A 57437-nucleotide genomic window follows, 5' to 3' on the forward strand; every position below is an offset into this window, starting at 1 on the left:
CGTTGCCGTACTCCGCGATGTGCAGTCCACGCAACCACACCTCGCCGTCATCGATGGTGGCGAACGCATCCACCAGGGACGCCTTGCCCTCACGCAGACTCTTGACCTCGGTGCCCAGGAGCGCGATGCCGGCTTCGTAGGTGTCGAGAATGGTGTAGTTGTGCCGGGCCTTGCGGTTGGACGCGATGAGGTTGCGTCCCTTTTCCTTCGCCATGGCGGCTACTCACCTCCTCGGGTGCAGTGGTTCGTCGAAATGCAGTGGTTGATGGAAATCCTCCGGGTGTACAACGCGCGCGACGGCCCGTTCACTCCCGGACGTAGACACGCAGCGTGACATATCCGGTCGCCGCTGCCAACACAATTCCGCCGATGACGAGCCAGGGTGACACCAGCAGGACGTCACCCGCGGTCACCCGCGGCACGATGTTGACGCCGTAGAGCCCGGCCAGTGCACGGTCGAAGAAGAAGATCTTGGCCAGGAACAATCCGCCGACGGCCAGCAAGGATCCGATGAGGGCGGCGAACACTGCCTCGAGCAGGAACGGCAGCTGCGTGTACCACCGCGTGGCACCGACGAGCCGCATGATGGACACCTCGGTTCGGCGGGTGAAGGCGGCGACCTGCACCGTGTTGACGATCAGCAGGATGGCCGCCACCGCCAGGATCGCCGCCACGGCGAAGGCGGCATTGCGCACGCCGTCGAGCACCCCGAAGATGCGTTTGACCAACTCTCGCTGATCGAGCGCTCCCTCGATGCCGAGGTCTTGTCGGCCGGCGAAGGTGGTGTAGACCTCGTCGAAGCGATCCGGATCCGACATCCGGACCTTGACCGAGGACTGGGCGAAGGTGTCCGGGGTGATCTGATCGGCGATCTCTGGTGAGGTCTCCTCGAACATCGCCTTGGCGGCCTCGTAGCCTTCCTGGGCGCTGACGTAGGTCACCGAGCCCACACCGGGTTGCTTCTCCAGCTCGGTGCGCAACGTGGTACACGGGGCCTGGCGGCAATTGGGATCGGCCTTGGAGACGTCCTCGTTGAGGAAGAACTGCATCTCCACCCGGTCGAGGAAGATCTTCTGACTCTTGTCGGCCATCTGGATCACCAGCAGGCCGCCACCGAACATCCCCAGCGTGATGGCCGTGGTGATGATCATGGCAATCGTCATGGTGACGTTGCGACGGAAGCCGTTCAAGACCTCGCTGATGATGAAATGCGCTCGCATGTCGCTCGGATGTCCTTTGTGGTCGTGGTCTCTTCGGCCCGGAATTCGCGGCGCACTCACAGGTGCGCGCGGATGTCCCTCAGCCGATCCCGTAGACCCCTTGTTCGTCGTTGCGGACGAGTCGCCCGTTGTCGAATTCGAGTACCCGGCGACGCATCGCGTCGACGATGTGGCGATCGTGGGTGGCCATCACGACGGTGGTGCCGCGGCGGTTGACTCGGTCGAGCACGTCGACGATCTCTTCACTCGTCTCCGGATCGAGGTTGCCGGTCGGCTCGTCGGCGAGCAGCACCAGCGGCCGGTTGGCGATGGCCCGTGCGATGGCCACGCGCTGCATCTCACCGCCCGAGAGTTCATACGGCATCCGTTCGAGTTTGCCTTCGAGGCCGACGTAGTCGAGTACCTCCGGCACGATCTTGCGGATCATCGACGGCGGTTTGCCGATCACCTCGAGTGCGAAGGCGACGTTGTCGGCGACCGATTTCTGCTGCAGCAGGCGGAAGTCCTGGAAGACGCACCCGATCGACTGACGAAGCTTCGGGACCAGCCGGCCCTTGAGCGTGTTGACGTGGAAATCGCCGACGTAGATGTCGCCCGAGGTGGGTCTATCCTCCTTGAGCAGCAGCCGGAAGAACGTCGACTTTCCCGAACCCGATGGTCCGATGAGGAAGGCGAACTCACCCTTGTCGACCTCGAGGGACAGGTCCGACAGGGCGGGGCGGCTGGAGGCCTTGTACTTCATCGTGACGTTGTCCAGCTTGATCACGGTGAGCCAGTGTAACGACGACGCCTGAGAAGCCCGCTCAGGCGCCGCACCCGGCGCGTTGCCCGGGTAAGGCGCAGGTCAGCGGGACGGAACCGTCGTCGTGGTGTTGGTGGTGTTGGGCTGCAGCCACTGGAACGGATTCTTGTTGGTGGTCGTCGTCGACGATTCATCGGTTCCCGGAGCCGACTCGGCACCCTCTTCTCCGCTGGTTCCCGACACCGACGGCTCCCCCGACACCGACTCGGACACGCTGGGTGTGGTCGATGAGTATGTGGTCGCCGGCTCGGAATAGTAGGTCGGTGTGGTGGTGCGTGCGACCTGAGCGGGTGCGGTGGTCGTCGGTGCGGGCGCGTAGCGCTGCGACGTGAAGCCGTAGAGCGTCCAGCAGCCGAGGAACGCCACCAGCAGGATCGCCGTGCTGGTACGAATCCGGGTGCGGTAGATGTGCTTCCAATTGCGGTCGCGCAGGGGCCGCCGACGCGGATGGGGCTGCCCCGCCGGCCGGCCGCCGGTGGGCGTGTCCGTCGTGGGCGCATCGACGCGCGGGATCTCGCCGGTGATCTCGTTGTCGGGGTTGGTGGCGGCGGGCACATTGCCGGCGGGCTTGTCGCCGGCGGGAATGTTGTCCTCGGGCTTGTCGCCGTCAGGAGTGTTGCGATGGGTCATGAGTCCCCGCCCTTGCCGATCGTGTCGGCCAGAGTGGCCGGGGGCGCCCCGCCGGACTGCGCGTCACGTCCGGGCGCCACGGTGATGCCCTCACGGGCCAGGGCCTGAACGATCGCGACACGCAGTGCGCGGCTCACCTCGAATTGCTTGCCCGGCAGCGTGCGGGCCACCATCCGAACGGTCACCGAGTCGAGTTCGAGGTCGGTCACACCCAGCGGGGACGGCGCGTCGAGCAGGAGGTCATGCCAGTTGCGATCCTCGAAGAAGTCGCGTCCGACCCGGTCGAGGGTCTCGTTGACCAGACCGATGTCGGCCTCGGCGGGCACCGGGACGTCGACGACGGCGCGTGCCCAATCCTTGGACAGGTTGGTGGCCTTGATGATCTGGCCGTTGGGCACGGTGATGACCTCGCCCTCACTGGTCCGCAGCTTGGTGACGCGCAGGGTCACGTCCTCGACCGTGCCGTCGGCCAGGCCATTGCCGGTGACCGTCAGGCTGACGACGTCGCCGTAGCCGTACTGGCGTTCGGCGACGACGAAGAATCCGGCCAGGATGTCCTGCACCACCCGCTGCGCACCGAAACCGAGTGCCGCACCGATCACCGCACCGGGACCGGTCAGGCCGGTGATGGGAACGTGGAGAATCGAGAGAAAGCGGATCAGGACCACGGCGATCACGGCGACGATGAGCACCCACGCCACCACGTCGACCAACGCTCGCCGATGCTTGGAGTCCTCGGTCTGCACGATCAGGTCACTGTTGTGAAAGTTCGCCTCGAGGCGCGCGGCGTAGTGATCCGCGGACCATCGGATCAACCGGATCGTCAGCAAACCGCCGAGCACCCAGGTCAGCATCTGCAGACCGCTGGTCGCCAGCCACAGATAGATCGACCCGAGCAGTTGCTCGAACACCGGTTCGGCAGAGTTGGCGGCGAGCGGCTGCGCCGCGACCGACCAGATGTCGGGGGCGGCGATCACCTGTGCCACACCGAGATCAAGCGTCGGCATCGGCCATGCGCCAGCGGATTCCGGCCTCGATGAAGTTGTCGAGATCGCCGTCGAGGATGGCGGTCGGGTTGTTGCTCTCGACGTTGGTCCTCAGGTCCTTGACCATCTGGTACGGGTGCAGCACGTAGGAGCGCATCTGGTTACCCCAGCTCGAGCCGCCGTCGCCCTTGAGGGCGTCGAGTTCGGCGCGCTCCTCCTGACGTTTGCGTTCGAGCAGTTTGGCCTGCAGCACCCGCATCGCCGACGCCTTGTTCTGCAGCTGACTCTTCTCGTTCTGACAGGTGACGACGATCCCGGTGGGCAGGTGGGTCAGGCGGACCGCGGAGTCGGTGGTGTTGACCGACTGGCCGCCGGGACCTGACGACCGGTAGACGTCGACCTTGAGCTCGTTCTCGTCGATGTCGATGTGGTCGGTGGTCTCCACCACCGGCAGCACCTCGACCTCGGCGAACGACGTCTGGCGCCGGCCCTGGTTGTCGAAGGGGCTGATCCGGACGAGGCGATGGGTGCCCTGCTCGACCGAGAGGGTGCCGTACATGTACGGCGCCTTCACCGCGAAGGTCGCCGACTTCAGCCCGGCCTCTTCGGCGTAGGAGGTGTCGTAGACCTCGACGGAGTAGCTGTGTTGTTCGGCCCAGCGCACATACATCCGCATCAGCATCTGCGCCCAGTCCGCGGCGTCGACGCCACCGGCGCCCGAGCGGATGTTGACCAGCGCATCACGCTGGTCGTACTCGCCGGCCAGCATGGTCTTGACCTCCATCGCCTGGATGTCGGTCCGCAGTGACTCGCGTTCGGTGTCGGCGTCGGTGAGGGCGGCGGTGCGGTCGTCACCCTCCTCGGCCTCGGCCAGCTCGTAGAGCACGGGAAGGTCCTCGAGGCGCTGGCGCAGTTCGGTCACGCGCCGCAACTCCGACTGGGCGTGGCTGAGTTCGCTGGTGACCTTCTGCGCGTGCTCCTGGTTATTCCACAGCTCGGGGTCGGAGGCCTGCATCTCGAGCTCGTCGATCCGGCGGCGCAGCTCATCGACGTCGAGCACCTTCTCCACGGTGGTGAGGGTGGCGTCGAGGGATTCGAGATCTGCGGTCACGTCGGGATGCACGGTTAACCAGGGTACCGATCCGCGACTGTGAGACCCAGTCGGCTCATGACGAGGTCGGTGGCGGGGTCACCGGCGGCAACTCCCCGAATCGCCAGCTGGTCTCCGCCTTGCCCGGGCGGTAGACCACCGGATGGTCCGAGCCGACCTGCGGCCACGGCGCCCCGTCGGTCAGCACCATGGTTCCGTAGACCTCGGTCGGCGAGGTTCCCGGACCGTTGATGACGCCCGACACCGTGCAGAACACCTCACCCTTGCTGTCCGGTTGAGGTCGGTCACTGACCCCGGTGACGGTGAGCGTGCCCTGCTCGTATCCGGCTCCGCCACCGGAGAATCCACCGATCCTGCGACCCCGCATCTGCATGATCATCCCCACCGCGAGCGCGGCCAGCAGGACGGCGATGGTGATGGTGATCCACATGCCGCTACCCTACCGGTCATGACCAGCCCCGCCGCCGACGTCGACCCCCGCGATGACCTCGATCTGGCCCTGTCGATCGCCGCCTCCGCGGATGCCCTGACCACCCGCCGATTCGGGGCGCTCGATCTGCATGTCTCCGACAAACCCGACCTGACCCCGGTCTCCGACGCCGACCTCGACTGCGAACGCCTCGTCCGCGAGCGACTCGCCGCACGCCGACCCGATGATGCCGTGCTCGGTGAGGAGTTCGGTGGCGAGGCCATGCTCACCGGCCGGCAGTGGATCGTCGACCCGATCGACGGGACGAAGAACTTCGTCCGGGGCGTACCGGTGTGGGCCACGCTCATCGCGTTGCTGGTCGACGGGGTGCCCGTGGTGGGTGTCGTCAGCGCCCCGGCGCTCAAACGTCGCTGGTGGGCGGCAGCCGGATTGGGCGCGTTCTCCGACTTCGACGGTGGCGAGGTACGTCGTCTGTCGGTGTCGGCGGTGACCGATCCGGCGTCGGCGAGCCTGGCGTTCTCCAGCCTGTCCGGGTGGGCCGATCGGGGTATCCGCGAGAAGTTCATCGCGCTGACCGACCAGGTGTGGCGCGTGCGCGGCTACGGCGACTTCTACAACTACTGCCTCGTCGCCGAGGGCGCCGTCGACATCGCGGCCGAGCCGGAGGTCTCACTGTGGGACCTGGCCGCCCTCGACATCCTCGTCCGTGAGGCCGGCGGAACCTTCACCTCGCTGGAGGGCGCCGACGGTCCCTCGGGTGGCAGTGCCGTCGCCACCAACGGACTGCTGCACGAGGGTGTGCTGAACGCGCTGCGCGGCTGACCGCCAACCCCGTCGAGTGGGCGCCGTTTCCCGTCGAGTGGGCGCCGTTTCCCGTCGAGTGGGCGCCGTTTCCCGTCGAGTGGGCGCCGTTTCCCGTCGAGTGGGCACCATTTCCCGTCGAGTGGGCGCCATTTCGCGTCGAGTGGGCGCCACAATCCGGTCGAGGGGCGCCCTGTCCTTTTGGTGAGTCCTCCGGCGAATCCGCTTGCCACGCCGGACCATTACCTACCGTCGTGGTGAGCAAGGTCTCGTCACCGACGCCGAAGGAGTCCCCCATGCCCGGCTTTCCCGCACTCACCCACGTCGCGATCACCGTCCGCGACCTACGGATCAGCACCAACTGGTACACGCGACTGTTCGGTACCGACCCGGTTCTCGACGAGGACGAGGAATCGGGCACGTACCACCATGCCGTCTACGCGCTGGACGGCGGAACCCTGTTCGGGCTGCACACGCACACCGACACGACTCCCGCGGAAACCTTCGACGAGAAGCGCACCGGGCTCGATCATGTCGCATTCGCCGTCGGACGCGACGAACTGGAGTCCTGGGTGACGCGTCTCGACGAGCTCGGCATCGCACACGGCGGTATCAAGCATGCGCACTACGGGTCCGGGATCTCCTTCCGCGACCCCGACAACATCGCGCTGGAGTTCTTCGCTCCCCCGGCCGAATAGTCGATCCGGCCCGGATCGCCCTCAGACGTCGGTCGCCGATTCCTTGCCCAACACGGTGAACTCGGTGGCCGGGTCCTTCATCTCGGTCAGTCGTCCGTGATGAATTCCGCTGCCCGCATCCGACAGGATCGCCTGATGGATGGGCACCGCGACCCGCGGCGCCATCGCGCGCAGGTAGTCCACCGATTCCGACAGCTTCATCCACGGCGCCGCCGACGGCAGGGCGAGAACGTCGATCTTCTCGAATGGGATGTAGAACGAGTCACCCGGATGCATGAATCGACCGGTCTGCCCGGCCGTGTCGAGGACGTAGGCGACGTTGTCGATCACCGGAATGTCGGGGTGGATCACCGCATGCCGACCGCCGGTGACGCGCGTGTTGACCTCGCCGATCGACACCGCCTGGCCGGCATGTGCCGCGGTCCACTCACCCGCGGAATCGGCGTCGTTGAGCTGCTTGGCGGTCTGCGGGTCCGCGATCCGCAGCGCCTGGGGGTTGTCGGCGACGAGGCTCGGTAGCCGCGCCACGTCGCAGTGATCCGGGTGCTGATGGGTGATCAGGATGGCGTCGAGGCCGGTGATGCCCTCGAATCCGTGTGAGAAGTTTCCCGGATCGAACAGGATCTTCGTCCCGTCCAACTCGACCAGCAGGCAGGAATGACCGAAGTGGGTGAGTTGCATGGTTCCACCATGCTCCTGCTGTCGGTGCGGTGCCAGCGTCGTGGCCCGCCGGCCGGAGTTCGCCGAGTGCGTGACAAACTTCTTACTGAGGAGTAAGGTTCGTTCTTACTACCGGGTAAGTTCTACCGGAGCCCCACGCACGAAGCCACACGCACGAGAGAAATGGTGACCATGTCGACTCACACCGAGCCCCGCGACACCTCTGCGGTCGGCAAGACCAAGCATCCCCGCAACTTCATCGGCACCGCCATGCGGGTGCTGACCACTGTCACGGGATCGGAGTTCGCGGAAAAGTACCAGATCCGCGAACCGATCAACCGGATCGCCTACCAGGCGACCAAGACCGGCTTCCAGACCCTCGGTGCGGCCAACCGCGCCTTCAAGAAGGTCCAGGGCGGATCGGGCCAGGCAGCCCGCCTGACCACCACGCCGAAGGACTACTTCAACCTCACCCCCGACGACGAACAGCAGATGATCGCCGAGACGGTCAAGGAGTTCGCCGCCGAGATCCTGCGTCCCGCGGCCTATGACGCCGACGCCGCCGCAGCGGCACCCGAGGACATCGTCAAGCGTTCCGCGGAACTCGGCATCACCATGATCAACGTCCCCGAGGAGTTCGAGGGTGCCGCCACCGAGCGCGGTGTGGTCACCAACGCGCTCGTCGCCGAGGCGATGGCCTACGGCGACATGGGACTCGCCCTTCCGCTACTCGCGCCGAGCGGTGTGGCCACCACACTGACCAACTTCGGCAGCGAGGGCCAGCAGAAGACCTATCTCCCCGATTTCGCCGGTGAGGACGTCCCGCAGTCGGCGGTCGTCATCGCCGAGCCGCGTCCCCTCTTCGACGCCTTCGCGCTGCAGACCAAGGCCCATCGGGTGCCCAGCGGCTACCGCCTCAACGGCGTGAAGTCCTTTGTCCCCGCGGCAGGTTCGTCGGAACTGTTCATCGTCGGCGCGCAGCTCGACGGACAGCCCGCCCTGTTCATCGTCGAATCCGACAGCAAGGGCCTGATCGTGGAGGCCGACCCCGGCATGGGTGTGCGCGCCGCCGGCATGGGCCGCCTGCTGCTGCAGGACGTCGCCGTACCGGAGTCCGCGCTACTCGGCGAGGAGACCGGGGAGGCCGCGCTGGCCGCCTACCGCGACGTCGTGCGCCTGTCGCGGCTGGGCTGGTCGGCTCTGGCCGCCGGTACCGGCCGGGCCGTCCTCGACTACGTGATCCCCTACGTCAACGAGCGTGAGGCGTTCGGCGAGCCGATCTCCAACCGTCAGGCGGTGGCCTTCATGGTCGCCACCATCGCCACCGAACTCGACGCAATCCGACTGGTCACCCTGCGCGGCGCATCGCGTGCGGAGCAGGGCCTGTCGTTCGCCCGGGAGGCGGCGCTGGCCCGCAAGCTCACCATCGACAAGGGCCTGCAGATCGGTCTCGACGGCGTGCAACTCCTCGGCGGCCACGGCTTCACCAAGGAACACCCGGTCGAGCGTTGGTACCGCGATCTGCGTGGCGCCGGCATCGGCGAAGGCATCGTCGTCCTCTGAGGCCGACCCGGGAAGCAACGAGGAATTTCAACTCATGAGCATCAATCTGGAACTGCCACGCAAGCTCGGCGTCACCATCGATCAGGCCCACCAGGCCGCGGCGGAGATCTTCCGTCCCATCTCGCGCAAGTACGACCTGCGTGAGCACGACTACCCCGTTGAACTCGACACCCTGGCCAGCCTGTACGACGGACTCGCCGAGACCGGCCAGGCCGGTGCGGGCGCCGACGCCGGGCGCGGCCAGGACAAGGGCAAGCAGCGTCCCGAGGGCGTCGTCGTCAACGGCGGCAACATGCAGTCGGTGGTCAACGTCATGGAGACCTCCTGGGGCGACGTCGGCCTGATGTTGTCGATTCCCTATCAGGGACTGGGCAATTCGGCGATCGCCGCGGTCGCCACCGACAAGCAGCTCGAACGCTTCGGCAAGGTGTGGGCCGCGATGGCCATCACCGAACCGAGTTTCGGCTCCGACTCGGCCGCGGTCACCACGACGGCCACCCTCGACGGCGACGAGTACGTCATCAACGGGGAGAAGATCTTCGTCACCGCCGGTTCGCGCGCCAGCCACATCGTGGTGTGGGCGACGGTCGACAAGAGCCTCGGCCGCGCCGCCATCAAGAGTTTCGTTGTGCCGCGCGAACATCCGGGCGTGGAGATCGTGCGTCTCGAGCACAAGCTCGGTATTCGCGTCTCGGACACCGCGGTGATCCGGTTCGAGAACTGCCGCATCCCCAAGGAGAACCTGCTCGGTAGCCCAGAGGTGGACACCAAGAAGGGCTTCGGCGGTGTCATGCAGACCTTCGACAACACGCGTCCGCTGGTCGCGGGTATGGCCGTGGGTGTGGCCCGCGCCGCCCTCGAGGAGTTGCGCCACATCCTGGAAGAGGCTGGCATCGAGATCGACTACGACCGCCCGGCCGCCGATCAGCACGCGGCCGCAGCCGAGTTCATCCGGATGGAATCCGATTGGGAGGCAGCGTATCTGCTGACCATGCGGGCCTGCTGGATGGCCGACAACAAGCAGCCCAACTCGCTGGAGGCCTCGATGGCCAAGGCGAAGGCGGGCCGCACCGGCACCGACATCACCAACAAGGCCGTCGAATTGGCCGGTACGCCGGGCTATTCCGAGCGCACCCTGCTGGAGAAGTGGGCGCGGGACTCGAAGATCCTGGACATCTTCGAGGGCACCCAACAGATCCAGCAACTCATCATCGCCCGCCGGGTGCTGGGTAAGAGCAGTGCGGAATTGAAGTGAGGCAACCGATCATCAACTGATCGCAGGCATCGTCCACGACCTCGTCCCCCGAGTGCCACCGGCTCTTCGGGGGACGAGGCCGTTTCAGGACAAGGGTGCCGGCCGCACCCCAACCGGCAATCACCCGCCTGGGTGACATACAGAAATCCCGGCTCCCGATATTGTTCGCGCAACGTACACACGTCGTCGTCACGGGGGGCCATGACTTTCGCTCCGCCCAACGTATTCGATCAGTGGCTCGCCGAAGCTGCACCAGAATGTGGAACAGCCCAACGCCTGACCTCGGACGCAACCGCGACAGCGATCTCACCGGCCTGCGGGCGCCGCTACCCGTCAGCCGACGAATCCGCCGGCACCAACAACAGGGGTACCCCACGCCGACCGATGAGGCGATGCGCAACCGATTGTCCCAGAACTGAATCCAGATATCCGAGCATGCCAGGTCGCGGACTGCCGATCACCACCATCAGCGCGGAGTAGCGATCGGCGACGACGGCGAGGAGGTCGGCGGGTGAGCCGTGACCGCCGTGGTAGGTCCACGACGCCGGGACGCCGTCGAGCAGGGAGCGTGCGGCAAGCACCTCGTCGGTCACCGTGTTGCGGTAGTCCTCGTCCCACTCCGGGGAGTCGAGATCGATCGGGGCGTCGTCGAGATCGACGATGTGCACCAGATGGATGTGGGCGTCGAGATCGACGGCGAGTCGGACCGCGAAAGCCATGGCAGCTATGCTGTCGGGGTGGCGATCCCAGCCGACCACCAGGGCCGCTCGCGCCGCCACTGTCGGTTCGGGACCGGATCGGCTGCGCCGCAGCGGACCGTCGCCACCGAGCTGGCCGAAGTCTTTCTCATCGTTCATGGCAAACTGCTTCACACCGATGCCAACCACAACCCGAACCCGCACGCCACGACGGCCGCCACCACACTGCCGATCGCGTTGGCGGCGGCCAGTATTCCGCGGCGTCCCTCGGCGAGCCGCACCGTCTCCACACTTGCCGTGCTGAATGTCGTGTAACCGCCACAGAATCCGGTGCCGACGATGGTCTGCAGCGCATGCGGTGCCGAGTGATCAATCACCAGACCGGCGAGCACACCCAGCAGCATTGAACCGGTCACGTTGATGGCGAACGTTGCCCACGGGAACGTCGTCGGCCGCCACCTCTTGATCGCGCCGTCGACAACGAACCGGGCCACCGCGCCGAGCGCACCGGCCAGCAGAACCGCGAGGACCGTCACGACACCGCTCCCATCCGGCGCGCGAAGATCGACCCGGCTGCCACGATTCCCAGCCAGGCACAGGCGATTCCGGCCGCCACCGACGTCACGACGTAGGCGATCGCGATGCCCACCGCGCCATGTTGTCCGAGGTGCGTGGTCTCCAGCGCGAAGGTGCTGTAGGTGGTCAACGACCCACAGAAGCCGGTCCCGACGAGAAGCCGAACCCGTTGGCGCCATCCGGAATCCGGTCCGGCGAGAATTATCACCTCAAGGATCACACCGAGGATGAACGCGCCGGCAAGGTTCACTCCGAACGTCGCCCACGGCCACCCGGTACCCACCGTCGGGAACAGTTCCTCCAGCAGATACCGCATTCCGGTGCCCGCGACCCCGCCGACGAACACCAGACCCAGCGCCGGCAGTTGCAGGTGCAGCGGCCGCGCCGGTGGCGTGTCCGGATCCACTGGGATCGGTATCCGGTCCGCTCCCCCGGTGAGGTCGGCGTCGGTGTGATCTGCGCCCATGACAATACCCCTTCCGTCTACTCGGAACAGGAACTATCAGCCGACGTCGGCGGTTCGGGGCGGCGCACAGACACCGTCGCCCCGGGCGAGATCCATCACCCCTGCCCGACAGCATATACCGACGCTGCTTTCAGCCCCCGAGCTGACGCGCGAGGTCGGCGAGTACGTCCGGGTCCTCGATGGTGGAGGGCACCGCGTACTCCTCGTGGTCGGCGATCTGTCGCATCGTCTTGCGCAGGATCTTGCCCGATCGCGTCTTCGGCAACGCCGGGACGACGGTGACGTCGCGGAAGGTGGCGACCGCTCCGATCTCGTTGCGCACCATGGCCACCAGCTCGTTGCGCAGCGTGTCGGGTTCGATGTCGACGCCGGCCTTGAGCACCACGTAGCCGCTGGGTCGTTGTCCCTTGAGGTCGTCGTGGATGCCGATCACCGCGCATTCGGCGACCGCGGGATGCGACGCGACGACGGCCTCGATGCTGCCGGTGGACAGGCGGTGACCGGCGACGTTGATGACGTCGTCGGAACGTCCGAGGACGAAGACGTAGCCGTCGGCATCGATGTATCCCGAGTCGCCGGTCAGGTAGTAACCCGGAAAGGCACTCAGATACGAACTGCGGTAACGCTCTTCGTCGCGCCAGAGTCCGGCGAGGGTACCCGGCGGCAGCGGCAGCGTGATGACGATGTTGCCTTCGACGCCGGCGTCGACGGTGTTGCCCTCGGCGTCGACGATGCCCACCTGATAGCCCGGTACCGGCACCGTCGGGGAACCCGCCTTGATCGGCATCGGTTCCAGCCCACGCAGATTCGCCGCGATCGACCAACCGGTCTCGGTCTGCCACCAATGGTCGACGACCGGCACACCGAGCACCTCACTGGCCCAGGTGAAGGTGTCCGGGTCGAGGCGCTCACCGGCGGCGAACAAGGTCTTGAGCGACGAAATGTCGTATTCGGCAAGGAGTTTGGCGTCCGGGTCGTCCTTGCGGATCGCCCGGATCGCGGTCGGCGCGGTGAACAGCGCCTTGGCCCGATGCTCGGAGATCACCCGCCAGAACGCCCCGGCGTCGGGGGTGCCCACCGGTTTGCCCTCGTACATGATCGTGGTGGCGCCGGTCAGCAACGGACCGTAGACGATATAGGAGTGCCCCACCACCCAGCCCACATCCGATGCGGTCCACCACACGTCGCCGGGGGCGACGCCGTAGATGTTGGTCATCGACCATCGCAGGGCGACGGCGTGCCCACCGTTGTCGCGGACCACGCCCTTCGGCTTTCCGGTGGTGCCCGAGGTGTAGAGGATGTAGAGCGGATCGGTCGCCGCGACATCCACCGGATCGACCGGCGACGCGGCCTCCATCACCTCGTCCCAGTCCAGCCAGCCGTCGTGATCGGCAGCCGATCCGGCGATCTGTTCGCGGTCCTTGACGATGACCGTCGACGGCGGGTTCGCCGACAGTTCGAGCGCCTTGGCGACCATCGGGAGGTATTCGACGGTGCGGCCGGGTTCGAGACCTCCGGATGCGGTGATGATGGCGACCGGCTCGGCGTCGTCGATGCGAGTGGCCAGCTCGGGCGCCGCGAAACCGCCGAACACCACCGAGTGCACGGCCCCGATGCGCGCGCACGCGAGCATCGCGATGGCGCCCTCTGGGATCATCGGCAGGTAGATGACCACCCGATCGCCGGCCGCCACGCCCTGCGATGCGAGTACCCCGGCGAACCGCGACACCTCGTCGAGCAGTTCGGCGTAGGTGTAGCGACGGACCTCACCGACCATCGCCGAATCCCAGATCAGGGCGAGGCGGTCACCGTGCCCGGCCGCCACGTGCCGGTCGAGCGCATTGAAACAGGTGTTGAGCCGGCCGTCGGGAAACCATCGGTACATCGGCGCCTCGGAGTCGTCGAGGGCGGTGGTCGGCGGGACGGACCACTCGATCTCTGCCGCAGCGGCGAGCCAGAACGACTCCCGATCGTCGATGCTGCGCGCGAATGCGTCGCTGTAGCTGCCCACTGTCGTCCTCACGTCGATGTCCTCGCGGTCGTGCGCGTCACACGACTCTGCCGCTATGAGGGTAATGACGGTCACACCGGGACGCGAGCGCTTCCTTCGTTCTGCGCCCACCGGTAGCCAGAACGCGCCGAACGGCGCCCATCACCCTGACCGATAGGAGAGCATGGGCAGCCGTTGTGACGCAGCGACGCGTCGGCCCGGGTCAGTCCAGATACTCCTCGACGGTGTCGGCCGGACGCACCGCAGCGTCGTCGGGGTCCTGACCGGCGCGGCGGCGGGCCTGACGCTGGCGCAGCAGATCCCAGCACTGATCCAGCGACACCTCGAGCTCCTTCAGACGGGCGTTCTCCTCGTCCCTGCCGATGTCGCCGCGGCCGAGTCGTTCACGCAGATCGTGCTCTTCGCCGATCAGGTCGGTGATGTGATCGTGGATCGCCTTGTCGGTGGTCATTCCCCAACGTTAGCGTCGCGGCGACAGTACGTGCACCCTCATTCGCGACGGACGGTCGCCGGCGGTCACACGCAGGTGTCAGTGGGCCGCGTCGTAGGCCTCGATGACCTCGGTGGAGATCCGGCCACGCTCACTGATCTCAAAGCCGTTCTCACGCGCCCATTCACGCACCGATTTCAGGTCACGGGATGAGCGTGCCCGTCGGCCTGAACCCCCACCCGAGCGTCGTGCGCCGGCCACCCGCGACGCCGCGACGTACTTCTCTAGGTCACGGTGGAACTCTTCGGCGTGCGCCGCCGAGGTCTCGAATTCGTAATTCTTGTTGTCAACGCTGAATGCGATCGTGACGGCTTCTTTGAGTTCTTTCCCGTCAAGATCGTCGACAAAGGTGACGACGGTACGTCGTGCCATGCTGGGTTCCCCCCCATAGTTCCTTCTGAATAACCACCCGAACAATAGCATCGGGAGGGTTTTCGATCTTGAAACCACGCGTTCATCGCCTGGGCTGCGACTGAATTCAGCGAAGCGCGCAACCCGGATCGGTGATGTCCGAATGACCCGGCTCGCATGGCAAAAAATTCGGCCCCCGATCGCGTGACGATCGGGGGCCGAATCTATGTGGTAGTCCTCGCTGGCGCCAAGGCCAACACCCCAAGATCTGCCGTTCGGCGTCCTGAACAGGCAAAACCGAAACATCGACGTCTCCGGTCGCGAATCACAGAGCAGCTACGAAGCGACGTGGTACGGCTTTACGAGGACGGCATGACGAGTCGAGCGGTTGCCGGGGAGGTTGGGATCGGACGGACGACGGTGCTGAACATCCTCAAGCGGGAAGGTGTCGAGATTCGCCCGCATGGCGTGCACTATCCGTAACACGCCATCGGTCGGTCGCCAGTCACATCAACGCCCCTTCTTCGTCTCCGTGACCGTGATCTGCGAGCTTGGACCGATAATCGTCAGACTCTTCCGCGCTCGGCTAAGAGCGACGTAGAGATTGCAGGCATCAGCGATGTCTGCAATGTTCGCGATGATGACGTGGTCGTACTCAAGTCCCTTGATGAGAACGGTCCGAGAGACCACACGTAGTTGGCTTTGCCGGCCGCCGTGGCGCACCCGCTCGCGGACACGCACAAGTTCGGCAAACATGTCCCGCTCCATATCGATTGCACACGCCTCGATGACCTTCGTCATGTCGTGCCATGCCTCGCGGGAATGTAGCTGCGCCTCTCTTGCAAGACGGATCTCATCCATAGCCTTGGCAAGCACACCAAGCTCCGGCGACGACTGGACTCGGTCGATTGCGACTAGCGTCTTCTCAACACCTGGACGCTTGAGCGTCGCCGTCGGTTGGCCCTTGGCAAGTCGACCCAGAACACCCTTGTCGAGCTTGCCATAGCCGGTAAAACAATCCTTTGCGGTAGTTGTCAGCCATGTCGCGTAGTCGCATGGGCTCAGGTCCGCAAGGCAACCGAGCAGCTTCGCCATGAATCTGCCGCCCATCTCCTCCATAGCGACATACCCGTACCCAGACAGACGTGCGGCGGCCGCACGTGCAGAATGCAAATGAGGTGCTGTGATGACGACGACACTCTCACTATCACCCCGACGTTGACGAGCAGCGTTGACGAGTTCAAAGCCTGCACTTGTCTTTTGAACGAAGGTTACGCCGTTCGGGAGTCCATTGCTCAGATCGAGCATGTTGCCCGCGACGAGTTGAGGTCTCAGAGAGAGAAGCCAAGCACCAAGATCTTCGTTGTGGTCCTGCCAGCGCCTCGGAACCTGAGTCGTCGGGAAGTTCGGGAACTCGGGTAGCACATCGGTAGCCCAGTCGACAATCGGATCCGCAAATCCAAATATGCCTTGTAATCGGTCACCGAAGACAGCTGTCTGGGGAATCGCCGCCTTGAGCGCACACACCAGGTCATGTTGACTGGTTGAGCAGTCCTGGTATTCATCGACTAGCGCGTGGGTATAGCTGAGACTGAAGACATCTCGGATGTGCTGCCGTTGGAGCACTGCGATGGAGCCTCGGATGTACTCCTCAGAGCGGCTAAGGTCAACCGTCTCGGGAACATCGAATCCGGCATGGGACGAGTATGCGCCGACAAGCTCTATGGCGAAACTCGTAAGTGTTGCAACGTGGTACGCGCCAGGAGCGATATCAAACTCGCGGAGCTTGGAACTCATTGCATGAACACCTGCGACTGTATGGGTAAGCACGAGCACTCGGCCGCCCTCACTTGCAACGCAGCGGACTGTGTCGGCCAGGGTCCAAGTCTTGCCACTTCCCGCCGCGAGCTCTACTGAGGCTGGCAAACTGTCGAGAAGACGTGGGGCGCTCACGCCGTGGTCTCACTCGTCGGTACTTGCCCCTCCTCAGCAGCTGTCACTCGCACGGTGTAGATCGCTGCTCGAAGCGCGTTGACCTTGGCAAGTTCATCTGAACCCTCCAGATGCTCAGCGGCCATCAAGTGCGTCGCCAGATCGCGTCCACGGTGTACCTGCTTGAACCAGCTTTTCTTACTGGCAACCTTCGCGACGAGCTCACGCGATTGGCTGAGGGTGTAGCCAGAGCTTGTCCAATTTCCAACATCCAGATCACTAAGATCGCTCGGCAATCCGAAGTTCTTGAGGTGTGTGAGGAAGTTGACCGCTCCGTCTTCGGGATGTTCAGAAAGGTCGATGCCGAGTTGGATGAGCGCGGTCAGGCCGTCAGTGTCGAGAACCTCGCAGAGTGCGCGCTCAAGATTGAAGTCATCGCGCCAGCGGACTACGGCTGCGCGTTGCCGGATAGCGAAGGCGTCACCTCTGGTATTGACCTCGTCGACGTCGCTGTCGAGGAGCAGGGTGACTTCATAACCCAAGTCATCCAGTATCTCGCCACGCGTGACAGTCTCTGAGCCCCTTCCTTCGACGGCGACAACACCGAGTGCTGCGCTGACGGGGTTGCCCTTCTTGGCAGCTTCGGTATCCCACCGATCCAGGAGGCCTAGCAAGAGGCCGTACTCGGTCTTCCCCTCACCGATTGCAATTCTCCGCGCGAGGAACGCTTCCGGCGATGCCCGGAGCAACTTCTGGATTTCCTCCTCACCCGCTTCAAGGCATTTCACCTCGACACGGCCGCCGCCGACCGTGCGAACGACGGCGAGATCCTCAGCGGCGAGGTGCCTCAGGACGGTCGGCGAGTGAGTGGTGACGAACACCTGGCCTGGAATGTCCGCGCGGCGGAGTTGCGCGAGCAGGTTTACCAAGCGGTGAGGCTCAAGTCCATACTCGATCTCATCGACAAGGAGGAACGCCTTGCCGTCGTGCGCTAGCTGCTGCGCAGCGATACCGGCGAGACGTCGGGTTCCAAGGCCATAGTTCGTAAGCGGAACCTCGCCTTCGTACAGCGCAAGATTTCCTGATGAGTTCGAGAGTGACTGATCGAGACCCGGCTTCAAGGCACGAAACTCGCCACTACCTAGGTCATGCATCTTGTCTTGGATGGACTTGGTTAGTTGCTCAAGTTCATCTGGGATCGAGTCTGCAACAGCTACTCGGGTGGTGCGACTCGCCTCGACGAGCATCCTTGCGGCACCGCTCTTAGTCTCGGTGAGTCGGCCAAGTGCAGATGTCTTGGTCCAGCGCAGATGTGCATCGATGCGTTCGTCCACCTTGTAGGTACCGATGAGACGACGTGTGGCCGAGCTGACGGTTGCTTGCTCCGAACCCTTCTCAGGCCGGAAGACCGTCCACTTCGGCTCCAGCTCATCGTCGACCGCGAGGCATATCGTCACGCACGGTTCGTGGTCATCATCGGGGTCTTGGTGAAGTTCACCGGCGCCGTCCAACCCATTTAGATGCAGGCCAAGCACGCTATGCTGACGAAGTTCTGGAGGCAGATCCGCAAGCGTTACTCGTATCGAAATCGCCCGTGTCACGTCCGCCTGATAAAAATCTGTGTCCGTGAACGACAGGTTCCATCGCTCGCTCAGCGCCATGTCGATGGCAGACAGAATGCTCGACTTCGTACTGTCACCTGGGCCGATTAGCGCCAAGAATCGGCGACCCGCAGGAATCTTCCAGGTCAGGTCTCTGATACCTCGGAAGTTCTGAATGTCGATACGTCGAATCTGCATCAGCTATTCGCCCCTCCACTGCTCGTCAGACAGAGGTGCTGCATTGAGTTGATCCCGCCGACTTCGCCAATCCGGCAGATACTGGTCCATCAACGTCGCGAACCGCTCGCCGTGGTTCCGCTCGAAGTAGTGCGTCATCTCGTGGACAACGATGTATTCGAGGCAATCGGGGTGTTTCTTGGCGAGTTCGACGTTGAGCCAGATGTGTCGGGTTTCGCGGTTGCATGACCCCCACTTGGTCTTCATGCGTCGAATCGACCACTTGGGGACGGTGACGCCCAGTTTCTCTTCCCAGGTGGTAATCAGATCGGGTACAGCATGTCGCAGCTGTTCGCGGTACCACTGGTCGAGGTAGCTACGCCGCTTCTCAGCATCCGTCTCAGGTGGCACGTATAGGACGAGCCGATCACCTTCTGGCTCGAAGTGCGCACGACCCGGCCGCTCAACAACCTTCAGACGCTTACGAACACCCCAGGTGTAGTGACTTTCACCTGTCGTCATCTCCCGTTCGGTCTGACGAGGTGCGGCCTTGAGTTGTTCGCGCTGGCGCTTGATCCACGGAAGCCGCTGGATGACGGCCAGACGCACCTGATCGTCGTCGAGCCGTTTCGGCGCCGCGACCCGGACGCGGCCGAGGGGTGGATAAACGCCGATATGTAGGTTCTTGATGTCCTTGTAAATCACGTCGACATCGATGCCCCGGATGCTGAGGTATGCGCTAGCGGTACTCATCGCGAGCCTTCACTAGGTTGAACACCTCGTCGAGTTTGTCGTCGCTGTACTCGTCGGGCAGGGTCCGGCGCAGCGCACGCTTCACAACCTTTTCCTTGAGCGGATTACCGACCCACGCATCGGGCTTCGTCGTTCGCACGGCTTCGTCCAGACTGCGTGCGATCTCGATGTCGGGCCAGGTGAAGTCAACAAGCGCCTTGCGTGCACCGTCGTTTACCCAGTCGGGGTAGCTGTGACCGGTACCTTCGCCGGTGCCGAGCTTCTTGGCGGCTTCCAACAGCTTGGCCAGATACGCCTGATAGTCGATGGCCTGTTGGCGGCGCTCTTCGATGATGGCGTCGAGCAGTTCGCTCATCTTGTCGTAATACTTCGGGTTCATGGCATGCTCGTCGATGATCACTTTGCGCATGTTGTTGGTGATCGTCGCTGCGACCGCTTCGGGGTCCTTCTTGATCCCGGCTGGCAGCTTGTCGATGGCGCCCGCACCAAGCTTGACGATCAGATCGACCAGGCCGGTGTTCTCGAACTCGGACACGACTTCGCTGGCGTCGGCACGGATGTAGGTGTCGAGCAGGTAGCGCATCCCGGCTTCGTACTGCTTGAAGTCGATGTCTTCGCCCGCGCCGAGCTTCACCTCGGCACGTACATCGATGTAGTGCGCAATCTCTTTCTTGATGGCCGCAGCCTCGGCTTCGCTGTAGCCGGCGTCGGTCATCTCGTTGGCGAGGTTACTGTAGGCGCGCGATACCGCGGATACCGCTTTGTACAGTTCGACGCGCTTCGGCTCGTTGGCCTTGAGTTGCTCGGCATTGCCCTGATCCATGGCACAGAAGTACTGCTGATATTGCAGCGTGCCCTTCGGCGGTGCGACGGGCTCGACGAGTGCACGTATGCGTTCGAGTGCGTCGTCGAGGTCCTCGCGCGACTTCTCGATGCGATCGCTCAGGAGGCCGTCGATGTCCTTCTTTTCGTAGCCATCGAGGGCACCTGAGGTGTAGTCGGTGATGGCGTCTTCGAGTGAGTTGAACAGGTCCTGGTAGTCGACGATGTAACCGTAGTCCTTGTCCTCGCCATCCAGTCGGTTGACGCGGCAGATCGCCTGAAACAGGCCATGATCGCGCATCTTTTTGTCGATGTAGAGGTAGGTGGCACTCGGTGCGTCGAAGCCTGTCAGGAGCTTGTCGACCACAATGAGGAGCCTCATCTGACCTGGATGCTTGACGAACTGCTCTTTGACTTCCTTCTCGAACTGCTCGACCTTACTCATCGCGGCATCTTCGGACTCGCCGAAGTAATCGGCCAGCATGCGACGGTAGATGTCGTACTGGCGTAGCTTCTCGGTCTTGCCTTCGCCAGAGTTTTCCTTGGAGATGTCGCTGGCGTTCGGGGTGTAACTGGTGACGATCGCGCACTTGCCCTTGAGGTCGGTGGCGTTGAACAGCTCATAGAACTTGCAGGCTTGGTAGATCGACGAGCCGACCAGCATTGCATTGCCGCGATTGTCCATGAGGCGGGGCTTGGTCTCCATGTCCATCAGGATGTCGCCGACGATTTGGCGAGCGCGCGGCTCGCTGGACACGACCTTCTGCATCGTGCCCCAGCGCTTCTTGAGTTCGGCCTTCGACAGGTCGGTCATGCCTTTTGTCTTGGCTTCGAACCACTTGTCGACCTTGTCGGGCGAGGTGAGGTCTTGGTCGATGTTGCGAGCCTCGTAGCGCAGGTCAAGCACCACGCCGTCCTCGACGGCTTCGTCGAACTTGTAGGTGTGGATGAACGAGCCGAAGGTCTCGATGCTGGTGGCCTTGTCCGCCTTCAAGAGTGGTGTGCCTGTGAAGCCGATGAACATGGCTCCGGGGAGCAGTTCTTTCATGGCGGTGTGCATCTTGCCCGACTGCGTGCGGTGCGCCTCGTCGACGAAGACGAAGATGTTGCCCTTGGCCTTGAAGTCTTTCGGGATCGTGGCGTTGAGCTCTTTGATGAAGTCCGCGGTCGCATCATCATCGTCGCCTGCGTCCGTGTCTGCCCCACGAAACTTGTGCACCAGCGAGCAGATCAGCCACTCATCGGATGCGTTGAGGGTGCCGATCAGGTCTGAGCCGCTCTTAGTGCGGTAGATCTGCTCGTTGACACCGTTGAACACACCTTCGATCTGGTCGTCCAACTCGGTGCGGTCGGTGATCAGCAGAACCCTCGCATCGTCCTGATGTTCCCGAATCCACTTGGCCAGCCACACCATCGTCAAGCTCTTGCCCGAGCCCTGCGTGTGCCAGATGATGCCGCCCTCACGCTTGGCGATCCGCTCCTGAGCGGCTTTCACACCGAAGTACTGGTTGTGGCGCGGACCTTTCTTCACGCCAGCGTCGAACACGATGAAGTCGTGGATGAGTTCTAGGATGCGATCCTTGCTGCACAGTTGCAGCAGCGCGCGGTCGAGCGGGTCCTCGACGTCCGAGGGCTCCTTCCACTCCAGCCAGTACTTCTCAGGGGTGTCGATCACGCCGTAGCGCAGTCCTTCAACATCGTTGCCGGCGAAGACGAACTGAACCGTCGAGAAGAACGAGCGGATGAACTGCTTGTCCTGGTTGCCAATCGTCTGCCGAATACCCTCAGAGACAGCCACTTTCGATCGCTTGAGCTCCAATGTTCCCAGTGCGAGACCGTTCACATAGAACACGATGTCAGGGCGCTTGGTGTGCTCCCCGGCGATCGTGACCTCTTCGGCTACCGCGAAGTGATTCGCCTCAGGCGTGGCCCAGTCGACGAGCCAGACAGTCTCGAAGTTCTCGCCAGCACCCGGCTGCACCTTCACGCCGTAGCGAAGCAGACTGTAGACATCTTTGTTGGCTTCGTACAGATCGTGACCAGCACCCACGGCCGCAGCTTTGTCGAGCTTGTCGAGAGCCCGATTAATCAGATTGTCGTCGTAGCCCCGAGCTTTGAGGTTCTGAATAAGCAACTGCCGCTCAATATTTGAGTTCCCTGCGCGACCTTCCCAGTTGCCGAGACACTCGTAGTCAAGCTGCTCGCGGAACAGCCTAACGACGCGATCCTGTGCCTTGCGCTCGACCTGGCCAACATCGCTCATGCCGAAACCTCCACAGGCAAGCGGGTGCGGCCCGTCAGGAGCTGCTGCATCATGCCGGTCTTGATGGTGCGCGCTTTTGCGAGTCGATTTTCGAGTACCGCCACCTCTGACTCTGCATCATCTAGAACTCCCACGAGTGCATCCTGCTCGTCGCGGTAAGGCAGTCGTAAAACGAAGTTCTTGAACGTCGGAAGACGGAGCGAGTCGACCGTGGCCTTGACGCTGTTCTCCATTGCGTGATCGCCAAAGTACTGACGCATGAAGTAATAGATAAATCTCCCATTCACATCGGCCGCGAAATTGCTGATCTTGTACACACGTTGGTGCACCTCGAACTTCCCGTTCACGTAATGAAAGATCGATCCGATGCCACCCTCACCAGGCACGAGAATGGCTTCGCAGTCGTACGAGTAGGAGTCAATACGCTCGACAGTCGCAGATCTGACGAAGAACGGATACCGTCCACCCGCCTTTTTATCTTGGTTGTTTCTGGAGCCGGTCTTGATTCGGGCCACTTCACCAAGAGATCCCTCATGCCACAAACCCGTGAAGCCAGGCAGGCGGGTGCGGCCGGTCAGGAGCTGCTGCATCATGCCCTGCTTGATCGCCTGCTTCTTGACAATGAGGCGTTCGAGGGTGGCGATCAGATCGTCCGCGTCGTCGATTACTTGAGCTATGCGGTCCTGTTCGGCTCGGCCAGGCACCGGGACCTGCATCCCTGCGATAGTCTCCATGCGAACGGAGTCAACTGATGACTTGGCGGTCAGCGACTCGATGCGTGCAAGAAAATTCCGGCTAAATTGGTGGAAGAAGTATCTCCCAGATACGTCAGATCGGAAGTTACTGATTCGATAGACCCTCTGGTGATAGTCAAACTTGCCGTCGATGTAGTGGAAAACCTTGCCGGTACCAACACCATCGCCGGCGGTCAGCACAGCCTCACCGTCAAACGACCAAGAGTCGATGCGCTCGACCTTCTGACTCCTGACAAAGAAGGGATACTTGCCACTATCGATGCGGTCCTTGGTGTCTTTGGCCCCGGTTCCAATCGACGCGAACGACCGAATCTCTTCTTCAGTCCACGGTGCAAGTGTCATCACTGAACCCCCATCGCGGCGAGATGGTTGGCGACTTTGGCTTCGAGCTTCTCCAGCTCAGTGTCGAGGTCGTTCACAGTCTCGGCATACCGTTCACCGAGCTGCTGAATCCGCGCAACCAATTCGAGCGTGAGCGCTTCGACCTCGCCCGCGATTCTATGCACGACAGTTGCGTGCCATTTGTCATCGACCACCAGCGTCTTGATCTCATCCTCAGTCAAATCGCCGTACTTCTTAAGGGTCGCAAGATCGAGTTCCGCCTGGGCGTCCTTGACTGCCTTCTTTCCGGCGGCTTCGGAGCTGTATAGCTTAGTGGCGTGCTGTAGTGCCTGAATCTCGTCGGGGTCGCCGCCCCGTTTGATGCTCTTGAGCCGCGCCGCGACAAGCGCTTTGGTGATCTTGTCGTCGTCCATGGCTTCGGCGAGCAGTCCGTCTTCGGCGGCGTGTTCTTCGACGTACTCCTCGACGGCGCGCGTAGCTTCCTCGGCCGCGACCGTGAGCGCGTCGACCTTGGCCCGTTCGTCAGTGAAATAGCGCGCGACGATGAGTGCTGGCGGGATGAGGTCCATCTTGTACTTCTGAGCGTACTTGCCAGAGCCGATGGTGAGGTCAGGTTCCTCGGTGAGTTTGCGCTCTTTGTCATTGATCGTCAGTCGCGGCTTCGCTGCCCCCGTCCAGCCGTCGGCCATGATCAGGTACACGTCGTCGTGCATCTGAGCGTGCCAGTAGGTCATGAGCTGCTCGTATGCGTCGTACTCGTCGAGCAACGGTACAGGCTTGAAGCGCTCCAGCAGGTCGTCACCGATCGTGGCGATGAGATCGTTGGGCTTGGTGTCAGCATCGATTGTGGCTAGATCGTCTCGATGCGCGTCGAACCAGTCGGTCGTGATCGATCGGGCCTCATCGGCGAGTTTCTGGAACTCAGGCGAGTCGAGGATTGCCTGCTGCACTTCCCTGACGTCAAGGGTCAGGTCGCTATAGCCTGTGCGGATCGATTTGAAGAGTTGCGCGCGTAGCTGCGGAAACGCCTGCCAGTAATCGTCGAGCAGGTCGAGGTCACGATCCGGGATGCCGCCGTGCAGGTGTGCGTGCAAGTCCTGTAGATCTTCGGGCTCGGAGGAGTCGATGTAGCGCGGGATGTTGAGGTTGTAGTCGTTCTTCGGGTCGGCGATCTCGCTCATCGGCACCATGCGCGAGTAGCGCTCGATCTCACGCTGGTTGTTGAACGTGTCGACGATCTTGTGGATGTCCTGGCTGCGCAGGCGGTTCTTGTTGCCGTCCTTGATGAAGCCCTTGGACGCGTCAATCATGAACACACCGGTACGTCCGACCGCGTTCTCCTTGTCGAGGATGACGATGCAGGCCGGGATGCCGGTGCCGTAGAACAGGTTGGCGGGCAGACCGATGATGCCTTTGATGAACCCATGCTGCAGGAGGCGTTTGCGGATGCCGGCTTCTGCGTGTCCGCGGAAGAGGACGCCGTGCGGCAGGATGATCGCGCCCTTGCCGGTGCTCTTGAGTGATGTCAGCGCGTGCAGCAGGAACGCGTAGTCGCCATTCTTCTCAGGCGGTCGGCCGTACTCGAAGCGGCTGTAGTCGTTCTCGAGGCCGTTGTTCCAGGACTTGACCGAGAACGGCGGGTTCATGACTACGAAGTCGAAGGTCTTGAGGTGACTCCCCGCCGCCGTCTGCGGGCTCGTGATGGTGTCGCCCTTGTAGATCTCGGCGATCTCGTTGCCGTGCAGGATCATGTTCATCCTGGAGAGTGCCCAGGTGGCGTTGTCCTTCTCCTGGCCGTAGACCGACATGCCGCGTGGTGCCTCGGCTGCCGCCTTGAGCAGCAGCGAGCCAGAACCACAGGCCGGGTCGTAGACAGTCTGATCCTGGCGGGTCTGCGTGCCGATGCCGACGACCTTGGCGAGGATGCGCGAGACCTCGGCCGGGGTGTAAAACTGGCCCTTGCTCTTGCCGGACTCCGTGGCGAAGTGACGCATGAGGTACTCGTAGGCGTCGCCGAGCAGGTCATCGCCCTCGGCTCGGGAGCCTCGGAAGTCGAGGTCGTTGAAGATCGTGACCAGCTTGGAGAGGCGATCGACCATCTCTTTACCCTTGCCGAGCTTCTCCTCGTCGTTGAAGCTCGCGATGTCGATCACGTTGACGAGGCCGTTGGCCTGCGCCAGTGCACCGACGATCTTGTCGAACCTGTCGCCGATGTCGGGCTTACCCTTCACAGCCAACATGTCGTCGAACGAGCCGCCTTCGGGAACGTCGATCAGGCTGGCTGAATCCGCCTTCGCCTTGTCGGAGACGTACTTCACGAACAGCAGAGTGAGGATGTAGTCCTTGTACTGCGAGGCATCCATGCCGCCTCGAAGCTGGTCGCAACTTGCCCACAGGGATGAGTAGAGGTCCGACTTCTTGAGTGCCACAGCTGGTCTACCTTTGTTTTCTCCAGGCATATGCTGATGCCATTTTACCATTAGTTCGAACAAATGTGCGAACAATCGCGCTCGTGGCGCGCCACCGTATGAACAGCATGCCAAACCTGTCCGACATCTTCGGGCAGACACGGCTCGCGTCTGGGCTAGTGATACCAGCAGAGCTCACCCTGCTGCCTCAACCGCGGACCCGCGACCATCGGAGATCCATCCGATTGGGTGACAAGCGAAGATCAAAGTCCGGAGGTAAAATCCGTTCGACAACACGGAAGCGGAAGCTCGTGTGCACAATCTTGCTATAGACCTGTTGACCTTCAATGAAAGGTGTTTCGACCCGTGGCTCAAACAACGTTCGAGTACCGTACCTCACTCTCAGTAAACCAACTAAGAGACATATTCGGACGCGTCCTGAACCGCGCCAACATTAAAGAGCTGCGCCACAATTCACTGAGCGGCGAGCCAGACATTGGAATCCTTGCCGAACAACGATGGTCAATGCGCGGACCAAACTTTGGCACCGGGCTAGCAGCAGCACAAGTCATTGTTTTCAACAACGGCGAATTTCGCACAGTAACACTGAACGCTATGACGAATAGAGCGTCCGATCATCTCGCTGCTGGAATAAGCGGAAACCCGACCAGTCTTGTTTCTGCAAAATCGAGTCGCAAGATGGTTTCGGCGCTCGAAAGCGCATTGGTCACGACAGACCGAAACGCGAGGCGCTTGAACTAGATTTCAGAGCATAGCGGACGTCTGCTTCTCATCTACTCGCTCACACCGGCATCGTCGAATCGCGCGATTGCCTTTTCAATCATTGAACGCGACGCGTCTTCGTCTTCAGCTGCCTCAAATATCGACTTGAACACTCTTTCATATGATTCGATTACTCGCGCATCACTTGACGATATTTCCCGGTCTACGCACTCCGCCGATACATACCTATTGTCCATGAGTACGAAGGGTCCCGAAATTTCCGCCGTCACTGGTGCAGTGCCTCTTAAAACTTGAACTCTGATATTGGTCCGGTACGATTCGCGGAGAGTGTAATCTAGCTGATGACGGAGCGACTCGCACCCTACGGTCGATGAGGGATGTGGTGAATACAGCGCGCATTCGTCGACAACAAGCACAAAGTGCTTACTTCGATCGCTAAGAGCATACCCTCGAGCCACCCTGGCGTTGGCGGCCCGATCAGCTTGCGAGTGATTAAGACCCAGACTGATATAAATCCCATATGCATAGTCGTAAACTTGGACTATTCCCGGAAAAACGGACCGGCTGTAGCAGCGAAACATTCTAGCCGATTCAGTCAACTGAGCTAGTTGACGCTGCTTTGCGTCGACACCCGTAGCGTGAATGAAAGCGAAAGAGTTTTCGTCAAGCTGACATATGTCGTACTGTCGTCGGGCGGTCTGGCGCTCTTCAGCTGTTGCCCCGATGGCCTCAAGAAGAACTACGACATCAGACCATTCGAGCAGAGGCAGCTGTCCGTTCTCAACTTTCGACAGCGTCGGCTGTGTGAACCTTCTACTCGTGCCGACTTTGGTGTTTTCGACAATGTCCTTCATCGTGATGCCATGCGCTTTTCTAATCTCACGAAGCATCTGACCGAGAAAGATTCGAGCAGTCGGTATTTGAGATTCTCTACTATCAGAACTCAATACTGCGCGATTCGTTGAAGACCTTCCGCACTTGGTCAATCATTTGACGGTAATCATCTGCAGGAAAGTTCTTCATCCCGATCACTGCACCGGATTCGTCGTAGTCAAGCACCTGGATATACTTGTCGTCGAAGAGCCAGAAATCAGGAAACCTGCCGTCTATTTTGTTTCGTTCACACACCCTGATGTCCTCGCCAGCTAACACGCCAGGACGATAGCCGGCTTCAAGTTCGTATCGCTCGTAATCCGAGTTCGGGATCGAAACAGCCCTAAGGCGTTTAACCGAAATTCCGCTCTCCGTCATATCAGCAACCTCCTGAGACCACGAAGTTCGGTCGTTTTGTTCGACCTTACCTGTCTGAATGAACTCACGAAAACGTTCGTCGAATTCGTTTGACCCGTAGGAAGGAAGGCCTTCGAATCGAAAAGCTTCGCGTGTCACGGAATCCCAAGGATCAATATCAACAGCGTCAGAACTCAAAATCATCCTCCCTATTTTACACAAAAAAGATGGTGGACCACCAAACATGAGGTCCACCATCTTTCGACGGTTTCAGAGTTTCATTTTCCGAAACAGTTCGACTGGAATAGCGACAGCAAGCTCACCACTGGGCAACTTCTCCGTGAAGAGATTCGTCGCATCGTATCCCTGTACGACGATCGTCTCATCGTCCTTGCGATAGATCGTTGGGCAGTGCTTCCCCTCGCACCCGTCCGTGTGCGCGACCACCTTCATTCCGTCGATCTCCACCCTGCCTCCTTCGTTTCGGGATCGTGACACCAGACTACGAGCCCCAGACGTTCACTGTCGCGATATTCCTACGTTCGGAATATCTCGTGATGTTATGCACACTCCCCCGAGGCTGCACGCCGAAGCATTCGGGCATGGTGCATGTACTCGCCAACCGATCGATCACGCCTCCATAGTTGAGTCACGCCGAGCATCGCGGATGCCAAAACGAAATGGAGGCAACACATGTCGTCGTTCCACTACCTCGATCCCAAGCCCGATACGCATACCGGGCGCGGGGGACTCTGCGTGTCGTGCAGGTGCACCCGTGTTGGCGAGCGGGTCTGCATCAGGGACGAGCAGGTTCGCCTTTCAGCCAAAGCCGAGTATCCGGAGAAATCGGCCTCGTAGCAGCCTCCACCAGTCAACAAGCGTCAGAGAATCACACCCCAAGGAGCAGTACACATGTCCTCTATGGAGCCTTACAACCAATCTCTCGTCCCGAGCCGCTCAATCTCCGGCGGCCGACTGTCCCGTCAGACCGGCCGTGACCTCGCGACGATCAACTACTCAACCGAGATCAGCACCGCACGTGTGGCGGCAGCCGGTGAGGTTCAGCAGGCACGGATCGATGCCGTTGCTCGCGCTGGTGCGTACGCAATGCAGCAGGTCGCGCTGGTGTCGCAGATGCAGCAACAGCTTGCACTGGCGGCGCCGGCCGCGTCCGGCGATCTCGACTTCATCAAGACCATGACCGTTGTCGGCATCGGCCAGATCGTCGCCGACACGAGCAGGGCGGTGAACCGGTGATGACCACGCTAGTGATCATCCTGGCGGCCATCGCCACGATCTTGGCGATCCTCTACCTCGTCGGCTTCCTTATCGACATCTTCGACGAGTCCGACCGCCAGATCGAGATTGCCCGCGTCAATCGGGAACGTCGGCAGGCCGAGGCAAAGATCAACCGTCTCACCTCGTCGGCGATTCAGCAGATGACGAAAGCGGCCGCACCGCACGGCGTCTTCTGCCAGTGCGCACGGTGCGTCGGGCGAGGAGGTCAGAAATGACCGACACAACACCCGATCTCGCGGTTGCGACACTCGGAGTTCAGTCCGACTACATCTGTACCGAAGAGATTGATCAGGCCAGGCGGAGGCTGACACGCTGGGTCTTCGCCACCGCGACCGCGAAGGTGCGGGAATGCGGCTTCGCCTGGACGCCACGGCCGGACGCGCCGTCGACTTATCCGGAGTTGTGCGCTGCATACTCCCGCTCGGCGCAGTCGGGCGGGTCGATGCCGGTGTCGTCGGAGAACTCGGCCTCGGTCATCCTGACTTCGCCCGATGCCAACTTCGCCTGGCGCTTCGTGCACGACATAGCACACGTTGAACGCGGTCTCAGCTTCTCGCTGCCCGACGAGTACGAGCTGGCATTGTGGCACCTGTCCGAACTGGAGCGAGACGGGTTCGGCACTGACAGCTTCGAGTATGCCTTCCTGAAGGCCGACACGCTCGGCCAGGTGATCATCAACGCGGTAGCGCGTCGGTTCCCGACCGATCAGGAGCTGTTCGACCTCGAATGTCAGCTGTACGGGTTCGAGCAGGGCATCCTTCGCGAGATCCGCCGGGAGTCGTCGTGAGTGGCGACCCCGGCGGGCTCGGGGGCCGGCTGCTCAACGCCTGCATCGCAATATTCGTCAGCGCCGCGGCGCTCTACGGTGCCATTTACATCCTGCAAGCGATCTGGGTTCCGCTCTGCATCACCATCGCGACCGTCGCCATTGTCGGAGGATCTTGTTCACTCATTTATCGACATTTTCGACGCTGGTAGTTCGGATTCGACCGAGTTCCAGCCGGTGTTGTGGAATGCGCTGGACATATTGACCGCTGCATTCGTGCAGCTCATAGTAAGGGCATGGCCGCTGCATAAATGCAGCACACCAATTGCCATTCAAATCACCAGTTAACCACCGAAAGGAGGGTGTATTTACTATGTCCAAAAAACATTCACGCACATCGCAACCGCTAAAGCGTGGCAGGAATCGGCACCTACGGATTCGCGGCCAACTTCGCTCCGACCCAGATCTGGGGCGGATTGCCCGCACGGTGGTTGCCATCGCCGTCGCCCAAGCCGAGAAGGAAGCGCAGGAAGAGGCCGAACGCCGCGCGGAGCGCCAGGAGACTGGCGATGAATGAGGCCAACCGTCTGGTCTTCGTCACGTTGTCGATCCCCGCTCCGCTCGCGATCGAGGCCGCGCACGCCGCCGTCGTCGCATTGGCGGGACTCAGCGGGCAGCCACAGATCGTCATCGAGGCGCTCGGCAGCAATCGTCAAGTGCGGTGGCGGATCGGGATGCCGATGCGCCGCCGCCACCAGGTGATCGAGGCACTGCGGACTCATCTTCCGGGTCTTGTCGTCGACGATCCCAAGCCGCTTGCAGTCGGGCCGCGGGCCGATGTCGCGGCGAAGATCCGCGTCCGGTCACGGTCTGCGGTCGGGGGGGCGCTCGCTCACGAATCCACTGAATCTGTCACGCGAGGGCTCCTCGGTGCTCTCGCGATCGCCGGACAGCATGAGCGCGTCTACCTTCAAGTGTTGCTCGGACCACGCAAGACCCCTCAGCTCCCGCCCCACCAACTACGCGGCGGTGACCGCACACTCGCCACAGCCAAGCTCCGCGAGTTTCGGTTCGGGTGCGTCATCCGTGTCGCGGCAACAGCCGCAGATGACGACCGAGCCAGACGCCTGGCGGATCGTGCCATCGCCGCGGTTCGCGGATTGAACGCACCGAGCGCCCAGCTCACCGCCACCCGCGTGGCTCCTACGTCATTCGACCGCGCCCGCGCACCGTGGTTCTGGACGACGGCGCTGAGCGTCAGTGAGGTCGTGGCGCTGACGGCCTGGCCCATCACTCACCGCGACGCCGCACCGCTTCCCGGCGTGCCATCGCGACACCCGAAGCTACTCCCCACCTCAGCAAATACGCCGAAAGAGGGCCGCATAGTTGGGGTTTCGACCGCACAGCCAGAGCGACCAATCGCCATCTCGGTTCGCGATTCACTCTCCGGAATTGCCATCACCGGCCCAACCGGCGTCGGTAAATCGAACCTGCTCGGCCAATTTGCTCTGGCCGATATCGTGGCGGGGCGCGGACTTGTCGTGATCGACCCCAAGGGCGACCTGATCGACGACATCCTGCAGCGCGCCGACGAATCTCGACTCGATGACATAGCCATTGTCGACGCCACCGATCCCGCACCGATCGGCATCAACGGGCTGGTCGGCTCGACTGATCCCGATCTCGCTGCCGACACGATCCTCGGCGTGTTCCATTCACTGTGGGCCGACGCTTGGGGTCCTCGCACTCAAGACGTCCTGCACGCGAGCCTGCTGACGCTCGCCCGGCGCGGTGACGCTTCGATCGCGATGTTGCCGCTGCTGCTCACCAATCCCGGCTTTCGACGCTCGATCGTTGGCCGGGTAACCCGCGAAGACCCGATGGGCCTCGGCGGATTCTGGGCGTGGTGGGAAGGACTCAGCGAGAACGAACAAGCTCAGGCCACCGCACCCCTACTGCGCCGAGTTCGTCCGATCCTGCTCCGTCCGGGCCTACGTGGCATTCTCGGCCAGCGGCGTCCGAAGTTCGATCTCTCCGACGTATTCACCAAACGCCGCATCCTGCTGGTCAGTCTGGAGAAGGGCAAGATCGGCCCCGAAGCTGCCGCCTTGCTCGGTTCCCTGATCGTCTCGCAGCTATGGACCGCGACCCTCGCCCGGGCCTCACAGCCACCAAAGTCGCGGCACCCGGTCACGATCCTGATCGACGAAGTCCAGGACTACCTCCGGCTCCCCGGCGATATCGGTGACGCACTGGCTCAAGCACGCGGGCTCGGCGTCGGCTACACCCTGGCGCACCAGCACCTCGGCCAGTTACCGAAGTCGATCCGCGAAGCCGTCACCGCAAACGCCAGAACGCGTATCGCCTTTCAACTCAGCCACCCCGATGCCCGCGAGTTCGCCAATCTCACCAGCGGCCAGCTCGAACCCGCCGACTTCGAAGCGCTGCCCGCATACCAGGCGTACGCCCAAATCCTGCACCAGAACACGCCCGGCCCATGGGTCAGTGCCACCACCACGAAGATGCCCGACCCCGTCCGGTCGGCCGAGTCAATCCGACGACGCTCCCGCGAGCGCTACGGCCAGCCGCTCAGTGACGTCGAAGCCGATTTGCTGTCGCTCACCGAACGCCGATCCCCCCGCGAATCCTTCGGCCGCACCAAGCGATCCGACACAGAAGGGGGTGCATCATGACCAGCTACACCCCAGGACAGGGCATTCCATCCGCTATTCCGGCCGGCTCATCCGCCACATCATCGTCGTCGCAGGTCAGTCGCGAATTCGTGCGCGGTCGGGGGACGAATACTCCGCCGACGATGTCGACGGAGAGCGCCCGAGTACTGCAGCCGGACAAGCGACGGCGACGAATCGACCGCGACGAGCTCCGACGTATCAGTGAGGCGATGCCGGAGCGTGACCACGAGGTCCTGCGCCGCATCGACGAGCACCGCTACCTCACCACGCACCAAGTCCAGTCCTTCGCCTTCACCGGTCACGGCAGTACCGACTCGGCCGCCCGCACCACCCGCTACGTCCTGGCACGACTCGAACGTCTGGCCCTGATCCGAGCGCTACCGCGTCGGGTCGGTGGAGTCCGCGCAGGGAGTGCCGCCCGCATCTGGCAACTGGCTCCGGCCGGTGCCCGACTGCTCCGCGACGAGGGTCAGACCTACCGCAGCCATGAACCGTCGCTGCGCTTTCTCCAACACTGCTTGGCGGTCGCCGACGTCCACCTCGGCGTGCGTAATCTGACCGTGCTTGAGGCTGTCGAAGCGACCGACGTGGCGACCGAGCCCAACTCCTGGCGGCGCTACATCGGTCCCGGCGGCGAACGGCGCCTGTTGCAGCCGGACCTTGCCAGTGTCGTTCGGACAAAGGACTACGTCGATCGCTGGTTCATCGAAGTCGACCTCGGCACCGAATCACTCCCGACCGTGCTCAAGAAATGCGGCCAGTACGAGACCTACCGAGCCAGCGGCATCGAGCAGGACGCGCACCACGCCTTCCCGCTGGTGATCTGGATCTTTACGGGCCAGACGCGCGCCGAGAAGGTGAAGTCCTCCATCCTGCGCTCAACACGGCTGACTCCCAACCTGTACCGGGTAACGACGATTGCCGGCTTCGCCGCCAGCGCACAGGAGTGGCTGCAATGAGCGAGCCACCACGAAACCGGGTCCTGACTGGCGATGCGCTCGCACAGTTGAAGACGGTGCCTGACGCCAGCATCGACTGCGTCATCACCAGTCCGCCGTACTTCCGGCTGCGTGACTACGGCCACGACGACCAGCTCGGCCTCGAAACGCACGTCGACGCCTGGGTTACCCAGCTGCGTACCGTGCTCACCGAGTGTGCCCGCGTCCTCGTCTCGACCGGGACTCTGTGGCTCAACCTTGGTGACACCTACAGCACCCACACCAGAGAAGGCGCCGAGCGCAAGAGTTTGCTTCTTGGCCCGGAACGTCTGGCGCTCCAACTGATCGCGGACGGCTGGACAATTCGCAACAAGATCGTCTGGGCCAAGACCAACACAGTCCCATCGAGCGTGCAGGACCGGCTCACTGCCTCGCACGAGGTCATCTTCCTCCTGACACGGTCGCCGCGCTATTACTTCGACCTCGACGAAATTCGCATCCCGCACGTCTCCCGACCACCACGACGGTCACCCCGACCAGCGACCCGCGTCGAGAAAGCGGGACGCGGGCCCAACACCCACAGCGATCGCGGTCTGCTGAATCTCCGAGCCAGCGGACGAGTCGGCCATCCGCTCGGCAAGAACCCCGGTGATGTCTGGGCGATGAGCGTCAGCAACTTCCGCAGCAGCCACATCGCCACCTACCCGGAAGCCCTTGTCCAGCGCATGATTCTGGCTGGCTCTCCACGACTGCGGTGCTCGCACTGCCGAGCACCCTGGATACGACAGCTTGTGCGACGCGGCAATCAGGCACACCGGAGACCACCACGCCCAAGCTGCACCTGTGATGCACCCGCCGAACCCGGTCTCGTCCTCGATCCCTTCATCGGCTCAGGCACCACGGCTGTTGTGGCTGCTCGTACTGGGCGCGACTGGCTCGGAATCGAGATCAACCCCCGGTACGTCGATATCGCCGAACAGCGCATTCGAACCGCCCTGCAGCCCAACACAACTAAACCGACTAAACGAAAGGAGGTGCTATGAACCATGAAGAACACGAACCACATCACGAGGACGAATCAACCCCACAACTCCACCCCCGTATCTGGGTCGGCAGCCTGGCCGACTACAACGCCGGGCGACTCCTGGGCGACTGGCTTGACGCCGCCGCCGACCCAAGCGACCTGCAGCCGGCTGTCGATCGCATCCTGGCCGGATCGCACGAGCCGGACGCCGAGGAATGGGGCATCTTTGACTACGACGACTTCGGTGACTACCAAGTCGGCGAGTACGACTCGCTCGACCAGGTTGCCAACGTCGCTCGCGGCATCGCCGAACATGGCCCCGCGTTCGCCACCTGGGCCGAGATCCACGACGGCAATCCCGACATGCTCGCCCAGTTCGATGACTGCTTCATCGGCACCTACGACTCACCGGCCGAGTGGGCCCGCGAGGTGCTCGAAGGCAGCGGCATCGAGGAGACGCTCGACCGTGAGGTACCTGCCGACCTCCGTGCCTATATCCAGTTCGACTACGACGGATTCGCCCGCGACCTACAGCTCAGTGGCGACGTCCACATCGAGAACGCACCCGACGGCAAGGTCTGGCTCTTCCGGGTGATCTAAGGCAGCCGGTCACCCGTCGTCGAGAGACTGCGGCCGTCCCAGTGAGCAGTCCGCTCACCGGCCGCACCACCTCGAAGACGGTGACCGGGACACCCGGAAACAAACCTTCAGGAAGGAGCAGGAGACTCATGAAAACACTGGCAATTCGTCTCGAAGACGAACAGCACGCTCGCTTGTCGATCCTGGCCAAACTCAGTGGCGTGTCGCTCACGGACACCATCCGTGACGCGATCGAGAACCGCATCGCCACGCTGGCAGCCGATCCCGAGATCGCGGCCAAGGCCGAAGCACTGACCGCCGAGATCGACCGCGAAGCTGCCGAACAGCGCGACGCCATCGCCACCCTGTTCGGCACCAGCAAGCGAGCAACTTCGCGGGGCCGTCAACCCAAGGAGTGAGTCACCCTATCCACAACCGGGGAGTCGGGTCGAGCTGCAGCCAGCAGCTCCCTGACTCCCCACCATCCCTCGACAAATCTGCACAGAGGTAAGGAAAACCTCGCCGATTCTACAACGATTTCAGTACTGCATTTATGCAATTTTGGGAATAAAATAGAAATAAGGAAATGAAGAAATCGGAGATAATCACCATGGCAAATACCACTAACGCAGTCAAACTCGGAATGGCGCTCAAAGAGCGTAGGAACGAGCTCGAGCTGACCATCAAAGAAGTCGCTCGCCGCTCTGGCATGACTGACTCCAACGTCCTGCGTATCGAGCGTGGTGACATCCCCCAGCCGCGGCCAGAGACCTTGAAATCACTGGCAGACGTACTGGGTCTCGAACTCTCCGACTTGTTCAGTCTTGCGGGCTACGTCCAACCGAAAACACTGCCGAGCTTATCTCCCTACCTTCGCAGCAAGTATTCAGATCTCCCGGAATCGGCAGCGAAAGAAATGGAAGCGAGCTTCGCACGAATTGCAGCGAAGCACGGATACGACCCTAGCGGACCGCACGACGGAGAAGACGAAAGAGAATAACCACAGCCCACTATGAAAGGAGGCTCACCATGACACATACTTACAAACCATCAGTACTGACGAGCCTCCGGGCTGTCATCCCGCAGCGCGAGGCGAGCTTCCTCGAAGCACTGCGGACCGCCGAGATCCAGGCTGCCAAGCTCGCCGATCTGATCGCTGACGAACGTGGCATCCTCGAGCAACACATCACCGGTCTGCCCCGCATCGTCGTCATCCGCGAGCGCATCCCGGTCTCCGGAATGAGCTACTGGAACGGTCAGCAGTGGGTGATCGTGCTCTCCGCAAGAGAACCCACCGTTCGCCAACGCTTCACGCTCTTGCACGAGTTCAAGCACATCATCGACCACGGCCATACAGCTCAGCTCTACCGCGCCACCCACAAGATGACCGCGGCCGAGCAGGCCGAGGCCGCTGCCGACTACTTCGCTGGGTGTGCCCTTGTCTCCAAGCGGTCACTCAAAGCGGCCTGGGGCAACGGCATCCAGCGTGTCGCCGACCTGGCATCCCACTTCGGCGTCAGCGAACCAGCCATTCGCGTCCGTCTCGCACAAACTGGGCTCGACAAGACCGACGATGCACCTCTTGCAAGCCGCTGCGCCCGACCTATCCGCACCAACCGCTACGAGCGCCAGAAGTTCATCCGCGCACCCCGCGCAACACGGAAACGGAGCTACGCATGACCGCCGCACCCTCGCTCGGAATCAAGCCACTGGCGGTGCAGTACCTCCGCGTCAGCACGAAAGATCAAGCCGAGCGAGGCGGTGAGGCCGAGGGCTTCTCGATTCCTGCCCAGCGCGAGGCCTGCCTCCGCAAGGCGCAGTCACTGGACGCGGTGACGGTCGCAGAGTTCGTCGATGCCGGTGAGAGTGCCCGTTCAGCCAATCGCCCGGAGCTGAAGAAGATGCTCGACTACGTCAAGGCACACAAGATCCAGTACGTCATCGTGCACAAGGTTGACCGCCTGGCCCGCAATCGCGTCGACGACGTCGAGATCAATTTGCAGCTCACCTCTGTCGGCGCCCAGCTCGTCTCCTGCTCGGAGAATATCGACGAGACGCCGAGCGGGATGCTGCTCCACGGCATCATGAGTTCAATCGCCGAGTTCTACAGCCGCAACCTTGCCACCGAATCCCGGAAAGGCATGCTCCAAAAAGCAAAGGGTGGCGGCACTCCAGGCATGGCACCGTTCGGCTACCTCAACAGCCGCAGCCGCACCGACGACGGCCGAGAAGTGAAGACCGTCGTCATCGACCCCGAGCGCGGCCAGTGGGTCACCTGGATGTTCGAACGCTACGCCACCGGCGAGTGGACAGCCGGGATGATCAAAGACGAGTTCGACAAGCGCGGTGTGACCACCGTGACCCGGCCCAATCGCCCCAGCCGGCCGATCGCGCACTCGCACATCACGTCGATGCTCAAGAACCGCTACTACACGGGTGCGGTCAGGTTCGAAGGTGTCGAGTACCCCGGCAGCCACCCAGCCCTCGTCAGCGAAGCGCTCTTCGCTGAGGTCCAGCGGGTCCGCCAGGCCCGCCACCAGAGCCGCGAGAAGCCGCGCGTGCACAATCACTATTTGAAGGGCTCGGTCTACTGCGGGCAATGCGGCGAACCCCTCACATTCGAGAAGACCCGCAATCGGGTGGGCACCGTCTACGACTACTTCTACTGCCTCGGACGCCAACGACTCAAGAACGGCTGCACCTTTCGCGCCATCCAAGCGCCGCACCTCGAAGACCTCGTGACTGCTCACTGGCAGACCGTTACGCTCAGCCCGAAACAGACCACCGCGATCCGAGGGCTCGTCCTCGACCACATGCGCGTTCTGCTCCCCGATGCCGCACAGAATCGACAGGTAGCGTCCGAACGGCTCCAGCAGCTCGAACAGGAGAGCCGCAAGCTACTTGAAGCGTTCTATGCCGACGCAATCGGCACACCCGAACTCCGCACCGAACAGGCACGCATCGCAGCCGAGCGCGCGAAGGCAGAGGAGAAACTCGGCGAGTTCGATCTCCAGGAATCCCACCTCACCGCCAAACTCGAAGGCTGCCTGGAGCTTCTCGGCAATGCCCACGAGCACTACTTGTCAGCCGACACAAAGTCGCGCCGCGACCTCAACCAGAGCATCTTCACGCGCCTCTACGTCCACGATGACGACATCGTCGCCAGCGACCTGACCCCGGCATACCAACTGCTCATGAACGACGATCTGGCCGCGACTCTGGCCGCCGAACGGAAGCGAGAGCAGAACAACGTCGTTAGAACTAGTGACCTCATCGGCACGACAGAGGTCACCGAGAAGCGCGACAGAGGTGGATCGGCGACCGGACGGGACCTACCGACCCGTGCCCGTAGAACCGCCCCACACGCGCGCATCCCCGGGTTCCTGACCGTCGAACGCCCCAGAGGTGCCATGCCGTGGGAAAAAGAAAGAACCACGGCCCCTGAGGACCGTGGTTCTAACATTATTTCTTTGGTAGCGGGGACAGGATTTGAACCTGCGACCTCTGGGTTATGAGCCCAGCGAGCTACCGAGCTGCTCCACCCCGCGTTGGTGAATACCACGTTACATGGTGGTTCCCAGCGGATGCAAATCGCCTCCCGTATCGGCCCTGAACTGGGCAAACACGTGTGAGCGCAACCACATTCGGGGCCTTCATGTCAGTTGCCGCCACCCAGATTCTCGTAGGTCTGGACGGCCTGATTGAGCTGATCGAGTGCCTGCCCGTACGCCGTGAAGTCGCCGTTGCTCTGCGCATCCCTGAGCTTCGCCAGCGCATCTCCGATCGCCTTCACCGCGGCGTCGCGTTGCGCCGTGTCACCGGTCGTCGGTGTCGGGGTGGTGGGTGTGGTCGGCGTCGTCGGTTCCGGTTCGGTGGTGCCGGTGGTCGGCTCCCCGCCCAGCGGCGACGTCACATCCTCCGGGCTGATGCCCACCTGCTGCAGGGCCTGCGCCACGGTGGCCGCATACCCGACCTTCGGCTGCGCGGCCGCGGCGTTGTAGTAGACGAGAACGCGATGCAGTTTCGGCACGCCGCCGCCCGAGTCGACCTCGGTGTACATCGGCTGGACGTACAAGATGCCGCCACCGCCGACCGGGAGGGTCAGCAGATTGCCGTAGGTCACCTTGGTGGTGCCCTCCAACTGTTTTCGGTCCGAGGCCACGGCACCGGCCGACTTCATGTTGTCCTGCGCCTGGATCGGTCCGACACCCGATTGCCGATCGGCGGGCAGCACCTTCACCGTGATCTGCCCATAGGTCCCGGGGTCGGACGAAACAGTCATATACGAGGCCAGGTTTCGTTCCCGGAATCCGGTGAACACTGTCGTCAACTGGAACTGTGAACCGGACCCGGAACCGCCACGGGGTTCGCGTGCGGTGAAGTAATACGGCGGCTGGTTCAGCTGACGATTCGCATTGTCCTCATTGCTCGGGTCCGGCGGCACCGACCAGAAGTTGTTGTTCTGGAAGAAGGCCGTCGGATCGGTCACGTGATACTTCGCGAGAAGTTCGCGCTGGATCTTGAAGAGATCTTCCGGATAACGAACATGCGCCGCCAGATCGGCTTTCTTGTCGAATTCCGAGCGGGGTTCGACCGTGCCCGGGAACACCTTCATCCAGGTCTTGAGGACCGGATCGGTGTCGTCGAACTGATACAGCGTCACCTTGCCGGTGTAGGCGTCGACGGTGGCCTTCACGGAATTACGGACATAGGACACCTGCTCGTTGGCCTGCGTGCGCTGGGCCTGATTGTTGATCAGGTCCTGGGCGTCGGTGGTGACCTCCTGCAGCGACGTCGACTGCGAGTAGGGGTAATTGTCCAGGGTCGTGTAGCCGTCGACGATCCACTTGATCGACCCGTCGGCCATCACCGCGGGGTAGGTCTTGGAATCGACCGTCAGCCACGGCGCGACCTGCTTGACCCGGTCCCGCGGGTCGCGGTTGTAGAGGATCCGTGAATTGCTGTTGATGGCATCCGACAGCAGGAAGTTGCGTTCGGTGTACTTGACCGCATACATCGCGCGCACGAACCAATTACTCAGGGAGACACCGGAATCGGCGGTGTAGCTGTAGGTGCGGCCGTCCTCGTCGTACTCTCGGTCGCCGCCGGAGGTACCGACGATGGCGTAATCGGGAGTCACATTGGCGATGAGTTCACCGAAGTAGATGCGCGGCTGGCTGACCTTGATCGGCGCCGTCTCCTGATACTGGGGATCGCGGATGCTCTGCAGGTCGCTCACGTAGAAGACCGGGAGTCCGCCGCGGTCACTGGCGCCGGCCGACGTGTCGTCGGAGGCCTCGTCGACCTGATTGGCCGGTGCCGCGACGAACCCGTTGCCGTGGGTGTAGACGGTGTGCTTGTTGAGCCAGTTCTGCTGCTGGTCACCGTATTTGGTGGGGTCGAGTTCACGGACCGCGACGATGAAGTCGCGCTGCTGTCCGTCGACGGTGTAGCGGTCGATGGCCAACTGGGACGGGAACCCGTAGAAGTTCTTGAGGAACTGACGCTGATTGAACGTCGGCGCGATCACGTTCGGGTCGAGGATGCGGATGTTGGACAACGTCGGCTCGTCGGTGTTGACGGCTTCCGCACTCGGCGGCGTCGCACCCCAATTCTCCTGGTAATCCACGTTTTTGTCGGGTTCGATACCGTACGCGGCCGTCGTCGCCGCGATGTTGCGGCTGATGTACTCGGCTTCCTTCTGTGCGGCGTTCGGCTTGACCGAGAACTGTTCCATGGTCAGCGGCCAGCCCACCCCCATCAGCAGCGCCGCCAGCAACATCAGCACCGTCGCGATCGCCGGAATACGCAGATCCTTGAGCACCACACCCGCGAAGAACGCCAACGCACAGATGATCGCGATGGCCATCAGGATCAGCTTGGACGGCAGGACGGCATTGATGTCGGTGTAGCTCGCACCGGAGAAGATGTCCTGCTTGCGATCGCTGGAGAGCAGCTGATACCGGTCGAACCAGTACGACACCGCCTTGAGCAACAGGAAGGTGCCGGCCAGCGCCGCGAGTTGGATGCGCGCCGGATTGGTCAGCGACCCACTGCCGCCGCCGAGACGGATACCACCGAAGAGGTAGTGGGTGATCAGGTTCGCGAAGAACGCGATGACGATGATGACGAACAGGAAGTTGAGGATGAACCGGATGAACGGCAACTCGAACGCGTAGAAACTGATGTCGAGTCCGAACTGCGGGTCGGTGACGCCGAAGTCGGTGCTGTGCAGGAACGTCTGCACCGTGACCCACGACCCCTGCGCCACCAGTCCGGCCAGCACGCCGATCAGCACCGGCGGGATGATGGCGAACCAGCGGACGCGGCCCATCACCACGGCGCGATATCGCGCCAGCGGGTCACTCGGACCCGACGTCGGGACGAACACCGGTCGCGACCGATAGGCCATCGCGATGGCGCCGAAGATGAGCAGCCCCACGACGACCGCGGTGATCAGGAACAGCAGCACCCGTGTCCAGAGGATGGTCGAGTACACATTCGAATAGCCGAGGTCGGAGAACCACAACCAGTCCGTGGCGATGCCGACGATGCGCGGCCCCACCAACAGAATGATCAGCAGCGCCACCGCGATGCCGATGGCGATCTTGCTCCTGCGCGACAGTGTCGGCAGTCCTGCCGGCCCGCGTACGCCCACCTGATCCACTCTCCAAATATTCTCAATACGGACACACGTCAACCGGCTGTGCCGAGTCCCTGCGATGTGGTTCCCCACTGTACTGGTGCCCGCCACGAGGACGCCCGGTCACCGTACCGGGCAGCTGTGACGCCGCTCATCGGAGGAAACGGCACGGACGCGGATCGAGTTCCCGGCGCGGCCCCGGCCACGACATCCGGCACACGACATCCGGGCGCACGGCATGATGGGTGCACCATGTCGCAGCCCCACCGCTTCTCCCCCGACGATCTCGGTCGCACCCTGCGCGATGCGCTGGGATTCCTGACGCCGCACCGATGGGGTCAGTCTCCGACGGTGTTCGCGCTGGTGCCCACCGAGGTACTGGCCGCGTTGCATCCCGAGGTCGTCGACGCCGATGACGATTCCGTGCTCAGTCCGATCGCCGAGGAACCCCTGGAGACCGCCGATCAGGACGACCCGTTCGCCGCGCTGGAGGAGTTCCTGTCGACGGCGTCGTGGCAGGAGCCGGTTGTCGGGGCGGCGGTCGTCGTCGACATCACGGTGCTGCCACCCGACGCCCGCGACGAGCTGGCACACGACCATCCCGATGCGCGTCGCGCCCGGCTCGCGGTCGGCGCACTGCGCGGCGGACCGACGCTGGCGCTGCTCGAACTCGAACCCGACGACGCCGATCAGGTACGCGAACTACGGACCCACCCCGACCTCGCCACGGACCTCCGAGCGGCGCTCGCCGCGGCGCTGGAGGACTGAGCGACCGGGAGGATCAAGCGGTCGGGCCGGACTGCCCGGTACCGCTCAGCAGTGCGGCGCCGACCCGCCGGCACCGATCGTGTCGAGGGCGTCGACGGCCGAGGTCAGGGAACTCACCTTGATCAGTTCGAGACCGTCCGGGGCGTCGGACTTCGCCTCGGTGCAGTTCTCGTCGGGCACCAGGAACACCGACGCACCGGCGTCACGTGCGGCACGCGTCTTGTGTGTGATGCCGCCGATCGGACCGACGTCGCCGTCGTCGTCGATGGTGCCGGTGCCGGCGATGAACTTGCCGTGGGTCAGCGAATCGCCGCCGAGCTTATCGATCACCGACAGGCTCAGCATGAGTCCCGCCGACGGCCCGCCGATCTCGCCGACGTTGTAGGTGATGCGCAGTCCGGGGTCGGCGCTGCGCACCTCGGGGGTGACGCCGATGTAGGCGACGTCGGCCTCGCCGGGACGCGCGGCGGCGGTGACGGTCACGGTGGACTCGGTGCCGTCGCGGCGGATCCGGAACGGGATCTGCTCACCCGGCTTGTGCGTGCGCACCGCCTTCTGCAGGTCCTCGGTGGTCGCCACCGCGGTTCCGTCGACCGAGATGATGACGTCGTTGGCCTTGAGCACCTTCGCCGACGGGCCATCCGGCGCCACCACCGCGACCGCCAGTGCGGTCGGCTTGTTCAGATACCGCAGGGCCGCGGCCGTCGCACTGCCCTCCGAGTCGGTCATCTGCTGGGTGTTCTGCTGCTGGGTCTCCTCGGTCGTCTGACTCGGCGGGAACACCGTCTCGCGTGGCTGCACCGAATAGGTCCCCGACAACCACATCCCGAGCGCACCGAACAACGACAGCCCGTCGCTCACCGAGACGGTGGTCAGATTCAGATGTCCGTCGGTCGGATGGGTTCGCGCTCCGGCGATCTCGACGACCGGCACCTCTCGGTTGTCGAGATCGATGGTGCCCAGCGTGTTGACTGTCGGGCCCGGTCCGAGCGCGACGAACGGCACCTGGACGGTGGTGCCGACCACGATAAACACCAGCATCACGAGAGCGGTGACGGCCACGGTGAAGGTGCGGCGCGAGGAGAGCCCTGTCATTCCGACCACCCTAGGGCACACCACACGAGGTCCGAGGCGCACGGCCCACAACACCGACCTGCGCGAACTACGCTCAAGGCGAAACCGCTCCAGGGCCACACCCGGCGATGGTGGCGGTACCGTGGACTCATGAGTGATTTGCCCTTCGGATTCTCGTCCGCCTCCGATGATGACGGCGGCAAGGACAAGAACCCCGACCGTAGCGGCGATTCGGGCGCCGGCGCGTCGGGCGGTGCGCAGAATCCCTTCGGATTCGCCATGGGCGGAGAGGGTTTCGATCCGTCCGCCGGCCTCGATCCCGCCGCGCTCGGCCAGATGTTCAGCCAGCTGGGCAGCATGCTCAGCGGGATGGGGACGTCGATGACCGGCCCGTCCGCCGGTGGCCCGGTCAATTACGAACTCGCCGCGAAGCTCGCGCGTCAGCAGATCGGGAATTTCACCCCGGTCCTCGACAAGGAGACGAAGGCGGTGGCCGACGCGGTGCGCCTGGCCGACGTCTGGCTCGACGACGTCACCACGCTGCCCGGCGGCGTCAGCAAGGCCGTCGCCTGGACGCCGGTGCAATGGCTGGACGAGACGCTGCCCACCTGGAAGGGACTGTGCAATCCGGTGGCCGCACAGATCTCGCGGACCTGGGAGCAGAACCTGCCACCGGAGGCCGCCCAGTTCGCCGGCCCGATGATGGGCATGATGACGCAGATGAGCGGCATGGCCTTCGGCACCCAACTCGGCCAGGGCCTCGGCCAGCTCGCCAAGGAGGTGCTGACCTCCACCGACATCGGCCTGCCGCTGGCCCCGGAGGGCACCGCGGTGCTCCTGCCCGAGGCCATCGCGTCCTTCGCCGACGGTCTGAACCTGCCCGCTCAGGAGATCATCGTCTTCCTCGCCGCACGGGAGGCGGCCCACCTGCGGCTGTTCACCCACGTGCCGTGGCTGCGTCAGCGGCTGCTGGCCACCGTCGAGGAGTACGCCCGTGGCATCAGCATCGACTTCTCCGGGATCACCGACGCCACCGCGGGTATCGATCCGACGCAGCTGTTGGCCGATCCGTCCAAGCTCGAGGAACTGATCAGTTCGTCGGCATCGTTCGAGCCCACCACCACACCCGAACAGAAGGCGGCCCTCGAACGCCTCGAAACCCTCCTCGCCCTCATCGAGGGCTGGGTCGAACACATTGTCACCGAAGCACTCTCGGACCGGATTCCGAGCACGGCCGCGCTGACCGAGACCATCCGTCGCCGCCGCGCCACCGGCGGCCCGGCAGAGCAGACCTTCGCAACGCTCGTCGGCTTGGAACTGCGTCCGCGCAAGTCGCGTGAGGCATCGGCGTTGTGGGCCTCGCTCAAGCAGGCCTCCGACATCCCGACTCGTGACAAGGTGTGGGAACACCCAGATCTGCTGCCCGACAGTGACGACCTCGACGCGCCGGCCGGCTTCATCGATCGCGTGATCGGCGGCGACACCTCCGAGATCGATTCGGCGATCGCCGAACTCGAGAAGTCCTTCGCCGCCGACGCGGAAGGCTCCGGCGACCCCAAGTCCGTCGGTGACACCGACGGTTCGGGCGAGGACACCGGCGACGGGGACGACACGCCTCAGCACTGATCCCGGCACCGCTGTTCGCACGCGCTGTGGATAACCCCGCTCGGCGCGGGTGATCGGGGCATCCGGATGGCACAGTGTCCCCATGACAGCGGATCCGCTTGCGACGGGACGACGCGCGGCACGCCTGCCGGTGCTCCGCGAGGGCGTCACGGTGCTGCTGCGCCCGGGCAACGAGGTGCACGTCGGCAGCGATCCGCACACTGCACTCATCCTCCGATTACCCCCGACGGTATCCGGCAGAAGTGTTGCGGCGGTGCTGGATTCGCTGCACGAGTCCCGCACCCCGGCCGAGGTGTTCTCCGATCTCGTCGATGCGGGACTGACCCGTGCGGAGTTCGCGGCGATCCTCGACCGGCTCGTGTCCGAGCAGAAGGCACACGCCGGAGCGCCGCGGCACCCGCGCCGTGCGCTGCGCATCCGGGTCCACGGGACGGGGGTGTTGACGCAGTTGCTGACAACCTCGCTCGCCGACGCGGGTTTCCCGACGGTGCGTACCGCGCGACGGCGCGTGCACCCCGACGCCACCCGCGTGCATCCCGACGACGCCCCCGAGACGCCGCCGACGGCGGTCACCGCCGCTGTCCCGAACCTGGTGATCCTGACCGATCATCTGGTGCACGAATCGTGGGTGACCGACGAATTGATGCGCTCCCGGACACCACACCTGCCGGTGCGTCTGCGCGACGGGACGGGCCTCATCGGTCCGCTCGTCCTGCCCGGGCTGTCGAGTTGCCTGGAGTGCGCCGACCGTCACCGCACCGACCGCGACGCCGCCTGGCCGGTCCTGGCCGCCCAACTGAACCGGGTGAGCGGGCATGCGTCGACGGCGATCGCCCGGGCCACCGCGGCCCTGGCGCACGACCAGATCGAGCAACTCGCGGCCGCGTCGTCGGCGGCCGACGCCGCTCCACCGCACCTGATCAACCGGATGATGCACCTGCACGGTGCTCCCCCGAGGATCGAATCGACGACGTGGTTGCCGCATCCGCTGTGTCGATGCACTAGCGGGACGATCACCGCCGGCGGTCCTCTATTCTGAGTGGGGGAAAGGACACTATGACCGACATCACGCGGGGGCAAGGTCGCCGCAACGCAAAGCTCGCCTCGTTGCCGATCGGTATGGCCGGTCGGGCGGCCGCCGGCCTCGGCAAGAGGATGGTCGGCAAGGACAAGGATGAGGTCAACCAGGAACTCCTGGAGCGCTCCGCCGAACAACTGTTCGCGGTGCTCGGTGAGCTCAAGGGCGGGGCCATGAAGGTGGGCCAGGCGATGTCCATCATGGAGGCCGCGGTCCCAGACGAGTTCGGCGAACCGTTCCGGGATGCCCTCACCAAGCTGCAGGCGGAGGCACCGCCGCTGTCGGCGTCGAAGGTGCACAAGGTTCTCGATCAGCAACTCGGCACCAAGTGGCGGCAGCGATTCCGCGACTTCTCCGACGAACCGGCCGCAGCAGCCAGCATCGGACAGGTGCACAAGGCGCTGTGGTCGGACGGCCGCGAGGTCGCCGTCAAGATCCAGTACCCGGGCGCCGACCACGCACTGAAGGCCGACCTGAAGACCCTGTCCCGGATGTCGGGATTGATGCAGAAGCTCTCCCCCGGCACCGACGTGAAGTCGATGATGGACGAGCTCATCGACCGCACCGAGGCCGAGCTGGATTATCTCGGTGAGGCCGACAACCAGCGCGCCTTCGCCAAGGCCTTCGCCGACGATCCGGACTTCGTCATCCCCAAGGTGGTGGCGAGCTCCCCCAAGGTCATCGTGTCGGAGTGGCTCGACGGCACACCCCTGTCCCGGATCATCACCAACGGGGACAAGGCCACCCGTGACCGGGCCGCCGCTCTGATGTCGACCTTCGAGGTCAGCTCACCGTTCCGCGCGGGTCTGCTGCACGGCGATCCCCATCCGGGCAACTTCTTCATCACCACCGACGGCCGGTTCGGGGCGCTGGACTTCGGTGCCGTCGGGCACTATCCGAACGGCCTGCCGCCGGAGACCGGACCGATCCTGCGGCTCGCGCGTGACAAAGAGTACGACGAGCTCAAGGAACACATGGTGGCGGCCGGGTTCATCCTCCGTTCCCAGGTGGACAAGGTCAGCGCCGCCGATCTGCAGGCCTACCTGCGTCCCTACGTCGATCCGCTCTACACCGAGTCCTTCCACTTCACCCGGAAGTGGCTGCAGCGGGCGGCCGGTCAGGCCACCGACGTGCGCGGTGAGGTGTACAAGACCTCACGGCATCTCAATGTGCCCAAGCAGTACGTGATGGTGTTCCGGGTCCTGGCCGGCTGTGTGGGTATCGCGGCGCAGCTCGACGCCGAGGCCCCTTACCGCTCGATCATGGAGGAGTGGGTTCCCCGCCTGGCGTGAGCACGGGTCAGATCTGCGGGACCGTCGTCGGCGATGTAGCGCCCGGGGGTCATCCCCAGCTCCCGGGTGAACGCGACGATGTATGCCGATGGCGTCGAGTATCCACCGGCGTGCGCGGCCTCGGTCACCGACCGGGTCTCGGTCAGTACCTCCAATGACGACAGCACTCGCGCGCGTCGCAACCACAGGCCGGCGCTGAGCCCGGTGTCACGGGCGATCAGTCTTTCCACGGTCCGCAACGATGCCGACGCCGATCGGGCCAGCTGCGCGACGGACACACCCGGATCGTGAAAAGCGTTGTCGATGAGTCGCTTTCCGAGGTCTCCGGACGGCAGCGGTAGCTGCAGACCGGTCGGCTCCGGCCGATCGATCTGATCGATCAGCACCGTCACGAGTGCCCGACCGACCGTATCGCGACGATCGAGCGGCGCCGCTGCGACTATGTGGTCGAGCAGTTCGCGCCCGAAGGACGACAGGTGGATGGCTCGCACGCGGGTCATGTCGGGGTACTGCCCCGGGCCCGGGTCTGGCCGGAAGTACAGCGCCCGCACCCGGACACCACGTTGATTGTCCATGACGGCATCGACAGAGGCGGGCACGCACACCGCTCGCCCGACCGGCACCGACCACCGGGAGTGCTCGGTGGCGACGGTCATGACACCACCTGCGGTGTAGAGGATCTGGTCCCACCCTGGTTCGATGACGACCTGCGCGCGACCGGCCGGGTGGGTCACCGCATATCCCCGCACCAGTACATCGCGATCGTGGCGGATTGACGACATAATTCGACAGAGTATCGAAGGTGTGACGGCTGATCGGCTGCGACACTGGGATCATGTCCGCCAACCTCGCCCACTTCTCCCTCAACGCCGACGACGTCGCGGGCTCTCGCCGCTTCTACGAGAGCGTCTTCGGGTGGTCGTTCACCGCATGGGGCCCGCCCGGCTTCTACGCGATCGACACCGGCGCCGACGGTATCGCCGGCGCCTTGCAGCAGCGTCGCAAACTCGGCGGGCGCACCGTCAACGGGGTCGAGGCCACCTTCGCGGTCGACGACGTGGATGAGATCGCGCGGCGGGTGCGTGCGTCCGGTGGCGACGTCGTTCTCGATCGGCACACCATTGCCGGGGTCGGCCACCTGATCTTTCTGGCCGATCCCGCCGGAAATGTGGTGGGGGCCGTGCACTACGACGCGAAGGCGGACACATGAACCGGGCACATCTGGACCTGTGCGCGAGCACCGAATGGGCTCAGGCAGTGCGGGAGTGGATCGTTCCCTGGACGATCGACGGTGTGTCGCTGGGTGAGCGGGTCGTCGAGTTCGGTCCCGGGCCGGGACGGACCACCGAGGTACTCGCCGAGGTGGTACCACACCTGGTCGCGGTCGAGATCGATGGCGATCTTGCGGCGGCCCTCGCCCGCCGATTCGCCGACCATCGCGGGATCGAGGTGATCTGCGCTGACGGTGCCGAAACCGGCTTGGCCGCCGGATGGTTCGACACCGTCGTGTGTATGACGATGCTGCATCACGTCCCCGGAGTCGACCGGCAGAACTTGCTGTTCGCCGAGGCCCGCAGAGTGGTCTCCCCGACCGGGGTGTTCATCGGGTCGGACTCGCTCGACGGCCCCGACTTTCGCGCTCTGCACACCGACGACGTCTGCGTGCCGGTGTCCCCCGACGACCTCGTCGGCCGACTGTGCGACGCCGGATCCGCCTCGGCGAGCGTGGAAACCAACGAATGGTCGGTGCGCTTCCGCGCATACCCGTGATCAGCATCGTCAGTTCTGACGAACAACACCGGCCGTCCCCGGGTCATCATGACCTCGGAAACAGCCGGTGTCTCATGCCGCATTCTTGCGCGGACGGCCGCGCGGACGCTTACGCGCCACCACGGTGCCGCGGTCGAAAATCTCGCCACCCCACACGCCCCACGGCTCGGCGCGCTCGAGCGCGGCCTGCAGGCAGACCTCGCGCAGCGGGCAGTCGACGCACAATGCCTTGGCACGCTCGAGGTCGCGGGGATCCTCGGCAAACCACAGATCGGCGTCGGTGACCTGGCAGGGCAGTTCGGGGGCACGGCCAACCGCGTCAGCGCCGAGGGCGGCGACACCGTCGGCCGGCATACAGGAGTCGAGGACGCATTCGGTCGTCATAACTGTTCTCCACCTCGTGATCGGTTTCATCGGATTGTTTGACCCGAGCCTCCGGCGGAGTCGCCCCGACGGTGATGTCAAGGCGGACAACAAAAAAGGCCACGGGTTCGCTTGATGCGATTCGCCCGTGGCCGAAAACCTGACGCTACTCTAGCGTCTCGATCTGCGGAAATGTACGGGGAACCGCGTGCTCGCTCGAGCTGCGATGGCCGCGGGTGCGGTCAGTGGCATCTCGACTGCCGGTACGGCGATGGCGCCGGTCGGTAGGGCGGCACGATGCGAGCAACGTGCATCGAGCCAGAAGCGGTCTCGATGCGCGTACGTGCTTGGCTGCGCAGAACACTTCTGTTCCGCAGCGTTGACGATGATTCCGTTCACTGATCCACTCCTTTCGGTCTCGATGATGACTGTTGCTGTCGCATCCGCTGGGATTCGGCCCGCCCGTTCGGCGCACACGACCACTCCCCGTGCTGATGTGCGTACCAGCCTAAGGGTGCCGCCACATTCCGCACAACCTATTTTTGACCTGCACTTTTGACGATCTCGATGACGTCGGCGCCGTACTTGTCGAGCTTGCTCGCCCCGATCCCCGGAATTGCCACCAGAGAATCGTCGTCGGTGGGCTGCTGCTCGGCGATGGCCAGCAGCGTCTTGTCGGAGAACACCACGAAGGCCGGCACATCGTTCTCCGCGGCCCGCCGCTTACGCCACTCCTTGAGGGCGACGAGCAGATCGTCGTCGAGATCGGAAGGGCATCCCTCGCAACGACCCAGCAGGGTGGCGGTCGAGTCGATCAGCCGGGAGCCGCAGACCCGGCAGGTCGGACCGCGGCGGGGTCTGCGTTCCGGCGCGATCCGCGAGGCGGGCGAATCGTCGGGGATCAGACCGGAGAGAAACCGCGAACGGCGGCGGGCCCGGCCGCCTTCGTTGCGGGCGGTCGCCCAGGACACCTGCAGATGTTCCCGGGCCCGGGTGACACCGACGTAGAACAGCCGACGCTCCTCCTCGACCGCCTCCGATGATCCCTTGATCGCCTGGCTGATCGGCAGCGACCCCTCGGTCAGCCCCACCAGGAACACCGCATCCCACTCCAGGCCCTTGGCCGCGTGCAACGACGACAACGTGACACCCTGCACCGTCGGTGGGTGCCGGGCCTGCGAACGGGTCTGCAATTCGGCGACCACGTTGCTCAACGTCAGATCCGGATTCTCGGCGACCATGTCGTCGGTGAGCTCGACCAGCGCCTTCAGCGACTGCCACCGCGCCTTGGCCTGCGCGCCGGTGGGTTCCTCGTCGGTGAGCCCGAGTTCGCCGAGTACCGCGCGCACCACGTCGGGCACGTCGACGCCGTCACGGACCCCGCGTTCGGCGGCCACCCCGAGCTGCCGCATCGCCTGCCGCACCTCGGTACGTGTGAAGAACGCCTCCCCACCGCGCACCTGATAGGCGATGCCCTGCTCGGTCAGCGCCTGCTCGTGATTCTCCGACTGCGCGTTGACGCGGTAGAGGATCGCGATCTCCGACGGCGAGACACCGTCGTTGATCAGCTTCTTGATGCGTCGCGCGACGGCGGCGGCCTCCGCCGGCTCGTCGTCGTAATCGACGAACCGCGGTTGCGGCCCCGCTGCCCGCTGTCCGATCAGTTCGAGACGGGTGCCCGCGATCCGGCCGTGCGCGGCGCCGATCACCCGGTTGGCCAGGCCCACCACCTGTGGCGTCGACCGGTAGTCCCGCACCAGCCGGACCATCGTCGCCTCCGGGAAACGGCGCGGGAAATCGAGGAGGTAGTCGGCCCGGGCGCCGGTGAAGGTGTAGATCGTCTGATTGGCGTCGCCGACGACGGTCAGATCGTCACGCTCCCCGAGCCACGCGTCGAGCAGGCCCTGCTGCACCGGGGTGACGTCCTGGTATTCGTCGACGACGAAACAGCGGTAACGCGAACGGAATTCCTCGGCCACACCCGGGTCGACGTCGATCATCTGCGTCATGTAGATCAGCAGGTCGTCGAAATCGAGGAGCCGGTCACCCTCGGGTGACACCTTCGAGTCCTCGTAGGCGGCATAGACCTTGGCGACCTGCTCGGGCGCGGCCGGCGTCTCGCGCTGCAACCGCGCGGCGGCGGCCACATACCCTTCCGGACCGATGACCGAGGCCTTGGCCCATTCGATCTCGCTGAGCAGATCACGCACCGTGTCCGTGGAGGTCCCCAGACCGGCCCGTCGGGCGGCACGTCCCATCAGCGGGAACTTATTGTCCAGCAACTCCCACCGGGCGTCGCCGAACACCCGGGGCCAGAAGTAGCGCAGTTGCCGCAGTGAGGCGGCGTGAAAGGTCTGCGCCGACACCGACGGGCCCGCCGCACCGATTCCCAAGGAGCGCAACCGGGTTCGCATCTCCCCCGCGGCGCGCGCGGTGAAGGTGACCGCCAGCACCTGCGAGGGATTGACCTGACCGGCGTCGATCAGATGGGCGATACGCCGGGTGATGGTGCGGGTCTTGCCGGTGCCTGCCCCGGCCAGCACACACACCGGACCCCGAGGCGCGAGCACCGCTTCGCGCTGCTCGGGATCGAGACCGTCGAGGATCCCGCCGGAGGACGGAGCTGAGGGCCCGGAAGCGGAGTCGGTGGAGCGTTGCGGCACGCCTCCACTATGTCAGCCGACACCGACACCGGCATCGGCCCATCCACACCCCACGCCCACCCCATGTCATCGCGGGAGGAGCGTCACGCCCCCAGCTTGGCCTTGACCTCGTTGACCGATGGGTTGGTGGCGGTGCTGCCGTCGGCGAACAGAACCGTGGGCACCACGTGATTGCCGCCGTTGACACTGCCGACGAACTCGGCGGCCTCCGGATGGGCCTCGATGTCGATCTCGGTCCACTCGATACCGGCACTGCGCAGACCGGTTTTGAGTCGGGCGCAGAAACCGCACCAGCTCGTGGTGTACATCGTCAGGGCAGCGTTGGACGTCGTGTCACTCATGGCACCCATAACACCACCCTCCGCCGAACTGTTCCGGACGGGGGACCGCCGGCACGAGTCCGCCGCCGGTTCAGACCTCGTGGCCGGCCCACGCTGTGATCAGCGACCGAGCGATCGAGATGGATCCGGGCAATAGCAGCCGGGGCCCGGAATCGTCGTCGGGCACCGGATCGCCCCGCATCCACTCGTCGCCGCGCGCGAGTGCCTCACGCACCTCGTCGCGGTGGAACCACACGGCGTCGCCGATCTCGCCGTCGAGGAACCGCAGCGGTTCGGCCGGATCGGCCAGTGCGCTGAAGCCCAGCATCAGCGACCGCGGGAACGGCCACGGCTGACTGCCCAGGTAGCGGGGCTCGGTGACGGTGAGCCCGACCTCCTCGTGCACCTCCCGGATCACGCACTGCTCCAACGATTCTCCCGGCTCGACGAAACCGGCGAGGGTCGAGTACCAGCGCTCCGGCCACACCGCCTGACGACCGAGCAGGATCTGATCGGCACCATCGTGCACGACGGTGATGATCGCCGGATCGGTGCGCGGGAACTCGTCGGCGCCGGTCTCGACGTGCCGACGCACCCAGCCACCCCGGGCCGGTCTGGTCACACCACCGTCGACCGGCGAAAAGCGGGCGGCGGCATGCCAATTCAGGATTCCGAGGGCGGTGGCCAGCAGGCCCGCCTCATCCGCCGACAGCCGGGCCGCACCGCGTCGCGGATCGGCGGTCCGCCCGTCGAGCGAGTCGACCCGCAGCGCCCACAGGTCGGTGTCGGTGTGCGCCAGGAACACCGCGTCCTCCGGTGGCGCGTCACCGAATTCGGCGGCGGGCCGCCACGCCAACCCGCGTTCGTCGGTCACCGGGTACCGGCCGTCCGGTCCGATCGGCAGGACCAGCGCCGCCGGCCATCCGGAGGCCATCCGCGCCGGATCGTCGCGGATCTCGTCGGCGCGGTCGAAGGTGCCACGCGACAGCAGCGGGGGTTGATCGAAGACGAACTCACCCATGTCAGTCGCCCGCACTCTTGCGGATGTAGAGCAGGCGGTCGCCCACCTCGATCTGTTCGACCTCGCTGTCGTCGACGCGGTGCAGGACCCCGTTGCGGACGACGCCGAGCACGATGTCGCGGGTATGTGCCGGGGAGCCACCGGTTTCGGTGGGGTCGACCTCACGTTCGGCGATCGCATACCCCGCGTCCGGTGTCAGCAGGTCCTCGATCACCTCTACCACAGACGGTGTCATGGTGGCGATGCCGAGCAGTCGGCCCGCCGTCTCCGAGGACACCACCACCGAGTTGGCGCCGGACTGACGCATCAAGTGGGTGTTCTCCGATTCCCGGATGGAGGCGACGATCTTGGCGCGCGGATTGATCTCCCGCGCGGTCAGGGTCGCCAGCACCGCCGTGTCGTCGCGGTTGGTGGCCACCACGATGCTCGCCGCGTGCGCCACGCCGGCGAGCCGCAGGATGTCGGACTTGGTGGCATCGCCGCGCACCGTCACCAGGCCGTCGGATTCCGCGGCCTCCAGAACGGTGGGATTGGCGTCGACGACGACGATGTCGGCCGGCTTGATGCCGTCGCCGATCATCGCGTCCACCGCGGTGCGTCCCTTGGTGCCATAACCGATGACGACGGTGTGATTGCGCAAGTTGTTCCTCCAGCGCTGGATCTTGAGGGCCTGACGGGAACGTTCGGTCAGCACTTCGAGCGTGGTACCGATCAACACGATCAGGAACAGCACGCGCAGCGGCGTGATGATGAGCAGGTTGATCAGGCGCGCCGACGGCGTGTACGGGGTGATATCACCGTAGCCGGTGGTCGACAGCGTGACCGCCGAGTAGTACATCGCGTCCAGAAACGACAGCGGATTCGGCTGCACATCACGGTAACCGTCACGATCGAGGTAGACCAGCACGGCCGTGAAGAACAGGGCGATGAGCGCGAAGACGACACGTTTGCCGATGGCACGGCCCGGGCTCTGCTGCAGTTCCGGGATGCGGACGACGCCGACGAGAGCGTAGTCGGGACCCTCGGAAAGGTCCTCCCCGGTGAATCGGCGACGCAGCCCCCGCGCCCGCGCTCTCATCGGCAGTACCTCCGGTGTGTCACACGAAGAGAATCTAGCTCATCGGGCCAACAATGCGGCGAGTGCGGCCGCATCGGGAAGGTCGTCGGGGGCAAACGTATGGCCGTAGCGCACATAGTGAAACGCCGCGCCGACGCGTTCGGTCGGCACACCGGCCAGCTGCGCCCACGCGATGCGGTAGGCGGCGAGCTGGATGACCAGCGACGACAGCTCCGGCGAGGCGGTCGGGACGGCACCGGTCTTCCAGTCGACCACCGTCCACGATCCGTCGGGTTCGGCGAAGACCGCGTCGATACGACCGCGGATCACCGTCTCCCCGATCACCGTCTCGAACGGCACCTCCACCTCGCTGGGGCTGCGTGCGGCCCAGCGAGACGCCAGAAACGCCTCGCGCAGCGCGTCGAGTTCGGTGTCGGGTGCCGCGCTCTCGTCGGCGGCGCCGGGGAGTTCGTCGATGTCGAGCAGCCTGCTCGCCCCGAACCACCGTTCCACCCACGCGTGAAAGGCGGTGCCCCGCCGGGCGATCGGATTGGGCCGGAACGGCACCGGCCGGCGTAGTTTCCGGGCGAACTCACGTTCATCGGAGTCGAGATCGACCAGCTGACTCACCGACAGATGCGACGGCAACTCCACGTCGACGACGGCCTGATTGCTGCGGTGATGTTCGGCGAGCAATGCGTCGACCTCCGCGGTCCACGCGTCGATCTCGCCCACACCGCCGGGTGCACGCTGCTCGTCGCCCTCCGGCGTGGCCGGCGGTGCGTCGAACAGGGACGGCGCCTCCCGCGCCGCCAATTCGTCGAGCACAAGGCGGGCCGCTGCCGTCACCGCGTCGCGGCGCTCGCCGAGCCGATCCGCCGGCCAGGAGCGGGCATCGACGACGTCGGCCAGTGGATTGTCGGCACCGTCGGGCGGATCCGGCGCCAGCACGTCGATCCTCAGGCCGTCGGCGTCGGTACCGGATTCGATGCTGCCGGACTCGATGGCCGCGGTCACCAAGGCGAGGAGTTCGTCGAAGAACACCGACCCACCGCGCGGCGAGGTCGACGTCTCCGACCAGTGATGGGCGGAGATCAGCAGGTCGTGTCGCGCCCGGGTGATCGCGACGTAAAGCAGTCGCCGGTCCTCCTCGAGTCGCCGTTCGGCGATGGCCTCCTTGTGCTCGGTGAGGGCGTCCTCGAGTTCCTTGCGATCGGCCACCCGACTCAGGTCGAGCACCGGAAATCCTTCGGCGGCACCGGATTGTGCCGCGTCCGCAGCACGCTTACCCGCGTCCGGGCCCCGCGGATCGGCTACCGCCAGATCACCGCGCAGCGGCCCGGGGAGCTCCCGCGCACTGCGCATCCAGGTGGTCTCGGACTTGGAACTGGGAAAGATCCCGTCGGCCAGATGCGGCAACACCACCACGTCCCATTCGAGCCCCTTGGCGGCGTGCACGGTCAGGATCTGCACCCGCTGCTCGGCCACCTCCACCCGGCCCGGTTCGAGTCCCTTCTCTATCGTCTCCGCGGTATCGAGGAAGGCCAACAGGCCCGGCAGGGTGGCGCCCGGCCGTTCGGCGTAATGGGTGACGTAGTCGGCGAAGGCGTCGAGGTGCTCGCGCCCGGTGATCGCTCCGCGCATACGACGGGCCCGGATCTGGGCCTCCACGGCCACCCCGATGGTGGTCTCCACGTCGGCGACGAGTTCGGGCAGCGGCTGGCCGATGCGACGTCGCAGCGATTCCAGTTGCGCCCCGAACGCCCGGATCCGCGCGAACCCTTCGGCGCTGTAGGCCTCCGGATCACCGGGATCGGCCACGGCGTCGGCGATCCCGGCACGATCGACGATCTCGGCGGGCAGGACTGCGTCGAGCGCATCGTCGAGCTGTTCGCGGGTGGTGACCACACCACCCGCGGCGATCTGTCCGGCGGCCAGGTCGGTGGCCCGCCGCCACAACGCCGCGAGGTCCCGCGCCCCGAGCTGCCATCGCGCCCCGGTGAGCAGTCGCATGGCGGCGGTGCCGGCCATCGGATCGGCCATCAGCCGCAGCGTGGCCACCACATCGGTGATCTCCGGGACGTGCAACAGCCCACCGATGCCGACGACCTCGGCGGGAATGCCACGCCGTTCCAGTTCGGCGGCGATCGGGGCCGAATCCTCGTTGCGGCGCACCAAGACCGCGACGGTCGGCGGCGCGCCGCCATCCTCGACGCGGTACCGTGCGGCCACCTGATCGGCGATCCAGTTGCGCTCGTCGACGATCGTCTCGGTCAGCGCCATCGTCACCGTCCCGGAATCCGCGTCGGGCCGCGGGCGCAACACACTGACCGGCACGCCACGGCGTCGCAACTCCTCGGAGGCGGCGTTGGCCAGACGCAGCGTCTGCACCGGATTACGCCAGCTCGTCAGCAGTTCACGCCGACGTGCCGGTGTTCCGTCCGCGCACGGGAAGTCGGTGGCGAAGCGGGGCAGGTTGGCGGCCGAGGCGCCGCGCCAGCCGTAGATCGACTGGATCGGGTCGCCGACGGCGGTCACCGCAATCGGGGCGCCACGCGCGGTATCGCGACCGCCGAACAGCGCCGACAGCAGCACCCGCTGCGAGTGCCCGGTGTCCTGATACTCGTCGAGCAACACCGCCTTGAACGATTGCCGTTGGGCCGCAGCCACTTCCGGATGCCCGGCGAC

The 57437-nt window shown here is 64.0% G+C and carries 55 protein-coding genes, 1 tRNA gene, 1 pseudogene and 1 riboswitch (2 of these 58 cut by a window edge); of the genes and pseudogenes, 22 read left to right on the top strand and 35 right to left on the bottom strand.

Features of this window, described 5'->3' with window-relative positions; genetic code table 11:
- The 7 genes from smpB to ACWDPV_RS12245 form a co-directional block, all read right to left on the bottom strand.
- Nucleotides 1-214, bottom strand: the start of a protein-coding gene (gene smpB, locus ACWDPV_RS12215; protein ID WP_348804345.1) for an SsrA-binding protein SmpB. It extends 260 nt beyond the left edge of the window; 214 of the gene's 474 nt are visible here — the first part of the coding sequence; it begins with the start codon at nt 212-214; its stop codon lies beyond the left edge, outside the window.
- 91 nt (nt 215-305) lie between these two features.
- The gene (gene ftsX, locus ACWDPV_RS12220) at nt 306-1220 is read right to left on the bottom strand and encodes a permease-like cell division protein FtsX (RefSeq protein WP_449743165.1); all 915 of its coding nucleotides are present in this window, start codon (nt 1218-1220) and stop codon (nt 306-308) included.
- Nucleotides 1221-1299: 79 nt separating this feature from the next.
- Complete coding sequence (ftsE, locus tag ACWDPV_RS12225) at nt 1300-1986, bottom strand: cell division ATP-binding protein FtsE (RefSeq protein ID WP_449743166.1); 687 nt, start codon at nt 1984-1986, stop codon at nt 1300-1302.
- Between the two features lie 78 nt (nt 1987-2064).
- The gene (locus tag ACWDPV_RS12230; RefSeq protein WP_449743167.1) at nt 2065-2652 is read right to left on the bottom strand and encodes a hypothetical protein; all 588 of its coding nucleotides are present in this window, start codon (nt 2650-2652) and stop codon (nt 2065-2067) included.
- Entirely contained in the window at nt 2649-3659 is a 1011-nt protein-coding gene (locus tag ACWDPV_RS12235; RefSeq protein ID WP_449743168.1) for a mechanosensitive ion channel family protein, read from the bottom strand. The genes ACWDPV_RS12230 and ACWDPV_RS12235 overlap by 4 nt, the downstream gene beginning before the upstream one ends.
- Nucleotides 3646-4761, bottom strand: a complete 1116-nt coding sequence (prfB, locus tag ACWDPV_RS12240; protein WP_449743169.1) for a peptide chain release factor 2 — start codon at nt 4759-4761, stop codon at nt 3646-3648. The genes ACWDPV_RS12235 and prfB overlap by 14 nt, the downstream gene beginning before the upstream one ends.
- Nucleotides 4762-4804: 43 nt before the next feature.
- Nucleotides 4805-5179 (bottom strand): hypothetical protein, encoded by a 375-nt coding sequence (locus ACWDPV_RS12245; RefSeq protein ID WP_449743170.1) that lies wholly within the window; start codon nt 5177-5179, stop codon nt 4805-4807.
- An 18-nt stretch (nt 5180-5197) separates the two neighbouring features.
- Between ACWDPV_RS12245 and hisN the strand changes: the two genes are divergently transcribed.
- Nucleotides 5198-6001: a histidinol-phosphatase gene (gene hisN, locus ACWDPV_RS12250; protein WP_449743171.1), complete on the top strand. Its 804-nt coding sequence runs from the start codon at nt 5198-5200 to the stop codon at nt 5999-6001.
- Between the two features lie 275 nt (nt 6002-6276).
- Nucleotides 6277-6678, top strand: a complete 402-nt coding sequence (locus ACWDPV_RS12255) for a VOC family protein (protein ID WP_449743172.1) — start codon at nt 6277-6279, stop codon at nt 6676-6678.
- A gap of 21 nt (nt 6679-6699) precedes the next feature.
- On the opposite strand, the gene ACWDPV_RS12260 is transcribed toward ACWDPV_RS12255, so the two are convergent.
- Nucleotides 6700-7359 carry an MBL fold metallo-hydrolase gene (locus tag ACWDPV_RS12260; RefSeq protein WP_449743173.1) on the bottom strand — a complete coding sequence of 220 codons (660 nt, stop codon included), beginning with the start codon at nt 7357-7359 and terminating at the stop codon, nt 6700-6702.
- 171 nt (nt 7360-7530) lie between these two features.
- On the opposite strand from ACWDPV_RS12260, the gene ACWDPV_RS12265 reads away from it, so the two are divergent.
- Complete coding sequence (locus tag ACWDPV_RS12265) at nt 7531-8901, top strand: acyl-CoA dehydrogenase family protein (RefSeq protein WP_449743174.1); 1371 nt, start codon at nt 7531-7533, stop codon at nt 8899-8901.
- 34 nt (nt 8902-8935) lie between these two features.
- A complete protein-coding gene (locus ACWDPV_RS12270; RefSeq protein WP_449743175.1) occupies nt 8936-10156 on the top strand; it encodes an acyl-CoA dehydrogenase family protein in 1221 nt (406 codons plus the stop codon).
- 326 nt (nt 10157-10482) lie between these two features.
- Here ACWDPV_RS12270 and ACWDPV_RS12275 read toward each other — a convergent pair whose 3' ends face one another.
- The 6 genes from ACWDPV_RS12275 to ACWDPV_RS12300 form a co-directional block, all read right to left on the bottom strand.
- Complete coding sequence (locus ACWDPV_RS12275; RefSeq protein WP_449743176.1) at nt 10483-11013, bottom strand: universal stress protein; 531 nt, start codon at nt 11011-11013, stop codon at nt 10483-10485.
- 11 nt (nt 11014-11024) lie between these two features.
- On the bottom strand, nt 11025-11390 hold the full coding sequence (gene crcB / locus ACWDPV_RS12280) for a fluoride efflux transporter CrcB (RefSeq protein WP_449743177.1): 366 nt from the start codon (nt 11388-11390) through the stop codon (nt 11025-11027).
- A complete protein-coding gene (gene crcB / locus ACWDPV_RS12285) occupies nt 11387-11896 on the bottom strand; it encodes a fluoride efflux transporter CrcB (RefSeq protein ID WP_449743178.1) in 510 nt (169 codons plus the stop codon). Before crcB (ACWDPV_RS12285) ends, crcB (ACWDPV_RS12280) begins: the two co-directional genes overlap by 4 nt.
- 20 nt (nt 11897-11916) lie before the next feature.
- Nucleotides 11917-12005, bottom strand: a riboswitch (Fluoride riboswitch).
- A 21-nt stretch (nt 12006-12026) separates the two neighbouring features.
- Complete coding sequence (locus ACWDPV_RS12290) at nt 12027-13907, bottom strand: propionyl-CoA synthetase (RefSeq protein WP_449743281.1); 1881 nt, start codon at nt 13905-13907, stop codon at nt 12027-12029.
- Nucleotides 13908-14109: 202 nt separating this feature from the next.
- Complete coding sequence (locus tag ACWDPV_RS12295; RefSeq protein ID WP_449743179.1) at nt 14110-14358, bottom strand: DUF2630 family protein; 249 nt, start codon at nt 14356-14358, stop codon at nt 14110-14112.
- 78 nt (nt 14359-14436) lie between these two features.
- Entirely contained in the window at nt 14437-14769 is a 333-nt protein-coding gene (locus tag ACWDPV_RS12300; RefSeq protein ID WP_449743180.1) for a histone-like nucleoid-structuring protein Lsr2, read from the bottom strand.
- A 156-nt stretch (nt 14770-14925) separates the two neighbouring features.
- Here ACWDPV_RS12300 and ACWDPV_RS12305 point away from each other — a divergent pair, with 156 nt between their 5' ends.
- Nucleotides 14926-15231 carry a helix-turn-helix domain-containing protein gene (locus ACWDPV_RS12305; protein ID WP_449743181.1) on the top strand — a complete coding sequence of 102 codons (306 nt, stop codon included), beginning with the start codon at nt 14926-14928 and terminating at the stop codon, nt 15229-15231.
- A 27-nt stretch (nt 15232-15258) separates the two neighbouring features.
- On the opposite strand, the gene ACWDPV_RS12310 is transcribed toward ACWDPV_RS12305, so the two are convergent.
- The 9 genes from ACWDPV_RS12310 to ACWDPV_RS12350 form a co-directional block, all read right to left on the bottom strand.
- Nucleotides 15259-16701 (bottom strand): UvrD-helicase domain-containing protein, encoded by a 1443-nt coding sequence (locus ACWDPV_RS12310; protein ID WP_449743182.1) that lies wholly within the window; start codon nt 16699-16701, stop codon nt 15259-15261.
- On the bottom strand, nt 16698-18479 hold the full coding sequence (locus ACWDPV_RS12315) for an AAA family ATPase (protein ID WP_449743183.1): 1782 nt from the start codon (nt 18477-18479) through the stop codon (nt 16698-16700). Before ACWDPV_RS12315 ends, ACWDPV_RS12310 begins: the two co-directional genes overlap by 4 nt.
- 3 nt (nt 18480-18482) lie before the next feature.
- A complete protein-coding gene (locus tag ACWDPV_RS12320; protein ID WP_449743184.1) occupies nt 18483-19211 on the bottom strand; it encodes a M48 family metallopeptidase in 729 nt (242 codons plus the stop codon).
- Nucleotides 19198-22296, bottom strand: coding sequence for a type I restriction endonuclease subunit R (locus tag ACWDPV_RS12325; protein WP_449743185.1), 3099 nt, complete (start codon nt 22294-22296; stop codon nt 19198-19200). The genes ACWDPV_RS12320 and ACWDPV_RS12325 overlap by 14 nt, the downstream gene beginning before the upstream one ends.
- A complete protein-coding gene (locus ACWDPV_RS12330) occupies nt 22293-23393 on the bottom strand; it encodes a restriction endonuclease subunit S (protein ID WP_449743186.1) in 1101 nt (366 codons plus the stop codon). Before ACWDPV_RS12330 ends, ACWDPV_RS12325 begins: the two co-directional genes overlap by 4 nt.
- Nucleotides 23393-25822, bottom strand: a complete 2430-nt coding sequence (locus ACWDPV_RS12335) for a type I restriction-modification system subunit M (RefSeq protein ID WP_449743187.1) — start codon at nt 25820-25822, stop codon at nt 23393-23395. Before ACWDPV_RS12335 ends, ACWDPV_RS12330 begins: the two co-directional genes overlap by 1 nt.
- 773 nt (nt 25823-26595) lie before the next feature.
- Nucleotides 26596-27435 (bottom strand): Scr1 family TA system antitoxin-like transcriptional regulator, encoded by an 840-nt coding sequence (locus ACWDPV_RS12340; protein WP_449743188.1) that lies wholly within the window; start codon nt 27433-27435, stop codon nt 26596-26598.
- Nucleotides 27436-27481: 46 nt separating this feature from the next.
- A complete protein-coding gene (locus ACWDPV_RS12345) occupies nt 27482-27979 on the bottom strand; it encodes a DUF6879 family protein (protein WP_449743189.1) in 498 nt (165 codons plus the stop codon).
- A 66-nt stretch (nt 27980-28045) separates the two neighbouring features.
- Entirely contained in the window at nt 28046-28243 is a 198-nt protein-coding gene (locus tag ACWDPV_RS12350; RefSeq protein WP_449743190.1) for a hypothetical protein, read from the bottom strand.
- A gap of 444 nt (nt 28244-28687) precedes the next feature.
- Here ACWDPV_RS12350 and ACWDPV_RS12355 point away from each other — a divergent pair, with 444 nt between their 5' ends.
- Genes ACWDPV_RS12355 through ACWDPV_RS12365 form a run of 3 tightly spaced genes read left to right on the top strand, consistent with a single transcriptional unit; the run spans nt 28688 to nt 29861 of the window.
- Entirely contained in the window at nt 28688-29032 is a 345-nt protein-coding gene (locus ACWDPV_RS12355; RefSeq protein ID WP_449743191.1) for a hypothetical protein, read from the top strand.
- Nucleotides 29032-29289 carry a hypothetical protein gene (locus ACWDPV_RS12360; protein ID WP_449743192.1) on the top strand — a complete coding sequence of 86 codons (258 nt, stop codon included), beginning with the start codon at nt 29032-29034 and terminating at the stop codon, nt 29287-29289. The genes ACWDPV_RS12355 and ACWDPV_RS12360 overlap by 1 nt, the downstream gene beginning before the upstream one ends.
- Nucleotides 29286-29861: a hypothetical protein gene (locus tag ACWDPV_RS12365; protein WP_449743193.1), complete on the top strand. Its 576-nt coding sequence runs from the start codon at nt 29286-29288 to the stop codon at nt 29859-29861. The genes ACWDPV_RS12360 and ACWDPV_RS12365 overlap by 4 nt, the downstream gene beginning before the upstream one ends.
- A gap of 409 nt (nt 29862-30270) precedes the next feature.
- On the opposite strand, the gene ACWDPV_RS12370 is transcribed toward ACWDPV_RS12365, so the two are convergent.
- The gene (locus ACWDPV_RS12370; RefSeq protein ID WP_449743194.1) at nt 30271-30549 is read right to left on the bottom strand and encodes a hypothetical protein; all 279 of its coding nucleotides are present in this window, start codon (nt 30547-30549) and stop codon (nt 30271-30273) included.
- A 49-nt stretch (nt 30550-30598) separates the two neighbouring features.
- On the opposite strand from ACWDPV_RS12370, the gene ACWDPV_RS12375 reads away from it, so the two are divergent.
- The 8 genes and pseudogenes from ACWDPV_RS12375 to ACWDPV_RS12410 all read left to right on the top strand — a co-directional run.
- Nucleotides 30599-32533 (top strand): type IV secretory system conjugative DNA transfer family protein, encoded by a 1935-nt coding sequence (locus ACWDPV_RS12375; RefSeq protein ID WP_449743195.1) that lies wholly within the window; start codon nt 30599-30601, stop codon nt 32531-32533.
- A gap of 122 nt (nt 32534-32655) precedes the next feature.
- Complete coding sequence (locus tag ACWDPV_RS12380) at nt 32656-33492, top strand: replication-relaxation family protein (RefSeq protein ID WP_449743196.1); 837 nt, start codon at nt 32656-32658, stop codon at nt 33490-33492.
- Nucleotides 33489-34514 (top strand): DNA-methyltransferase, encoded by a 1026-nt coding sequence (locus ACWDPV_RS12385; RefSeq protein WP_449743197.1) that lies wholly within the window; start codon nt 33489-33491, stop codon nt 34512-34514. Before ACWDPV_RS12380 ends, ACWDPV_RS12385 begins: the two co-directional genes overlap by 4 nt.
- Nucleotides 34511-35095: an antirestriction protein ArdA gene (locus ACWDPV_RS12390; RefSeq protein ID WP_449743198.1), complete on the top strand. Its 585-nt coding sequence runs from the start codon at nt 34511-34513 to the stop codon at nt 35093-35095. The genes ACWDPV_RS12385 and ACWDPV_RS12390 overlap by 4 nt, the downstream gene beginning before the upstream one ends.
- Before the next feature lie 128 nt (nt 35096-35223).
- Nucleotides 35224-35493: a DNA-binding protein gene (locus tag ACWDPV_RS12395; protein ID WP_449743199.1), complete on the top strand. Its 270-nt coding sequence runs from the start codon at nt 35224-35226 to the stop codon at nt 35491-35493.
- Between the two features lie 167 nt (nt 35494-35660).
- Nucleotides 35661-36074, top strand: a complete 414-nt coding sequence (locus ACWDPV_RS12400; protein WP_449743200.1) for a helix-turn-helix domain-containing protein — start codon at nt 35661-35663, stop codon at nt 36072-36074.
- 29 nt (nt 36075-36103) lie between these two features.
- Nucleotides 36104-36754 carry an ImmA/IrrE family metallo-endopeptidase gene (locus ACWDPV_RS12405; protein WP_449743201.1) on the top strand — a complete coding sequence of 217 codons (651 nt, stop codon included), beginning with the start codon at nt 36104-36106 and terminating at the stop codon, nt 36752-36754.
- Nucleotides 36751-37767 (top strand): annotated as a pseudogene (locus ACWDPV_RS12410) (recombinase family protein); the annotation flags it as partial. The gene ACWDPV_RS12405 and the pseudogene ACWDPV_RS12410, both read left to right, overlap by 4 nt.
- Nucleotides 37768-37971: 204 nt before the next feature.
- Here the strand turns inward: ACWDPV_RS12410 and ACWDPV_RS12415 are convergent.
- From ACWDPV_RS12415 to ACWDPV_RS12425, 3 genes are all read right to left on the bottom strand, one after another.
- The gene (locus ACWDPV_RS12415) at nt 37972-38145 is read right to left on the bottom strand and encodes a hypothetical protein (protein WP_449743202.1); all 174 of its coding nucleotides are present in this window, start codon (nt 38143-38145) and stop codon (nt 37972-37974) included.
- Nucleotides 38146-38545: 400 nt separating this feature from the next.
- Nucleotides 38546-38622 (bottom strand) — tRNA-Met (locus ACWDPV_RS12420).
- Nucleotides 38623-38732: 110 nt separating this feature from the next.
- Nucleotides 38733-41732, bottom strand: coding sequence for a UPF0182 family protein (locus ACWDPV_RS12425; RefSeq protein WP_449743282.1), 3000 nt, complete (start codon nt 41730-41732; stop codon nt 38733-38735).
- A 237-nt stretch (nt 41733-41969) separates the two neighbouring features.
- Here ACWDPV_RS12425 and ACWDPV_RS12430 point away from each other — a divergent pair, with 237 nt between their 5' ends.
- Nucleotides 41970-42485 (top strand): PPA1309 family protein, encoded by a 516-nt coding sequence (locus tag ACWDPV_RS12430; RefSeq protein WP_449743203.1) that lies wholly within the window; start codon nt 41970-41972, stop codon nt 42483-42485.
- A 45-nt stretch (nt 42486-42530) separates the two neighbouring features.
- Here the strand turns inward: ACWDPV_RS12430 and ACWDPV_RS12435 are convergent, their stop codons facing one another.
- Complete coding sequence (locus tag ACWDPV_RS12435) at nt 42531-43580, bottom strand: YlbL family protein (RefSeq protein WP_449743204.1); 1050 nt, start codon at nt 43578-43580, stop codon at nt 42531-42533.
- Between the two features lie 129 nt (nt 43581-43709).
- Between ACWDPV_RS12435 and ACWDPV_RS12440 the strand changes: the two genes are divergently transcribed.
- The 3 genes from ACWDPV_RS12440 (at nt 43710) to ACWDPV_RS12450 (ending at nt 47555) form a co-directional block, all read left to right on the top strand.
- Complete coding sequence (locus ACWDPV_RS12440; RefSeq protein WP_449743205.1) at nt 43710-45185, top strand: zinc-dependent metalloprotease; 1476 nt, start codon at nt 43710-43712, stop codon at nt 45183-45185.
- Nucleotides 45186-45267: 82 nt separating this feature from the next.
- Entirely contained in the window at nt 45268-46224 is a 957-nt protein-coding gene (locus ACWDPV_RS12445) for a TOMM precursor leader peptide-binding protein (protein WP_449743206.1), read from the top strand.
- A gap of 17 nt (nt 46225-46241) precedes the next feature.
- Nucleotides 46242-47555 carry an ABC1 kinase family protein gene (locus ACWDPV_RS12450; protein ID WP_449743207.1) on the top strand — a complete coding sequence of 438 codons (1314 nt, stop codon included), beginning with the start codon at nt 46242-46244 and terminating at the stop codon, nt 47553-47555.
- Here the strand turns inward: ACWDPV_RS12450 and ACWDPV_RS12455 are convergent.
- Nucleotides 47513-48337, bottom strand: a complete 825-nt coding sequence (locus ACWDPV_RS12455) for an AraC family transcriptional regulator (RefSeq protein ID WP_449743208.1) — start codon at nt 48335-48337, stop codon at nt 47513-47515. The two genes, ACWDPV_RS12450 and ACWDPV_RS12455, sit on opposite strands and share 43 nt — an antisense overlap.
- 53 nt (nt 48338-48390) lie before the next feature.
- Between ACWDPV_RS12455 and ACWDPV_RS12460 the strand changes: the two genes are divergently transcribed.
- Entirely contained in the window at nt 48391-48765 is a 375-nt protein-coding gene (locus tag ACWDPV_RS12460; protein WP_449743209.1) for a VOC family protein, read from the top strand.
- Entirely contained in the window at nt 48762-49325 is a 564-nt protein-coding gene (locus ACWDPV_RS12465; RefSeq protein WP_449743210.1) for a class I SAM-dependent methyltransferase, read from the top strand. The genes ACWDPV_RS12460 and ACWDPV_RS12465 overlap by 4 nt, the downstream gene beginning before the upstream one ends.
- Nucleotides 49326-49397: 72 nt before the next feature.
- On the opposite strand, the gene ACWDPV_RS12470 is transcribed toward ACWDPV_RS12465, so the two are convergent.
- The 6 genes from ACWDPV_RS12470 to ACWDPV_RS12495 form a co-directional block, all read right to left on the bottom strand.
- Nucleotides 49398-49709 carry a WhiB family transcriptional regulator gene (locus tag ACWDPV_RS12470; RefSeq protein ID WP_449743211.1) on the bottom strand — a complete coding sequence of 104 codons (312 nt, stop codon included), beginning with the start codon at nt 49707-49709 and terminating at the stop codon, nt 49398-49400.
- Nucleotides 49710-50224: 515 nt separating this feature from the next.
- Nucleotides 50225-52351, bottom strand: a complete 2127-nt coding sequence (locus tag ACWDPV_RS12475) for a UvrD-helicase domain-containing protein (protein WP_449743212.1) — start codon at nt 52349-52351, stop codon at nt 50225-50227.
- 83 nt (nt 52352-52434) lie between these two features.
- The gene (locus ACWDPV_RS12480; protein ID WP_449743213.1) at nt 52435-52701 is read right to left on the bottom strand and encodes a mycoredoxin; all 267 of its coding nucleotides are present in this window, start codon (nt 52699-52701) and stop codon (nt 52435-52437) included.
- 61 nt (nt 52702-52762) lie between these two features.
- Nucleotides 52763-53692 (bottom strand): NAD(+) diphosphatase, encoded by a 930-nt coding sequence (nudC, locus tag ACWDPV_RS12485; protein ID WP_449743214.1) that lies wholly within the window; start codon nt 53690-53692, stop codon nt 52763-52765.
- Nucleotide 53693: 1 nt separating this feature from the next.
- Complete coding sequence (locus ACWDPV_RS12490) at nt 53694-54770, bottom strand: potassium channel family protein (protein WP_449743215.1); 1077 nt, start codon at nt 54768-54770, stop codon at nt 53694-53696.
- 39 nt (nt 54771-54809) lie between these two features.
- Nucleotides 54810-57437, bottom strand: partial view of an ATP-dependent helicase gene (locus ACWDPV_RS12495; RefSeq protein ID WP_449743216.1) — the 3' portion only. The gene runs 870 nt beyond the window's last position; 2628 of the gene's 3498 nt are visible here — the last part of the coding sequence; its start codon lies off the right edge, out of view; its stop codon occupies nt 54810-54812.

Source organism: Gordonia sp. NPDC003504 (genome assembly GCF_053587995.1).

Coding starts and splice junctions, on each gene's coding strand:
- ftsX (WP_449743165.1), bottom strand. CDS start 1,220: ATGCGAGCGCATTTCATCATCAGCGAGGTCTTGAACGGCTTCCGTCGC.
- ACWDPV_RS12230 (WP_449743167.1), bottom strand. CDS start 2,652: ATGACCCATCGCAACACTCCTGACGGCGACAAGCCCGAGGACAACATT.
- ACWDPV_RS12235 (WP_449743168.1), bottom strand. CDS start 3,659: ATGCCGACGCTTGATCTCGGTGTGGCACAGGTGATCGCCGCCCCCGAC.
- ACWDPV_RS12245 (WP_449743170.1), bottom strand. CDS start 5,179: ATGTGGATCACCATCACCATCGCCGTCCTGCTGGCCGCGCTCGCGGTG.
- hisN (WP_449743171.1), top strand. CDS start 5,198: ATGACCAGCCCCGCCGCCGACGTCGACCCCCGCGATGACCTCGATCTG.
- ACWDPV_RS12255 (WP_449743172.1), top strand. CDS start 6,277: ATGCCCGGCTTTCCCGCACTCACCCACGTCGCGATCACCGTCCGCGAC.
- ACWDPV_RS12260 (WP_449743173.1), bottom strand. CDS start 7,359: ATGCAACTCACCCACTTCGGTCATTCCTGCCTGCTGGTCGAGTTGGAC.
- ACWDPV_RS12265 (WP_449743174.1), top strand. CDS start 7,531: ATGTCGACTCACACCGAGCCCCGCGACACCTCTGCGGTCGGCAAGACC.
- ACWDPV_RS12270 (WP_449743175.1), top strand. CDS start 8,936: ATGAGCATCAATCTGGAACTGCCACGCAAGCTCGGCGTCACCATCGAT.
- ACWDPV_RS12275 (WP_449743176.1), bottom strand. CDS start 11,013: ATGAACGATGAGAAAGACTTCGGCCAGCTCGGTGGCGACGGTCCGCTG.
- crcB (WP_449743178.1), bottom strand. CDS start 11,896: ATGGGCGCAGATCACACCGACGCCGACCTCACCGGGGGAGCGGACCGG.
- ACWDPV_RS12295 (WP_449743179.1), bottom strand. CDS start 14,358: ATGACCACCGACAAGGCGATCCACGATCACATCACCGACCTGATCGGC.
- ACWDPV_RS12300 (WP_449743180.1), bottom strand. CDS start 14,769: ATGGCACGACGTACCGTCGTCACCTTTGTCGACGATCTTGACGGGAAA.
- ACWDPV_RS12305 (WP_449743181.1), top strand. CDS start 14,926: ATGGCAAAAAATTCGGCCCCCGATCGCGTGACGATCGGGGGCCGAATC.
- ACWDPV_RS12315 (WP_449743183.1), bottom strand. CDS start 18,479: ATGCAGATTCGACGTATCGACATTCAGAACTTCCGAGGTATCAGAGAC.
- ACWDPV_RS12320 (WP_449743184.1), bottom strand. CDS start 19,211: ATGAGTACCGCTAGCGCATACCTCAGCATCCGGGGCATCGATGTCGAC.
- ACWDPV_RS12325 (WP_449743185.1), bottom strand. CDS start 22,296: ATGAGCGATGTTGGCCAGGTCGAGCGCAAGGCACAGGATCGCGTCGTT.
- ACWDPV_RS12330 (WP_449743186.1), bottom strand. CDS start 23,393: ATGACACTTGCACCGTGGACTGAAGAAGAGATTCGGTCGTTCGCGTCG.
- ACWDPV_RS12340 (WP_449743188.1), bottom strand. CDS start 27,435: ATGCTTCGTGAGATTAGAAAAGCGCATGGCATCACGATGAAGGACATT.
- ACWDPV_RS12345 (WP_449743189.1), bottom strand. CDS start 27,979: ATGATTTTGAGTTCTGACGCTGTTGATATTGATCCTTGGGATTCCGTG.
- ACWDPV_RS12355 (WP_449743191.1), top strand. CDS start 28,688: ATGTCCTCTATGGAGCCTTACAACCAATCTCTCGTCCCGAGCCGCTCA.
- ACWDPV_RS12360 (WP_449743192.1), top strand. CDS start 29,032: ATGACCACGCTAGTGATCATCCTGGCGGCCATCGCCACGATCTTGGCG.
- ACWDPV_RS12365 (WP_449743193.1), top strand. CDS start 29,286: ATGACCGACACAACACCCGATCTCGCGGTTGCGACACTCGGAGTTCAG.
- ACWDPV_RS12380 (WP_449743196.1), top strand. CDS start 32,656: ATGTCGACGGAGAGCGCCCGAGTACTGCAGCCGGACAAGCGACGGCGA.
- ACWDPV_RS12385 (WP_449743197.1), top strand. CDS start 33,489: ATGAGCGAGCCACCACGAAACCGGGTCCTGACTGGCGATGCGCTCGCA.
- ACWDPV_RS12390 (WP_449743198.1), top strand. CDS start 34,511: ATGAACCATGAAGAACACGAACCACATCACGAGGACGAATCAACCCCA.
- ACWDPV_RS12395 (WP_449743199.1), top strand. CDS start 35,224: ATGAAAACACTGGCAATTCGTCTCGAAGACGAACAGCACGCTCGCTTG.
- ACWDPV_RS12400 (WP_449743200.1), top strand. CDS start 35,661: ATGAAGAAATCGGAGATAATCACCATGGCAAATACCACTAACGCAGTC.
- ACWDPV_RS12405 (WP_449743201.1), top strand. CDS start 36,104: ATGACACATACTTACAAACCATCAGTACTGACGAGCCTCCGGGCTGTC.
- ACWDPV_RS12430 (WP_449743203.1), top strand. CDS start 41,970: ATGTCGCAGCCCCACCGCTTCTCCCCCGACGATCTCGGTCGCACCCTG.
- ACWDPV_RS12435 (WP_449743204.1), bottom strand. CDS start 43,580: ATGACAGGGCTCTCCTCGCGCCGCACCTTCACCGTGGCCGTCACCGCT.
- ACWDPV_RS12440 (WP_449743205.1), top strand. CDS start 43,710: ATGAGTGATTTGCCCTTCGGATTCTCGTCCGCCTCCGATGATGACGGC.
- ACWDPV_RS12445 (WP_449743206.1), top strand. CDS start 45,268: ATGACAGCGGATCCGCTTGCGACGGGACGACGCGCGGCACGCCTGCCG.
- ACWDPV_RS12450 (WP_449743207.1), top strand. CDS start 46,242: ATGACCGACATCACGCGGGGGCAAGGTCGCCGCAACGCAAAGCTCGCC.
- ACWDPV_RS12455 (WP_449743208.1), bottom strand. CDS start 48,337: ATGTCGTCAATCCGCCACGATCGCGATGTACTGGTGCGGGGATATGCG.
- ACWDPV_RS12460 (WP_449743209.1), top strand. CDS start 48,391: ATGTCCGCCAACCTCGCCCACTTCTCCCTCAACGCCGACGACGTCGCG.
- ACWDPV_RS12465 (WP_449743210.1), top strand. CDS start 48,762: ATGAACCGGGCACATCTGGACCTGTGCGCGAGCACCGAATGGGCTCAG.
- ACWDPV_RS12470 (WP_449743211.1), bottom strand. CDS start 49,709: ATGACGACCGAATGCGTCCTCGACTCCTGTATGCCGGCCGACGGTGTC.
- ACWDPV_RS12480 (WP_449743213.1), bottom strand. CDS start 52,701: ATGGGTGCCATGAGTGACACGACGTCCAACGCTGCCCTGACGATGTAC.
- nudC (WP_449743214.1), bottom strand. CDS start 53,692: ATGGGTGAGTTCGTCTTCGATCAACCCCCGCTGCTGTCGCGTGGCACC.
- ACWDPV_RS12490 (WP_449743215.1), bottom strand. CDS start 54,770: ATGAGAGCGCGGGCGCGGGGGCTGCGTCGCCGATTCACCGGGGAGGAC.